We start from the raw sequence: 57,671 nt of genomic DNA, 5'->3' as shown, positions 1-57,671 counted from the left end.
AAAGCTTTGCGATGTTGGATGAACCGGATTGTGACTCAGTAGCTACAGTGTGGAAAGCCCAAGACGACCACCCTTATCGTGCTATGGTAAAAACTGAAGATGGTTACATGGAGTCTTTTACCGGAAAGGTCGTTAGTTCTAATCGACAATCTTACCCAGATGTATTTTTCTTCGATCAAGGGATCTGGGCATTTCAAAAAGAGTGTGTTGAGAAAATGGAAGGCCCCAGCCCCTGGTTTTGGCTTGGGAAGAAATGCAGAATGTTAGAGCGTATGTGGGTAACAGGACGTGATATTCATTCTTGGATAGATATTCAGGCAAGTACGTGGTATCTCAATGATTTACAAGGGAACGATACAGTCGTTTCAGTAAGCGAAGAAGGTTAGAAGTTGAGTATTATGAACAAAAGTGATCTTGCTGTGCATTATCTCAAGAAAAAAAATTGGGCTGCAAGCGAGTATGTTTTATCAGAGATGCTGCTTGGATATGACAGCAATCTCAGCCCTTTAGAATATATTAAAAACCAGAAGTCTTTGGGCTGTCATACTGAAAGATATATTGTTATAAGGCCATGTGTTTATAATAAATACGATATTTCATGTGATCTTATAGATGAAGCAGAGTATAAAAAAATTCGTACTGAATCTTTGCTTGAGAGTATTGAAAAGAATAGAAGTATTTTATCTCGTATAGAAAACTACTTAGACTTTGAAAGCAAGAAAATATTTTGGTGGAGTCAGTCTATACAGGTAACTGATAGCAGAAATGACGCATTGCATATGATGTTCATTGTTATTTTGCTACAGAAAATTATATCTAGAGTCGGTAAAGTTAAAAAAATAGTTGCCTACTGTAGACTAAGTAATCATGAGGCTACGCTTCTAAAATCCATTTCTCATAGATTCAATTTGAAATTTGTACATGTTAGTGATTCTAGTTTTAAGAAAGCGTCTGCTTTAATTGCACCAAAGAAAACTTTGCCTGGAAAAAATAAATTTTCGCATCCAAAAATCTCGAAAGCTGATTATGTTTTAAATTTGATTTCCAAAGAAATTAAAAGTAACTTTGACAAATTGAACATTCCCAATGTTAAGGAGCTTTATCTTATAGAATGTGCTTCAAGGGATGAAGGCAAGCCAGATTCTATAAAATATATTCGTTGGCGGATGCGAGGCAGAGATAAATCACTAAATGACAATGAAAATTTTGTTTCATTTTATTTTGCTCGCTTGTTTAAAGATCCTAAGTTGGCAGCAAATGCTACAGCAGCGAACCTTCTAAATAATGAATTTTGTATTAACTTTTTGCTTACTGAAGATCAGCTGGCTAATCTTAATAATGAAAAGAAAAGGTACAAAAGATCGTTTAATGAAAATATTTCAAGGTTGAGCAACGAATATTCCTTGGAGGAGCCAGAGTTTAAATATTATATTTCTAAGCTAAGCGCCGAAGTTAATGAAGATTTTATCTGTGATCTAATAACTTCTGAGTATGGTTATATTAATCTAATAAGTAAATTTCCGGATGCTGAAATAGTCCACTCTTCGTCACCTTCGAAAGTTGCTAAATTATTTACATATTTAGCTAAAAGCCAAGGCAATTCCGTTAGGTATATATGTGATAGAATATCTGGCATGCTTAGGCCATCAAACACACCGATAGGCATAAGATCTTTTTCACCTGAATACCTTCAAAATCCTGATTACATTGATGTATTTGATAGTGTATCTTATAACACATTTATTAATCATGGATTTCCTGAAAAAAGAATAAGCTATAATGAAAATGTCTTTAATTTTGACTCTAAGCTGGTTTTCGATAGTTGTGAAAGGCTAGGGGGGGTTAAAGTCTTGCTTTTCACGCAAGACTATAAAGACAACATGTTTGAGTTGCTTGATACAATTATAAAGGCTATTGAAAACACAAACTGTACTTTATATATTAAAGATCACCCGAACTTTAAAATAGATATAAATATAATTAACAGTATTTGCGACCAGTATACTCTAAATATGGGCCAAGTTACTCTACTTGACGATGGCGATTTTAATCCTAATGACTATGATGTTTTTATTTCCGGATATTCTAGCGCCTCATTGTCTCCGTTATCTATGGGTAAGAAAGTGATATGGCTTCCTGATGTTGTTGAGAATTCAGTTTTCTGTAAGGAAATTGTAGAAGCATGTGGTCAAGCTGCTCGTGATCACAATGAGCTATCAAAGTTTATTACAGGTAAATTATCGCAATGAGTACTTCAATAAGTATTGCTTTCAACTCACTCTTGAACGATGTGGAGTTGAGATTTAAAGAGAATGTGCAGCTAATTCTTATTAGTACTCTTAAATAATGGCTATAATTTCTGACAATCAGCACTTACAAGCAGCATTAGAGTGCATAGAAAATCGAGATTGGGCATCTGCAGTCAATGAGTTTGAAAAGATTCATGCAGATAACCTTGCTTTTGAAAACGACCTTTATTTTGCTCTCTATTCTAAAGCACTTCGCAATATCCGTAGATATGCTGCGGCTGATAATGTTGCCAAAAATGGCTTAACCATTTTTGGCAATAGCAGGTCAATTTTAAATGAGTTTTCATGGAGTGCTGAAAAACAAAAAAATTGGACACTAGCTGTAGAACGTCTCTTAAATTTATTAGCTGCATCAAATGGAAAAGCAAAACCGCAAGTTTATCAGCGATTACTAAAAGCTATGCGCGCTTCCAAACAATTAAATGATGCCAAGGCTATTTGTCTGGAAGTGCTTTCCAAATATCCCGAAAGTTCAATTGTTCGAATAGAGGTTGCTTATACTCAACGGGCACTAGGGGATTTAGATACCGCCATTACTCATCTTATTTATGTAGTAGAAAACTTACCTGACGATACCAGCCCTACTTTGTATAAAAATTTGATTAGTTGGCTGCGTAGCGTTGAGGACTTTGAACGGTCTGATTTGTATGCTGAAAAAGCGCTTGCTGTGTTTGGTGAGCTTGCCTTGTACCATGAGTACTTGCTTAATGCGGAAAAGCAAAAGCGATGGACTGAATTTTTAAATAGGCTAGATAACTTACCTATGACTGTTTATAAGCAAGATAAAGCGCAATTTGACCGGCGTAGGCTTGCTGCTTACCGTAAAATGAAGATGGAGTATTCAGGGGATGAACTGTGCTTTGTTACGGAGACGGTACTTGCCATACTAAGTAAACTTCGTGATGTTAAAGTCCCACATTGCTTGATGCGTAACTTTTTGTTCAAGCAGGGTGGTGCTATAGGCTCAGATATTGATCTTGCTGTCGATCATTCGGATGAAAAAGTCATTGATGAAATTATGATTGGTCTTGGTTTTTCCAAACGTAAAACAGCAACTGACTGGTACTACTTCATTTATTCAGAGAAGCTGAATATTTGGCTCTTTATTGACTTGCACGATGGTTCTGCTTTTATGACTCCAGATGCTTTCAAAGTTATGGCGAGCAGTGCTTTTTATAACAACGACGGTTTACCTCTGCCAGCATCGGGGCATTATTGGGGGCTTTTGGTCTTACGCGAGCTTTTTAAACCCGGAAGCTTAAAGCCTCGCCATCTTGAACAGCTTGATTACTTATCACAACAATGTAAAGCTGAGGATTTTTCACTGCACGCGGAAAGTCTCTTTTCTGCCATCCCTCTATCTGGGAAACAACACGCACAATTAAATGATTGTATTCGATATTATTTAAGCTACCCGGACGGTTTTTGGGATACATTAACAGCAAGTCGCTGGGGCAAGCTACCTATTAAAGCAAACGAAGCGTCTAAAAATAAACCTTTGGCTGTGGTTTGTTTAGTAGGGATTGACGGCGCAGGTAAAACAACAGCAATAGAAAACTTAAAAGCTATCATGCCTGCTAAACTCCCTTTGGTTGTGATGCCTATGAAGGCAAAGAGCGCATTAACCTGGTTTGGAAAAAATCGGCTAATAAAATTTAAGTTATTTGGTAGGCAAATCCAACAGCGGTATTTGGGCGCTGTATTTGACTTTGTAGATAAGTACATTCGTTATAAAAAGGCTTGCAAAAAGGCCGCCGCAAAACAGGGTGTTGTGCTATTCGAGCGATGGACAGCTGATACAACTATAGCCGAGCATTTTAAGGAGCCTAATCAACAAAAGACAATGTATATTCGATTTCTGTACCTGCTTGAAAGGCTTATGCCGAAACCTGATACCTTTATTTACCTTGACTTATCGGTAGAGGAAGCCTTAAAACGTAAAAGTGAAGATTCACCAGAAGTCATTCGCTTTCGAGATAAGCATTACAAAGATTTTTACGGGCGACAACCAGATTCGCGTTTTATAGATGCTTGCTTAACCCAGCAAAATTTAGCATATTGCCTTGAAAGAGAAATTTATAAAACGATACAGGCTAACATTCATCGGCACTTAGCTGATGTAAGATAACGAGATGTCCGATTCGATTAATGGCATTACTTCATTACGAAAACAGGTAGCGGCGATGCATGCGTCCTTAGGCCGTTGTTTTTGCCTCTCAGGCGAGTATGAGCATGCCTTAGAGCACTTTGCGCTAAGTGGTAACGAAGAGTTAGGTTCTAATGTTGATGCATTGGAGCTTAGAAAACTGGTCACACAACAGCTGAAAGGCATGAAGAATATTATTTCTATCAATCAGGTATTTGCTTCATCAAGTGTGTCACAGGAAAAGCCGTTTCTTGAATCTAATGTTTTGAGAGATTTTCTGGCATTCACTGATACAAATGAGGAGAAAGTTGCAATTTCATATCGCAGTGTAACTTGTTTAAATGGTGCCTTTTTTTATAAGGGCTATTCTCTAAACCTAAATTACTATCAAAATGAACTACGTTTTTATGAGAATAAAGTTTCGCTTGCACTGAAAAAGCATTTGCCAGAATTTTTAGGTTTTTCCAACAGTAATAGCTGCAAAGTTCTAATTTTTAAACGTTTAGATGGATGTGGACCAAATATTTATGAATGGCCTGCACTTTTACAAGACATAATAAAGCTCCTTGCTAAGGAACTGTACAGCATTACTCATAAAAAGCTAAAGTCGGATGATTTTTTCGACGGTTATCAACACCAGGTATTTTCTAGTTCTGCTGAATTCGAAGCTTTAGACTTTACTAAGCCGTTGCTTAATGAAAAAAATATCCATTTGGCTCAGGTTCATGGTGACTTAAAAATACCCAATGTGCTCCTAACAGATGACAACTGGTTTTTAGTTGACTGGGAAGCAACAACAGTTGCTCCAATTTATGTCGATCTGTTAAAAGCTTTTCTAGACTTCACACGCCGTGAAAAAGACAAACAAGTATTGCTTGAGTTACCTGCCTTGCTGAGGTTAATGCTTTGGGATTTAAACACTGCTTTAGGTATTGACTCCTCAGATCAAGAGCAAGTGCGTTGCGATCTTTATGCTGCAGTATGGCATCTGGTTGCTCAAGAAGTACTCTGGAGTAATAAAAACTGCCTGAATAAAAACTACCGTTTGTTACTTCCACTTATAAAGGCCGCATTTGCGGAAATTCGATAGGCATATTTGATGTTCCAAACTATTTTTTTTGATTTTGATGGTGTGATTCTCGATTCTGTTGATGTAAAAACCAAGGCCTTTGCTGAGTTGTTCGCTGAGTATGGGCCCGATATACAGCAGGGGGTTGTAGATTATCACCTCAAAAACGGTGGTATTTCTAGATATGAAAAATTTTCATATTTTTATAAAGAGCTTCTCAAGCAACCTTTGTCCGAGAAGCAGTCAATTGCTTTAGGTGACGCCTTTAATCAACTAGCTTTGCAAGGCGTGCTAAATTCACCTTTCATCCCTGGCGCAGAAGAGACACTGCAAGCTCTATATGCAAAGCATATCCCGATGTTTGTGGTATCTGGCACGCCTCACGATGAAGTAAACGCTATTGTTGATAAGCGCGGTTTACGCAAATACTTTAAAGAAGTTCATGGTTCGCCCAAGACGAAAGCGGCTATTATTGATGACCTGGCATGTCGCTACCAGTTTAATGCCAGCCAGTGTTTGTTTGTAGGTGATGCCATGACAGATTACGATGCGGCTAAAGCACATAAACTTCCTTTTTTAGGGGTGGTTAAGGCCGATGAGAGATCGCCTTTTCCTCCAAATACAAATATTTGTCATCGTTTGAGTTATCAAAAAATTATTGAGATATAAGGATATTAAAATGGAAAAAAAGAAAGCCCTTATCACCACTGTACCCTTTGGTGACAAAAACCGGTTTCCCTTAGAGTTGTTAGAGGATAATGACATTGAATACGTCATTAACCCTTTGGGGCGTAAAGTTACTGAAGACGAGCTGGCTGAAATGGTTGATGACTTTGATGTCATTATCGCCGGGACTGAAATTATTTCAGACAAAGTTATGAGCCGTGCTAAAAAATTAAAACTCATTTCTCGGGTCGGTATTGGGTTAGATGGCGTTGATTTGTTGGCTGCTGAACGTCGTGGTATCAAAGTAAGCTATACCCCGGACGCTCCTGCCCCTGCAGTTGCAGAGTTAACTATTGGCCTGATGTTATCTTTACTTCGAGGAACACATATAGCCAATGCTAAAATGCATCGTGGCGAATGGCAGCGTATTTTTGGGCGCCGTATACCTGAAATTACCATCGGAATTATTGGTGCTGGCAGGATAGGTGGCCGTGTGATCCGTCGGCTTTCTGCTTTTGGTACACCACGTATTTTAGTCAACGATACCCACCCAGATAAAGATATTGCTTCGCACATGAAGCTGGAGTGGGCCAGTAAAGAAGACATTTACAAGCAAGCCGACTTGATTTCGGTTCATTTGCCTTTAACTGCGCACACCAAAAACATGATAAAAAAAGAGCAGTTGCTGAGCATGAAACCAGATGCGCTGATCATTAATACTGCGCGGGGTGGTATTATCAATGAACAAGATCTTGCCGATGTTATGAGATCCGGCCATCTTGCTGGTGCTGCCATTGATGTGTTTGAGCAAGAGCCATATCATGGGCCATTAGCGGAAATCGAGCGTTGCTTACTCACCTGCCATATGGGTTCAATGTCTATCGACTGTCGAACGCGAATGGAAATTGAAGCAACTGAAGAAGCTGTTCGCTTTCTGACAGGTCGGTCGCTTGAAGCTTTGGTGCCTGAAACTGAATACAATGTTCAAAAGCAAGGTCTATGACTTATAGGGTAAAGCATACAAACTCCCTTGTTTCATCAAATAGGTTTTTTAATTTGAAGCAGCCTCAACAAGCAATCAGTGCTTGTTTTGAGGCTTTGCATCAGTTTAAAGAGCTGGCGCCATGCTGGGAGTTTAATCTTGAACTGTATCGCAATGCTTACCGTAAGCAACGGCGGTCTGAAGGCTTAAAGATCGCTGTTTCTGGTTCAAATATATCTCTCAATGCTGCTGGAAGGGCGCTGACACTTTTCGACCTCTATCGCTATAGTGGGTATGATACGGAGCTGATTGGAGTGACGACAAAGAAGGATGCCAAAGCGATTTGGCCTCCTTTACGTCAATCTGGTGTTGCCCTTCGTAGCCTTGCTATTGACTCGCCGGCAAGCTTTCTTGAAAAAGCGTTGCAATTTGTCCTGGCCAACCCTTATGACATGGTTCATTTATCCAAGCCCAGAATGTCCAATGTAGTTTTAGGCTGTTTGTATAAGCTGGTCTGGGGCAGCTATGTCATTATGGATGTGGATGATGAGGAGTTATCTTTTGTCGGGGCTGAGCATCCGATTATAGCGGATGAGTTTCACTCCATGCCTGCTAAGACATTAAACCAGCAAGGGCTTCTCGCTGAGCACTGGACACGAATTGCTGTAGGTTTAATTCACCTTTTTGATGAGACAACTGTCTCAAATCCTGCCCTCAAAGGGCGTTATCCCGGGATTGTGATTCCACACGTTCGTGATGAAACCATCTTTTCTCCCTCTTTGGAATTAAGAGCACAAAGTCGAAAGCGTTTTGACATTCCTGAGAATGCCACCGTCGTGCTTTTCTTTGGAACCCCACGGGTACACAAGGGATTGATTGAGACAGCTGAAGCCATTGCATCACTGAAGCGTGAGGATGTCATTTATGCCATTGTTGGTGACTTTACGGATTTGGCCTTCAAGCAAAACCTTAAGTCCATTGCTGGGGTCAATTATCGATTTATAGCCGATCAGCCTTACCAGGATGCAGCGAAAGTGGTTGCAATGGGCGATATTTGTGTACTGTTGCAGGACACAGACGCCTTGGTTGCGCAATACCAGCTGCCAGCTAAGCTGATTGACGCCCTTGCCATGGGATTGCAGGTATTTGTGCAACAAACACCAGCTTTGGCGCATATCGTAGAGAGTGGTGTGGTTACTCAGGTAACAAAAGACTCTTTAACTGAGCGGTTGTCAGAGTATTTGGCATCCAACTCCAAAGGCGGCATTCACTGGCCTGCAAATGCTTATTTTAAAAATCAGCTTAGTATGGCTGCAGCAAAAAAAGAGATTGAGCGGTTGGTGCATAGAGCTACCAATAGCAAGGGTTGGGGTTGGCGCTATCACAGTAAACTGCAAGCGTTGTTGACGCCTTGCCAACTAGCACAGTTTATCAAGGCTTGTGAAATAGAGAGTTCAAAGTTCAGCTGCAATTTCTAAACATTGGCAGTGCAACTAAAAGATTGATAGATAGTGCAGTGCCATCCTCTTACCAACCTTCATTTTTGCTATTAAGAATTCATCACAAAGCTGTTATCATTGCCCGCGAACTGCCCGGGTGCGTTCTGCGTACTAGCCTGGAAACGGATGCAACTCTGACTGATGGACTCTTCTATGCAAGCTTTTAAAATCGCGGTAGCCGGAACCGGCTATGTTGGCTTATCCAATGCCATGCTGCTGGCGCAACACAATAACGTGGTGGCAGTGGATATTGTGCCGAGTAAGGTGGAATTGCTAAACACTAAGCAGTCGCCGATTGAAGATACCGAAATCAGCGATTTTCTGGCCAACAAAGCGCTGAATTTTACCGCCACGCTGGATAAGCTGCAGGCATACAGCAATGCCGATTTTGTCATTATTGCCACCCCAACCGATTACGATCCGCAAACCAACTACTTTAATACCCAAAGTGTGGAAGCGGTCATCAAAGATGTAATGGCGATCAACCCCAATGCAGTGATGGTGATTAAATCGACCGTGCCGGTAGGCTTTACCGCTGATGCCAAGCAACGCTTTGGCTGCGACAACTTGATTTTTTCGCCCGAGTTTTTACGTGAAGGCAAGGCGCTGTACGATAATTTGTACCCCAGCCGCATCATTGTCGGTGAGCAGAGCGAGCGCGCCGAGCAGTTTGCAGCCTTGCTGCAACAAGGCGCCATTAAGCAGGATGTGCCGGTGCTCTTTACAGACAGCACCGAGGCCGAAGCCATTAAACTGTTCTCCAATACCTATTTGGCAATGCGGGTGGCGTATTTTAACGAGCTGGACTCCTATGCCGAAAGCCATGGCCTGGATACCCGCCAGATCATTGAAGGAGTAGGGCTGGACCCACGGATTGGCAGTCATTACAACAACCCAAGCTTTGGTTACGGCGGCTACTGCCTGCCGAAAGACACCAAGCAGCTGCTGGCCAACTACAAAGATGTGCCGAACAACATGATCAAAGCGATTGTGGAAGCCAACCGCACACGCAAAGACTACATTGCCGATGCCATTGTTAGCCGCAATCCCAATGTGGTGGGGGTGTACCGGCTGGTGATGAAGTCGGGCTCGGATAATTTCCGCGCTTCGGCCATTCAGGGCATTATGAAGCGGATTAAAGCCAAGGGCATCGAAGTGGTGGTGTACGAGCCTGAGCTGAACCAAGACGATTTTTACAAATCGCGGGTGATCCGCGATCTGGCCGAGTTTAAACGTATCTCGGATGTGATCGTGGCCAACCGGCGGTCTGAAGCGCTGGCCGATGTGGCTGACAAGGTCTATACCCGGGATTTGTTTGGTAGTGATTGACCCTGGAAAGCTGCTCATGCTTTTTCTTATTCGAATGTTCATTTCATTAAAATAAAAAATTCATGAAGTGAAGGGAGCTTCCCGAGGTTAAGTTTGCCAGATGACTTTTTACAATGAAGTTAGGCCTGCTATGGAATGTTTTGGCCTGTTTATTTTTTCAGGCCCAATGTGTGACTTTTAGTTGTGTAATGAAACTAGATAGTTAGGGTTTATCGATTTATGGAATTGTTTTTATTTAGATGGAATGTATGAATAAGAAGCTAATCATCATAATGGGTGGTATGGGCCCTGTCGCCAGCGCCCAGTTGAACCTAAGCATACTTAAAGAGCATGCAGGTGCGAATGATCAAGATTACCCAAGCATAATCCATGTTTCTATACCAGAGTGGATACCCGATAGAACAAGTTATGTTCTTGGTTTTGTAGAGAAGAACCCAGGAATTATTTGTGCTGATATAGTAAATAAAACTCTCTTAGGTTTAGCGGAATCTTTCGGGCAGATACTAGTTGTTATACCTTGTTTTACTTTTCATTCGAGCGTGATTTTATCTTCATTTTACGAGGCCATAAACACTTATAATGGCAAGGTTGTCATTGTTAATATGGTGGATACCACTATTGATTACATGAAGAGTAGCTTAAATAGTAATGATAAGTTGGTAATATGGTCCACTAAAGGCTCTCATGCTGCAAAAGTATGGTCCTCAAGCCTTGAGCAATTGAGGAATATAGAGGTTGTCAGTGATGACCATGTCGTTCTTGGCTCTCATAATATTGTCTATAATGATAAGTATGGGTTGAAGGCGCATCCTTTTGGAAATGCTGAGACAAGCAAAGAAATTAATCAACTTTTCCAGCAATCAGTGCTGGCTGGTGCGACCAAGGTGCTACTTGGATGTACTGAGTACTCAACCTTTTTTAGTCAAGGTAATGTTCCTAATGATTTCAAGGAGAAGCTGGTTGATCCTTTTGAAATTCTAATACATTGCTTATCTAAATCTGGCCTTATTCTTAAAAGAGAATAGTTTAATCTCATGGATTAAACATGATGCAGCTCCAATTTTTCTTAGCTACATCCTTAAGATGCTGCTTGGGCTAGCCCCACTTAATTGGAGCTGTTACAATTTCACTTTCCCTTATGGGCCACCTATCAAAACTAAAAGTGTCTATGCTTATGTTCCGTAAGAGTGTAAAAAAAGTTGCAAGGATGTTTTCGTCTAGGGGTGGGCGAAACAATATAACTTTCAAAAATTTACTTGTTACAAAAGGCTGCTTTGATACAACTTGGTATTTAAAAAAGTACCCTGATATTGCAGCGGATTCCTACTGGTCGGCCAATGCCTTGGAGCACTACCTAAAACATGGTGGATTTGAAGGAAGAAAGCCTGTGCCATGGTTTGACTCTGCTTGGTATTTGCAAAGGTATCAGGACGTTCAAGATTCTGGCATGAATCCGTTTATCCATTTTTTATTGCATGGTAGTCAGGAAGGACGACAATCGTCAGCGACTAAGCTGAACCGAAACAACACGGAATACATACGTTCAAGAATCGTGCGTCACCTTTGGGGTGGTTACTCTGAGCCTGCTTTGAATCGTTTGAAAGCAATCTACAACGATGAAAAAAAGGAGCCTGAGTTACGATTTTTTGCAGCATGGCATGCAGCACGTTGGTACTATTTTGTCGGTAGTTTTGACACTGGTCTTGAGCTTGCTTCATTAATTAAATCACTTGGTGAGCCTTATGCATCGAAGAAAATAACCATGATGATCGATGTATTTTGCAATTTAAATCTTGGACGTTCGGAGATTGCCAAAAAAACCTTAGATTCATTTTTACAGATTTCGCCGAAAGACAGTGATGCACTATTTGCCCTCGCAAACACTTGTCGCCTGATTGACGAAAAGCTCGAGTATGTGAATCAAGTGTATGAAAATCATCAGATGTCACGGGTAGCGCTTAGAGATAAATCAAAACCACTGTCTTTTGATAATCTTGTGTCTGAAGCTAAACCAGTCGAGTCTCCATTTAAAGTATCTGTGATTATACCTGTATACAACGCTGGGCATCGCATTGAAGTGGCTATTAGGTCATTATTAAATCAAAGCTGGGAAAATATCGAAGTGATTGTCGTTGATGATCTTAGCCCAGACGATACCTTTGAGCGTGCGCTAGCAATGAGTCAGCTTGATTCAAGGGTTATTGCTATTCAGCAGCCTGTAAATGGTGGTGCATACAGAGCAAGGAATGCTGGCCTTAAAATTGCGACGGGTGACTTTATAACTACGCACGACGGTGATGATTGGTCTCACCCACAGAAAATCGAAAAGCAATTGGAATTCTTAAATCACAACCCTAAAGTTAAAGGGGTATGCACATACTGGATTAGAGCTCTTGATGATTTAACATTTACTCAGAATTGGCGTTTGAACCCGGAGTTAATTCACTGGAGTCACTCTTCGTTTCTGTTTCGTCGTGAAGTTTTGGATGATTTGGGGCCTTGGGATCCTGTTATGGTGGGTGGCGATACAGAGTTTATTTGGCGTGTGCAGGCTCGTTATGGTAACTGGGCGGTAAAAAATATTCACAATACAGTTCCTATGGCTTTTGCCCTTGATGATGAAGGATCTCTCACAAGAACAAAATCAACCCACGTGAAAACGATTCACTATGGTTTACGTCATATCTACCGTGAATGTGCACAGTGGTGGCATCAGCAGCAGCGGAAAACCAAAGGGCTAATTAGGTTAGAGCAAGAGCAACGAACTTTTCCTGCGCCATACCCTATGCTTAGCCGGCAAAAGAAAGTACTACATTTGGATATTCTTTTTGTCTCTGATTTTTCCTTACGCCAAATGAGCGCAGAAGTTAATAACCAAGCAAGAGAAGCACTTGATGCAGGATTAAGAGTTGGCTTGTTTCATTGGCCTAAGTTTGCAGCTGAAGTTACTGCTTTAAAGCATGAGTACTTCGAATTACTGGCACATCTGGGTGCGGAGCCGGTTGTCTATGGACAGAAGGTTGAGTGTGCAAAAGTTGTTGCAGCTTCTCCAAAGCTTTTACAGCATTTGCTTGATCTTTATCCCGAAGTAAGCGGAGTTCGTGAAGGCGTCCTGTTAAGCTGTAATCATAAAACCATCGAACCCAAAATACAGAGCAGAGCAACTGATAATTTTACGAAAGTGTTTGGTGTGCTTCCTTTGTGTAAAGTATAATAATCATATAAGTACTTAAGATGTTATGGGGTGGTTTGCATGACAGAGCATGCACTATTGTTTGTGATTACTGGGCAGGTACAAAACGTTGGCTTTCGCAAATTTGTAGTAAAAACTGCAATTGGGCTCGATATTGCTGGTTGGGTACAAAATTGTGAAGATGGCTCAGTTAGAGTTTTAGCTGCAGGTCCACGTTGGGCGCAACATGCAATATATCAAGCATTGCTGTCTGGTCCAGCACCGGCATCAGTAGCGAATGTTGTTCTCTATCCGATACAACGCAAAGTTAAAGGTTTTAAGCTTCATTATCAAAAAAAGCCGGCTTCTTTTGCTCATTTCTTTCCAAATCAAACTTTACCAGAACCCATAGCTCCCAATAGCTACTTTGTGGACAGTCACCTTGAAAAACAGGCTGGTACAGATAAGGATATCATTTATAAGTCTGATTTGTCTGAGTTTAAAGCACTGGCACAGCAACAGAAGCAAGAAAGAGAAAAGTCGCATCAACTGGTACAAGATAACATGCAGCAGATGCTTCGGTCTTATCCGAAGCGCTCAGCTGAAATTCTTACTACCTATGGTGCCTTCACGGATGGCTACCACATTAATCATCGACTCGTTAAGCATGCATCGCGTCATGGCAGCTTAGCTTCGATTCCATCTTTTCGTCTACTGATGGGGCTTCGTACTCGAAAGCAATTACTTGCGGATAAGGGTGCTTGCCCAGAATGGCGTCTAAATGATAAATCGAAATCATACCATTTTATTGACTCCCTAGGTCTGCAGCGACCCAAATCATTTCCGGGTTCATATAAGCTTGCCCAGTTGCCTGAAGAGTATAATATCGCAATTAAGCCAACGGCTGGTGCTGCTTCAAAAGGTGTTTTTTTAGTTTACCGGCCAGACTATATTGTTGAGGTTAAAACCGCTCAAGTTTTTGCTAGCTATTCTGCTATGAAAAAGCGAATGCAAATGTTACTAAAGTCTGGTGATGTGAAAGGAGATGCTTGGTTGCTGGAGGAGCTGGTTTTGTTGGACGACAACCAGCAACAACCAGCCCGTGATTTGAAGTTCTTGTGCTTCTATGGCGAGATTGCGCTAATACGCGAAATGTCACGTTTTCCAGTCGTCAGTGATCTTTGGGTGGATAGTTCTGGTAAGCAATTAGATACTGGAAAAGATACCGGTGTACCTCTAGCAGATCCAACTCCAATCAAAAGGGAGTTTTTAGAACTCGTACAGAAACTCAGCCTTGAAATACCTGCGCCATTTATGCGAATAGATTTTCTATTATCTAAAAATCAACTCGTTTTTGGTGAATTTACGCCACGACCTGGTTCCTTCGCATTGTTTAATGAGGAAACTGACAGAATGTTAGGTGATTACTTTTTGAAAGCAGAAGCGAGGTTACAGAGGGATCTTTTACTGGGTAAACGCTTTGAAAAATATAGTCATTATATAAATAAGAGTTTTGATGGTATTTAAAGCCTGATCCATAAAACATTAGACTTATGGCTAGCGATAGGGCACTTCGTTGTTTATCGTACAAGCATGTACTATCAATTTATCACTTAGGTTGATATTGCAGGAGAAGTCTTTGAAACATATGAGCATGGTGATCCTGAGCCTGAGCTTTGCTGGTTGGTACCTACTGGTTTGGCTTCCCACCAGCAGCGCCGGTGAGCAGCTTTTGTTGGAAGAGCGTTTTGATAGCTTGCTGCCCGGCGAATTTGGCCGGGCGGTATTGGCGCATCGCCATACCGAGTTGGCGGATGGCAAAGGAACTGAGGACTCAAAGGCAGTTCGGGTCAATTACCTGGGGTTTGAACGCGGTAGCCGCCGTGTGGTGGTGACATCGCCGCTGACCGCTGCAGAGGAAGCAACCTTGTCTTTTGCCGTGAAGTTTTGCCCTGAGTTTGATTTTGCCCGCGGTGGAAAACTGCATGGTTTAGGCTCTGCCAGGCCGGTAGCCGGTGGTAACCCAGTCACGGATGATCGGTGGAGTGCAAGGCTAATGTGGCGTCGCGAAGGCGGCTTAATGACCTATGTCTACCACCAGGACATGCGTGGCCGCTATGGTGATACCAAAAGCGCCGGTTCTTTTCGTTTTACACCCGGTCAGTACCACCGCATCGACATGACGGTTCGGCTGAATACCCTGCCGGATCTGGCCGATGGGGAAATCACGGTTCAGGTCGATGGCAAGCCGGTCATTCGACACCAAGCCTTGCGTTTTCGCTCAACCGCTGCGAGCGAGGGATTGATTCGCTCCATCATGTTTAACACCTTTCATGGTGGTAGTAGCCCGGAATGGGCCCCTCGTACTGCGGAGGGAGACTTTAAGCAGGATTGTGCTTACTTTGATGACTTTGTGGTTCGGCAAACTGTTGCATTGCCTTGAGGTGGGGGGGGAATGTTGGATTGTGAGTGTTAAGTTTTGAGTTTTGAGTTTTGAGTTTTGAGTGTTTAGTGTTTAGTTTTTGGTGGTGAATTATTAGTTGCTGGTGTTTCATTTGTGATCTATAAATGGTGCTTTGTATTGAGTTGATGGGGCTTTGGATGCCGGTTGAGTCAAGCAGTGTGCTGGGTAAGTCTTTTGATTTTGCTGTTCGGGTTGTTAAGCTTTATCAGTTTTTGACCAAAGAACACAAAGAATATGTCCTCTCTAAGCAGCTGCTTCGCTGCGGTACTTCCATCGGTGCGAATATCAACGAGGCGCAGGCCGGTCAATCGAGAGCGGATTTTATCGCTAAAATGAGTATCGCCAGCAAAGAATCCAGAGAAACCAAATACTGGTTGGAACTCTTGTGTGTAACCGGCTACCTCGATAACAAACAACCACACGTAGCAAGCTTGTTAGAGCAAACTGATGAGCTCGTTAAGCTATTGACCAAAATAGTAAAAACCAGCCAAGCCAACTCAAAAACTAAAAACTAAAAACTAAAAACTCATCACTCAAAACCAAAAGGAGACAGGATGTCGACTCGAACCAGCTTCCTCCACCACGGAGCAGTAGACGGCGTAACAGGCTCATGCCACCAGTACCTGCTGCGGGATGATTACAGTGTGCTGGTCGATTGCGGCTTGTTTCAGGGCGATGAAGCAGGGCCGGGCGGTTCGGCCGGCGAGCCGTCGATTGATTTTCCGCTAGATGGGATCCGCGCTTTGCTGGTGACCCATGTGCATATTGATCATGTTGGGCGTATTCCGTATTTACTGGCGGCAGGGTTTCGTGGCCCTATTTATTGCACCAAAGCCTCGGCGCTGTTGCTGCCGCTGGTGCTGGAAGATGCGCTGAAGGTAGGCGTAACCCGCGACCCGGCCCTGATAGAAACCTTTTTGTCGTTGTTGCAGCAGCAACTCGTGGCGGTGGAGTACAAACAGTGGCTGGATTTACCCGCTGCCGATGGGATGCAGGTGCAAGCTCGTTTTCAGGTGGCTGGGCATATTCTGGGCTCGGCTTATGTGGAAGTTCGTCATCGCACTTTGCCAGCCAGGCGCTGGTTTACTACGGTATTTTCTGGTGATTTGGGCGCGCCTTACACCCCTTTGCTGCCGGCACCGAAAGCGCCGGCCGGGGCCGATGTGGTGGTGATTGAAAGTACCTATGGCGACAAAACGCATGAAAATCGCAAAGAACGCACCAAACGCTTAAAACAAGCGCTGCTGCATTCGTTGCAGGACAACGGCACGGTGATTTTCCCGGCCTTTAGTATTGGCCGCACCCAGGAGCTGTTGTACGAGCTGGAAAGCCTGATTCACCGGTTAAAAGGCCAGGCCATTCATCAGCACTTGCGCTGGGATGAGCTGAAGGTGATTGTGGACTCGCCGCTGGCCGCTCGCTTTACCTCGGCGTATCGCCAACTGAAAGAGTGCTGGGATGACGAAGCCAAAGCCAAACTGGCGGCAGGGCGGCATCCGCTCAGTTTTGAGCAATTAATTACCGTGGACTCGGTGGCCGAGCATCACCAGTTGGTGCAGCGCCTTAGCCAAACCAAAATGCCAGCCATTGTGATTGCGGCCAGTGGCATGTGCCAGGGCGGCCGGGTGGTGAATTATTTAAAACAGATGCTGCCAGACCCGGTGCATCAGGTGATCTTTGTTGGTTATCAGGCCCGCGGTACTCTGGGTGCTCAGCTGCAGCGTTTTGGCAATCGGCCAGGGGCTTTTGTGAACATTGATGGCGAGCGTATTGCGGTTCGGGCTGAAATCCTCAGTCTTGGCGGGTATTCGGCCCATGCCGATCAGCAAGGATTATTGAATTTTGTCGGCCGGATGCGCCGTAAACCCAAGCATGTGCGCATAGTGCATGGCGATCTGGCTGCAAAACAGGCATTGCAGCAACAATTTTACACTTTGGGCGTGCCAGCTTCGATTGCGGATGCTAAGCTCTGGACGCTTTTGGAGCATCACTCTTAAAACCAACACAGGATTTGGATGTGCGTTTAGCGGTTCTATGCATAGTTAAAAATGAAGCAAGCTCGTTATTGGAATGGATCGCCTGGCACCGGGTGCAGGGAGTGACGGACTTTTACATTGTCGATAATTACAGCACCGATCAGACCTGGCCGTTGCTGCAGCAGCTGGCTGTCCAAACGGACTGGCTGCACTGTTACCGGATCCCCACTGTGGGCAGCAGGCCTCCTCAGATGCATGCCTATCGCCGTTTGTTGCCTTTATTGCAGAAAAAAGCCGATGTGGTTGCCATGATCGATGCCGATGAGTATCTGATGCCGATGGGCGAGCACTCCATGGCCGACTTGTGCCAGCAATGGTTTGCCGATGCAGAGGTTGGGGCTGTGGCGCTGAACTGGGCGTGCTTTGGCTCTGCCGGCCAGATTTTTGCTGAGGAAGGTTTTGTGTTTGAGCGTTTTTGTCAGCGATTTGCCCCAGAGCGACTGCACAACCTGCATTACAAAACACTTTTCAGGCCAGGCTCTGTTGATCGTTTAGTCAGTCCGCATCAGGTAAAGCTTAAGCAAGGTCGAATAATCAATAGTGCTGGAGAGCCTTTGCGTGACCATGCCAAGCATACCAAAGGGTTATCGGCTGCACTGGATTGGCGTCATGCCAGAGTGAATCATTATGTGGTGAAATCGTTGGAAGAGTTTTTGGTGCGAAAAAGTACGGTCGGCAGTGCAGCCAGTACCACCAAGAAAAAACACCGCACCTATTTTGACAAACACAACCACAATGACGAACTGGATCAAAGTGCGCTTTCTTACCGTGCTGCGGTGGATACGGACTATCGGCATTTGCAGACGCTGGTTCGTGATGTTAGCCCGAATACCCGCTCGTGGCGCTTGCGGCTGCAGGATAAATACTGGCATTTGAAAATGAAACTGGATGCATTGCTGGGAAACTGAGCATAGGCTCTGGCGAAGCTCTGCAAGCCCGGAAAACTTTGTTATGATGTAGAAAATAATTCGAAGCCGAGAGTGGAATGAGCGCACAGATTGCTGTTTTGGGAGGCGGGAGTTTTGGAACCGTCATTGCCAATATTATGGCAGAGAATGGTTGTCAGGTCCGGCTTTGGTTGCGTGATGCAGCGCGAGCCAAAGCCATTAATGAACACCATGAAAACAGCCGTTACCTACCAGGTTTCACTTTATCTTCCAACCTGATTGCCAATACCGATTTAGCGGCGGTTGTGTCCGGTGCTGAGGCGGTTTTTGTATCCATTCCAAGCAGCAGCTTTCGTCAGGTAGTCGCGCAGGCCAAAGATGTGCTGCGCCCGGAGCAGTTATTGATCAGCACCACCAAAGGGGTCGAAGCCGGTACTTTTGCCTTGATGAGCGATATTTTAACCGAGCTGTGCCCGGATAATCCGGTTGGTGTGCTCAGCGGCCCCAATCTGGCAAAAGAAATAGCGGCCGGCCACATTACCGCTTCGGTGATTGCCAGCAAAAATCATGTGCTGTGCCAACGGGTGCAACAAATCCTGTGCAGTAAAAGTTTTCGGGCTTATGCCAGTGACGATGTTTTTGGTGTTGAGCTGGGTGGCACTTTAAAGAATATTTATGCCATTGCCTCGGGTTTAAGTGCGGCTTTAGGGGTGGGCGAGAACACCAAGAGCATGCTGATGACCCGCAGCCTGGCTGAAATGAGCCGTTTTGCAGTGGCCGAGGGGGCAAACCCGATGACCTTTTTAGGGCTTTCGGGAATCGGTGATTTGATTGTCACTTGTTCGTCCTCGTTAAGCCGCAACTACCGGGTAGGTTTTGCCTTGGGGCAGGGGAAAACTCTGCAGCAAGCAGTCGAAGAGCTGGGCGAAGTGGCCGAAGGGGTCAATACCCTCAAGCAAGTGCGGCAGCAGGCGATTGAGAAAGATATCTACATGCCGTTGGCGATGGGCCTTTATGAAGTGGTGTTTAATCAGGCACCGGTAAAAGAGGTGATTGCCAGCATGATGAGCAATCAGCCCAATGTGGACGTCGAGTTTTCGGTTCCCCGTTAATGAAGGTCACTGAGAAACTGGCAGAGCTCTTTCAGCCAGAATGGTACCTGCAACAGAACCCGGATGTTGCCAAGGCCGGCATGGATCCCTGGCAGCATTTTAGCCGTTTTGGTTTTGCTGAAGGGCGCTTGCCTTGCAAGCTGCAAGCCGCAGCGCTGGAACAGATGCTGTGGTTTGAGCCCGAGCAGGCTGCCGAAAAACCGCTGCAGCAACTGGTACAGGGCGAGGATAGCAAAGAGCAGGCCTATGCCTGCTGGGCTTTGGCCCGCTGGCACGCCAGTTATGGGCGTTGGCAGGATGCACTGCCATTGCTGCAATGCTGGGTTGACAATGCCTGGCATCAGGCATTGCCGGGGCATCATGGCTGCTGGCTGTTGCTAAGCCGGGCCTTGCAGCAACAAGCACAGCAAGCCAAAGCTATGCAGTGCTTGCAGCAGGCGCTGCAGGTCTGCGGCGAGCTGCCGGATTTACTGCTGGCTCAAGCTTCTTTAGTGACCGGCGATGAAAAACGGACGCTTATCAACCGCATTTTTCAACAGGCCGGTCTGGTGGGCTTGCAAGACAGCAGCGAGCCCATGACGCTCGATAGCCTGTTGGCTGAGCCTGCGATTGCAAAACCTCCAACATCCTGGCGGCACAAGTGGTTGCCTTCGCCTTTGGTGTCGGTAATTGTGCCTTGCTTTAATGCGCAGCACACCATCGGTACTGCCCTTGGCAGTTTGCTGGCGCAAAGCTGGCCGCGGTTGGAGATCATCGTGGTGGATGATGCCTCCAGCGACGAGTCGGTAGCCGTGATCAAGCGCTGGGCGCAGCAGGATGCTCGGATTCGGCTGGTGCAACAGTCCGAAAACCAGGGGGCTTACGCGGCCCGCAATGCCGGTCTGGCGCTGGCCAAAGGCAGCTTCCTGACCACCCACGACAGCGACGATTGGTCCCATCCACAAAAAATTGAATACCAGCTGCAGGCCCTGCTGACGCAGCCCAAAGCTCAGGCATCGATATCGCATTGGGTGCGAACCAGTGCCGAGCTGGTGTTTGAGCGTTGGCGTCCCGAGCCAGGCTGGATTTACCGCAACACTTCGTCTTTGATGTTTCGGCGCAAAGTGTTTAAGCAGCTGGGCTTTTGGGACCGGGTTTCGGTCAATGCCGATACCGAGTACCTGGAGCGGTTGCTGGCAGCCTTTGGCCCCCGGGCCATCGTCGATGTGTTGCCCGGCATTCCGCTGTCCTTTGGCCGCAGCGACTCCGGCTCACTGACCCAGCAAAGCCGCACCCATCTTCGCACCCAGTTTGTCGGTGTGCGGCAGCGTTATCTGGCCGCAGCCCGGGCCTGGCATGCCAGTGCCCGCTGTGCCAAGGATCTAAAATTACCGCAGTTTCCAACCAGCTTTGCCTTTGCTGTACCGGCTCTGATGTGCCGTGGCACCAAGGCGCAGCGCGAAGCGCGGCAACTGGCACTGCTGCGGCAAAGCGCCTTATTCGATGCCAGTTGGTATGGCGGCAACTATGCCGATGTCACTGCTGCCGGGATGGATCCGGCGCTGCATTATTTGCGTTATGGCGGCCAGGAAAATCGCGATCCCGGCCCGGACTTTAGCAGCAGCGGCTACCGACTGCTGCAGCCGATAGCTGCCGATGCCAATCCGTTGCTGCATTATTTAGAAAGCATGGAGGAAAGCTTAGAAAGCACGGAAAAAAGCGCAGAGCTAGCCGCCGATTACGGCACAGTGCAGCAAACCGGGCAGTGCGAAGTTAAGCCGGATAAACCCTGGCTGATGCTGGTGGCCCATGCCGCCGGGCCTGAACTCTATGGCGCCGAGCGCAGCTTGCTCGATGTGCTGGACGCACTGCAGCAGCTTGGTTGCAATGTATTGCTGACCTTGCCGGGCAGTCGCTGCCCGGACTATTTCCAGCAGCTTGCTGCCCGGGTACAACAGCTGGCGGTGATGCCCTATGGCTGGTGGCACGACGGGCATCCCGAAAGCCCGCAGACCATTGCGCGCTTTGCGGCTTTGCTGAAGCAGTACCGGGTGCAGCTCTGTTACTGCAATACCCTGGTGCTGTCGGCACCGCTTTACGCCGCGCGCCAGCTGTTGGTGCCCACTGTGGTGCATGTGCGCGAGTTGCCGGAAGCCGACCCTGCGTTGTGTCAGCAGTTGGGAGCCGATGCCGGCCGGATCCGGCAGCATTTGCTGGCACTGGCCGATGGCTTTATTGCCAACTCGAAACGGACAGCCGCCTATCTGGATACGCCGGAGCGCACCCGGGTCGTGCCGAATGTGGTCGATACCGCACGTTTTGCTGCCATTGCACCCCGAGCGCAACAAACGCCGCTACGGCTGGGGATGCTGAGCAGCAATTTGCCGAAAAAAGGGCTGCAGGACTTTATCCGGTTAAGTCAGTTGCTGGCCGAGCAGGCACAGGATATCGAATGCTGGCTGTTTGGCCCGGACAACGATCATGTGGCGCAGTACCGGGCAGATCAGGCTGCCGGTCGGTTACCGCCGTCGCTGATTTTTGCTGGCTACAGCCCAAACCCTGAAGCGGCGTTGGCCGAGTTGGATATCGTGGTCAATCTGTCGCACTTTGAAGAGTCGTTCGGTCGTACCGTACTGGAAGCCATGGCGGCAAGGCGCTGCGTGATTGCGTATCAGTGGGGTGCCTTGCCTGAGCTGATTGAGCACAACCAAAGCGGTATCCTGGTGCCGCTGGGGCAGGTTGATGCTGTGGCTGCTCAGGTGGCTCGCTTGATCAAGCAGCCTGAATTGCGCCTGTTCATGCAACAAAAAGCGCAGCAACAGGTGCTGAACCGTTATCATAAATCGTGCCTGGTAAATGAAATGAAATCGTTTTTAGGTCAGGCGTTGCAGCTTTCAAACATGGAGTCGTTTTGAGCCGTTATCATTTAAAACTCACCCCCTTGCAGCAAGCCCGTAAGCTGGGTGTCCGGTGGTGTCTGGATTATCCGCTGGCCGAGCAGTTATTTGTTCTTGATGAAGAAAAAAACACCCTTTATGTACAAGGGTGGTTGTTGAGTCTTAAACCGGTACAGCGTATTCGGCTGGTTCTGTTGCAAGGTGAGCAGCGGCAATATTTTCCTTTGAACTGTGAACGGCCTGACGTGATTGAAGCCATCTTGAAGCAGCCTTCGGATGCTCATCCCCAACTCCGTTGTGGTTTTAAATTTACCACAGAGGTGCTTGTTGAGCAGCTGCGATTGGGGGTGGAGCTGGATGGAGAGCTCATTGAGTTGATGGCTATAGATGTGACAGGTGTATTCAAGGTACTTCGTGGCGCCGAGTCCTGGTTGTATCTGGACAATGACACCAACAAGAGTGTTGAGCAATATACCGGGAAGTTGTTGCTGGGGAAGGATCGCCTGCAAAGATGGCAGCGCTACCTGGGTGATTTACGTCGTTTTGAGACGCAAAATGGCATTCCAAGCCGGTTGTTGATTGCGCCGTCCAAAGAGATGGTTTACCCCCAGTTTTACCCGCACCAACGCGCTGCAGTGACACCGGTGGATCAAGTCTGTCAGTTGCCTGAAGCAGAACAGGTTTTGGTGTACCCGGAGCTTGCGCTGCAGCAATTAACCGAGCGCAGCTTTCGCATGTCCGATACCCACTGGAGTGCGCCTGGAGCGAAGGAGGCTTGTATGCAGCTGGCTTTGGCTTTGGGTGTGGATAAAGCGGCGTTAACCAAAAAATTTCAGCATGATTTGTATCGGGTTGCCAAGCGTTATGGTGACTTGGGGAAAAAAGTTTTTCCGCCCATGCCTGCTGAAGAGCAGATCTTAAAGTCCTTTAATCATCGCCGGCTGGTACGGTATGACAATGGTTTGCCTAATTTTGGACGGGTTGTTGTGACCACCAACCGCTTGGCTGTTTCTGGCGGGACTTTATTGTTGTTTGGCTCGTCTTCCAGTTATTCCATGATGGATTATTTAAGCCGGATTTTCCGACGGGTGGTCTTAGTGCACTGCGCTGGTAATCTTGATGCTGAGCTTATCGCGCAACTTAAACCGGATTATTTAGTCGCTCAAACCAATGCCCGCTTTGTGGTGATACCGCCGACATCGGAATCTTCTTTACGGCTGATTATGCGCGACAAATTAGCCAAGCTGGCTGTAGCTGAGCAACAGTCTTTACTGAGCAAAGCTGCCTTGATGAAGCAGAAAAGCTCTGAAACCCTTGTCAATGTGTTGCACCAGATCCTGGAGCAGGAGGTGTCTGCCAATGTCCGCTGAAAAAAGCTGGAGCATTCTCCATGCTGAACCGGATGCAGACAACAGCGGCTGGCATGGCGACTCAGCTTCCCGGGTGCAGCTGAGCATTCCAAATGGTGTTCGCTGGGTGGCGTTGGATGCTCAGTTGTTCATCGACCAGTTTGCACCTGGGGTGTTCTTTTGTTGCCAGACCCCGGATGGGCTTCACCGCTTTGCTGTGCCAATGTCGCTTGGTGGCAAGATTCTGGAAGTCTTGGCTGTACCAGAAGACAGCCAATCCTGTTGGTTAGAACTCCTGTCGGGCCCCGGCTTTTTTCAAATCCAGTCTTTGCAGCTGCGACCGCTCAACCTGCTGCAGAGTCGATGGCGCTTTATGCGACGAGGGCTCAGGCTCTGCCTGCAAGGGACGGCAGAAATGAAGCAGCATGCTGAGGTGAATCTATGGCGTGCTATCACTGCCAGTGAACAATGCTACCGAAGGATTGGTCAATTAAAAGCCTGTACCCCACCCATGCCTTATGCCGAGTGGCAACAACGTTTTGAGCAGTTAACTGCGAATCAGTTGCGGATGATAGAGCGGCGGTTGCCAGAACTGTTGGCCCGGCACGGTTTGCTCCTGCTGCTGCTGCAGCAGTCAACTACTGTGGCAGAGGATTGGCAGCGTAGCCTGCTCAGCATTGAGCAAAGCTTGGGGCTTTCTGCTGCTACGGCGAAGCTGACTTGTCTGCTGGTATCTGATGAGGCCACTCTGACTCCTCATTGTCGCTTACCCACGCAGCTGACCACGGTGGCGCAGGCACAGCAGCAGTTGGCTGAACTGCCTGATTCCCAGCCAGTGTTGTTGCTGCCGGCTGGTGTTGCTCTGGCGCCTGTGGCCTTGTGTTGGTGGTTGGAGGCATTCGATGCCGCTGCTGCCAGCTGGTGCTACAGCGATCATGACTTTCTGGACCAGCACGGCAAGCGCACTGAGCCACAGTTTAAGCCCGACTGGAGTCAGGAGCTGGCGCGCAGCAGCCATTACACCGGCGATACGCTGCTGGTGCAAGCTAAGGCTTTGCTGGCCTCCGGCTGGCTGCAGCCAGAGCTTGCGGTCACAGAGCTAAAAGTACAGCAATTGGTGCTGCAGTTGTCGGCGCTGTTGCCAAAGCCGCCGCTGCACCTTCCTGCGGTATTATGGCACCAGCCGCTTGCGCAGCGTCAGCTACCCTCGGCAGATATTCTAAGGCAGCAGTTGCAGCAGCAAGGCATTGCGGCCCGGGTTGAGACCAATGCCCACGGTTTGTTGGATATTCATTACCCGCTGCCAGAGCCGGCACCGCTGGTGTCGGTGGTGATCCCCACCCGCGATATGTTGCACTTGCTCAAGCCCTGCGTGGACAGCCTGTTGCATCGGACCGATTACCCGGCCATTGAGGTGCTGATTGTCGATAACCAAAGCGCAGAGCCTGCTACCCTGGCCTATTTTGACGAGCTGGCGCAGGAGCCTCGTGTCCGGGTGCTGCGCTACGACCACCCGTTTAATTACTCAGCCATCAACAACTTTGCGGTGCAGCAGGCGCGCGGAGAGCTGATCTGCCTGCTCAACAACGACACCGAAGTGATTCGGCCGGACTGGCTCTGCCAGATGGTGGGGCAGTTAACTCAGCCCGGTGTCGGCATTGTGGGTGCGCGTTTGCTGTTTGCCGATCAGCGGGTGCAGCATGCCGGGGATGCCATCGGCATTGGTGGCTGTGCCACCCATCTGCACTTTCGGTTGCCAGCCGATGCCCCGGGATACATGGGACGGGCCCTGGTGTCGCAGGATTTATCGGCCGTGACGGCGGCGTGCCTGTTAACCCCGAAAGACTTGTATCTGGAGCTTGGCGGTCTGAATGAAACCGATTTGACGGTGGCCTTTAACGATGTCGATTATTGCTTAAAAGCCGGTGAAGCAGGCTGGCGGGTGCTGTATACGCCGCTGGCACTGTTGTATCATTACGAGTCGGTGTCGCGCGGTAAAGACGACAATCCGGTAAAAAAACAGCGGGCGGCGAAAGAGGCGGCTTACATGCGAACACGGTGGGCCAGGCAGATGCAGGGCGACCCTTTTTACAATCCAAATTTAAATGGCACCGCAGCGGATTTTCGTTTAAGCGCTGCACCCCGAGTAAGGAAACCATGGCCACGGTAAAGCTCAGTCGTATTTTTGTGGTAGAAGAGCGTTCAAATCCTTCGACGGATTTTTTTGTCGCTCCTAAATTACAGCAGAGTGGGACTGAGGTCGAACACTGCAACTTGCAACAAACGCCCGAAATCGGAGCTGGTGAGCAGGTGGCGCTGGTTTTTGTGCGTTATGTCAGTAAGGCGTGGCAGCAATGGTTGCAGCAACATCGCTTGCAAGTGCATCGTCTGATCTACTTCATGGACGATGACTTGTTTGATTTAGCCGCTTTTCGCGGTTTGCCCTGGCGTTACCGCTACAAATTGGCCCGGCTTGCCTATAGCCGTCGCAAATGGCTGCAGCAAAATAAAGCGGAGCTATGGGTCTCTACGCCTTTTTTGCAAAGTAAGTACGCTTTCTGGCAGCCGAAATTGGTGCAAGCCTGTCTTCCATCGGTCCAACCAGCTCAATTGACCTTGTTTTATCATGGATCCGCTTCGCACCAGGCTGAGATCGAGTGGTTAAAGCCTGTCGTTGCCGGGGTGCTGGAAGAGGAGCCTGCAGTAAGTTTTGAGATTATTGGCAACAGTGAGATTAACTGGCTTTATCGCGGCTTACCCAGAGTGCATGTGCTGCATCCGATGAGCTGGCCGGCCTATCAGGCGCTGCTGGCTCGTGGTCAGCGGGATATCGGTTTGGCGCCACTGCTGGCGGGCCGCTTTAATCAGGCGCGCTCTTACACCAAGTTCTTTGACATTACCCGGGCCAGGGCGGTGGGCCTGTATTCGGAGGGCAGCATTTACCAGCAAGTGGTGCAGCATGACGACAACGGGCTGTTGTTGCCCAATGAGCCGCAGCGTTGGGCCGACGCCATAGTCGATTTGGTGCGTCAGCCCGAGCGGCGCCAACGTTTGCAGCAGCAAGCGGTGCAATCCTGTCAGCGGCTGGAAAACCCGGTGTGGGAGGAGTGATGGCAGCCCTCTGTCCTGAAACACTTGGCGCCAGCCATCGATTGCTGACCTTATCGCCGGTGTTGGCCAGCTTACCGGGTTTAACCGATTTTCTGCAGGGCGCTCAGGTACGTTATGCCGGCCGGTTTCGGCTTTTGAGTCCACAGAGCGATGCGGTTTTGGTCTGGGGTAAGAAACCGTCCGCGGTCAAAGGGGAGCGTTATGCCGCCCGTCATGCCTTACCGATTTTGCGGTTGGAGGATGGTTTTTTACGTTCGTTGGAGCTGGGGCTGCATGGCCCGCCTTACTCGGTGGTGCTGGATGACGAAGGCATCTACTACGATGCAGCGGCTCCGTCGCGGCTGGAGCGGCTTGTTCGCCAGCCGTTAACGGCGGCGCAGCATGCGCGTGCCGACGCTTTGCAGCAGGCCTGGCAGCAGGGGCGTGTCTCCAAGTACAACCACAACCGGGATTTGCCGGTTCTGCCAGCTGATCCTTTTGTGTTGGTGGTGGATCAAACCTTTGGCGATGCCTCCATCCGCTATGGCCAAGCCAGTGCCGACAGCTTTTGGCAGATGTTGCAGGCAGCGCTGGTGCGTTACCCTGAGCATCAGGTGGTATTGAAAGTTCACCCCGATGTGTTGACCGGTAAAAAGCAGGGCCATTTTGATGGGCTGGAGCAGCGCTTAACGCCGGCTCAGTCCCAGCGTGTGCAGCTGCTGGCCGACGATGCTCATCCGGCGTCTTTGCTGCAAGCGGCCAGTGCGGTCTTTTGTGTCACCTCGCAAATGGGGTTTGAAGCGCTGCTGTGGCAAAAACCAGTGCACACCTTTGGCATGCCCTTTTATGCCGGCTGGGGGCTGACCGAGGATGCGCTGCCGGCACCAGAGCGGCGGCAGCCGGTTTCGCTGCAGCAGCTCATTCACGCGGCGCTGATTGACTACCCCCGTTACCGGGATCCCGTCACCGAGCAGCCCTGTGAGGTCGAGACCTTGTTGGGCTGGCTGGCGTTGCAACGTCAGCAGCGTGAGCGCTTTCCACAGCGATTGCAGGCCTGGCGGATACCGCGCTGGAAAAAGCCGGTGCTCAAGCAGTTTCTGGCAGGCAGCCGGCTGGAGTTTATCCAGCAGCCATCAGAGCGCGACCCGGCCTTACCGCTGGCCGTGTGGGGGGTGAAGCAAGCGCAGCAGCACAGCGGGCCTTTGTTGCATATTGAAGATGGCTTTATTCGCTCGGTGGGCTTGGGAGCGGATTTGATTCGTCCGGCTTCCTGGGTGTTGGACTGCGAAGGCATCTATTACGATGCGACCCGGCCATCGGCACTGGAAAGCTTGCTGCAACAGCATGACTTTGCCCCCGAGCTGCTGGCAAGAGCCGAGCGCTTGATTGCACTCTTGCTGCAAAGCAAAGTGACCAAGTACAATCAGGGCCACAGCAGCTGGCAACGGCCTGCGGGGGCGAAGCGGGTTCTTCTGATTCCGGGCCAGGTCGAGTCCGATGCGTCCATTGAGCTGGGATCGCCGCAGTTAAAAACCAACCTGGCTTTGATTCAGGCGGTACGGCAGGCCAACCCGGACGCCTGGCTGGTCTACAAGCCGCACCCGGATGTGCAGGCCGGTTTGCGGGTAGCCGGCAGTGCCGAGCAGCAGGCCAGTCAGTACTGCAATGAGGTGGTGCTGGCAGAAGACATGGCGCACTTGTTGTCGCTGGTGGACGAAGTCCATACCCTGACCTCGCTCACCGGCTTTGAAGCCTTGCTGCGGCAGCGCAAAGTGGTGTGTTATGGCCAGCCATTTTATGCCGGTTGGGGTCTGACCGAGGATCGCTATCCTCATGCCCGCCGTGGTCGTTCGCGCAGTCTGGCGGAGTTGGTGGCAGCCACGCTGATTCTGTACCCCTGCTATCTGTGTCAGCGCACCAAGGCGTACGCCAGCCCGGAGCAGGTGATTTTGCAAATGCAGCAGCAACGTCAGCAGCAAGGCAGCCAAGCGCCCTGGTGGCGGCTCTGGCTGCGTAAGCTGATCGCATTGAACAAGTTTTAGGAGTTCTGCCCTTGACCTCTCGTCAGGCTGTCATAAAGCGTAGTTTGGATCTGTTATCGGCGGTGGTGTTGCTGCTGCTGTTTGGCTGGTTGCTGCTGCTGTGCTGGCTGATTGCCAGTATTGAAACCCGCAGCCAGGGGATCTTTGCCCAGCGTCGGATTGGCCGTTTTGGCCAGCCATTTTGGGTGTACAAAATCAAAACCATGCACGATGCCACTGGCGAGCGTAGCAGCATTACCGCCAGCTGCACTGGCGCCATCACCCGCAGTGGCCGGTTGTTCCGGCGTTTTAAGCTGGATGAGCTGCCGCAACTCTGGAATGTGCTGCGTGGCCAGATGAGCCTGGTTGGACCCAGGCCGGATGTGCCGGGCTATGCTGATTTGCTGCAAGGCGAGGCGCGTCTTATTTTGCAATTGCGACCGGGCATCACCGGGCCAGCCTCCATTAAGTACCGGCACGAAGAAACACTGTTGTCTGCCGTTCCCGATGCTCAAGCCTACAACGACAAAGTTATCTGGCCCGACAAAGTGCGGATCAATCTGGCCTATTACCGGCACTACAGCCTGGGCCTGGATCTGCTGTGCCTGGCCGCGACCCTGGTGCCCAGCCTGGCTGAGCGCCTGAACCGGAGATTTGAAGCATGCTAACTACCGAGCTGGCACCCTGGCCAAGTTTTACCGATGAAGAGGCGGATGCGGTGCGGCAAGTGCTGTTGTCAAACAAGGTCAATTACTGGACAGGTGAGCATGGCCGTTTGTTTGAGCAGGAGTTTGCTGCTTTTTGCGACTGCGATTATGCGGTGGCCGTTGCCAATGGCACCCTGGCACTGGATGCTGCCCTGCAAGCACTGGAGCTTGGCGCCGGTGATGAAGTCATCGTGCCGCCCCGTACCTTTATTGCGACGGTTTCTGCTGTGGTCAATGCCGGCGCGACCCCGGTTTTTGCCGATGTCGATTTGAACAGTCAGAACCTGAGTGCCGACACCATAGCCCCGATGATAGGTCCGAACACCAAGGCCATTGTGGTGGTGCATCTGGCGGGCATGCCTGCCGAGATGGATGCCATCATGGCGCTTGCCAATCAGCATGGTCTTTGGGTGATTGAGGATTGTGCTCAGGCGCATGGTGCCCGCTATCAGGGGCGTTCGGTCGGTTCTTTCGGTCATGTGGCTGCCTGGTCGTTTTGTCAGGATAAAATTATGACCACAGGGGGTGAGGGTGGTATGGTCACCACCAGGGATGAGGCACTGTGGCAACGGCTGTGGTCGTTGAAAGATCACGGCAAAAGTTTTGATGCGGTCTACCATCAGTCCCATCCACCCGGCTTTCGTTGGTTGCATCACAGTTTTGGGCACAACTGGCGGATGACCGAGATGCAAGCTGTGTTGGGACGCATCCAATTGCAGCGGATGCCTGAGTGGAGTGCGCGCCGGCGGCAACTGGCTGCTGAGCTGGACAAGGCCGTCGCCTCCTTGCCTTTGCTGCGGCAGGTTCAGGTGCCGGAGGACGCGATTCATGCTTGCTACAAGCATTATTTTTTTGTCCGGACTGAGCTGCTGGCCGAAGGCTGGAGCCGGGATCGTCTTTGCGACGCTTTAATGGCTGCCGGTGTGCCTTGTTATCAGGGCAGCTGCAGTGAGGTCTATCTGGAGCAGGCCTTTGCCAATACGCCATGGCGTCCGGCACAGCCGTTGCCCAATGCGCGTGAGTTGGGAGAAACCAGTTTAATGCTGTTGGTGCACCCAACCATCAGCGAGCAGCAAATCGAATTTTGTGCGCAGCAATTGGCGATTGTGGTGGCTCAGGCAAGCAAAACTTAATAAATACCAAGGAATGCGCTATACTGGTACAACTTTGACTGCTGTTTACGACCAGTCCCGTTAAGGAATTTTTTCATGTTAGCTTGGCTTTTATCTTTGCCACGGCCGGTTAAACGCGTCTTTTCGGTTATTGCCGATGTAGTTTTTCTTATTTTTGCAATGATTTCAGCTTACCTGCTGACGCAAAATGGCATTCGCGGCCATATCCCTGAAATTGCGTTAGCTTTTGCTATTTCAGTCCCTCTGACCTTAGTCACCTTTACCAAGCTGGGCCTGTACCGGGCGGTGATCCGCTACATCGGTCAGCACGCCTTCGGCGCTGTGCTGGCAGGCATTGTGGGTGGCGCCCTGGTGATCAGTGTCTTTTTTGGCTTGTTTGGGGTGGAAGATAAGGGCAATCTGATTTTTGTTTATGCGCTTCTGGCCATGTTGCTGTGTTCCGGCTCGCGTTTATTGGCCCGGATGTTTTTGGTGCAAATGAACAATGCGTTAAAAGAGCGGGTGCTAATTTACGGCGCTGGTTCCTCGGGCCGCCAACTGGCGCAGGCGCTGATCAATGGCGATCAGTACCATCCGATCCTTTTTGTCGACGACGATTCGACCCTGCAAAAATCGACCATTCTGGGGATGCCAGTGGGCAACCCGCAAAGCATAGCCTTATTGATTAAAACGCAAAATATTCAACGGGTTTTGCTGGCATTGCCATCGGCCAGCCGGGTGCGGCGTCGAGAGGTGCTGGATGCGCTGGAGTCGTTGCCGGTGCCAGTGCAGTCGGTGCCAGGTATGAATGAGTTGGTCAATGGCGATATGCGCATTGATGAACTGCAGGATGTCAAAATTGAAGACTTACTGGGGCGTGACCCGGAAGCGCCCAAACTGAAGTTGATGCACGCCAACATCCAAAGCAAAGTGGTGATGGTGACTGGTGCTGGTGGATCCATTGGTTCGGAGTTGTGTCGCCAAATCTTAAAAAATGAACCCAGCATGCTGGTGCTGTTTGAGTTGTCGGAGTTTGCCGCCTACAGCATTGAGCAGGAACTGCGGCTGTTGATTGAGCGTGACAAACTGGATGTTGAGCTGCGAACCATTTTAGGCACGGTGCAGGACCGGAAGCGATTGCAAACGGTGATGCAAAGTTTTGGCGTGCAAACCGTTTACCATGCCGCTGCTTACAAACATGTGCCTATGGTCGAGTTTAATGTGGTTGAAGGGGTGCGCAACAATGTGTTCGGCACCTGTTATGCGGCCGAGGCGGCCATTGCGGCTGGGATAGAAACTTTTGTGCTGATTTCCACCGACAAAGCGGTGCGGCCCACCAATGTGATGGGGGCCTCGAAGCGGGTGGCTGAATTGGTGCTGCAGGCCATTGCACAGCGTCCGAATGTCAACACCCGTTTTAGCATGGTGCGTTTTGGCAATGTGTTGGGTTCCTCCGGCTCTGTGGTGCCGCTGTTTCGCGAACAAATTCGCCGGGGTGGGCCGGTCACGGTCACGCACAAAGACATTATTCGTTACTTTATGACCATTACCGAGGCCGCGCAGCTGGTGATTCAGGCGGGTGCTATGGGCAAAGGCGGCGACGTTTTTGTGCTGGATATGGGCGAGCCGGTTCGGATTGATGATTTGGCACGCCGGATGATTCATCTGATGGGGTTGGAAATCAAAGATGCCCAGCATCCGCATGGCGATATTGAGATCCGCTACACCGGACTCCGGCCTGGCGAGAAACTCTTTGAGGAACTAATCATCGGGCACAATGTCCGAGAAACTGCGCATCCCCGGATTATGGCCGGCGATGAGGCCAGTTTGGAATGGCCACAGGTGGCCGCCTTACTGGCCAAGCTGGAGTCGTGCTGCGATCGCTTTGCCGTGGCCGAGCTGATTCAGTGCATGAAAGCGGCTCCAATAGATTTCAGCTACTCTGAGGTGCTCAGCGATTTGGTGCTGGCGGCGCAACGCGATGCCAGCAGTCAATCTGTCGGGGAAACCGCAGTTTCCAGGCTGGTCGTTGAGCCAAAAGTGTCTGTTAATCAATTGTCTGCCTGATGCAGCAATCGCTTTAAATTTACACCTTTATGGCTACGAAGTGCTTGCTGTTATTCAAGCTTTCAGGTAGGCTTAGAGGCTGAGAGTCTGTTAAGGGAAATAGAGGGATTTCTATGAAGAAAATTTTATTAGCCGCTGCTGTTGCCGCTCTGGTTTCAGGCACAGCTGCCGCGAATCAAGCCACTGGTGGCGGTTCTGATGGTGCTGAAGGACCTGTTGTAGCGCAAGGCGTTGCAGCCGGTGCCGTTGGCCTTCTGGTTGCTGGCTCTGTGATCAGCAACAGCCGTGGTTCTACTATCGTTCTCCCAGAAGGACCAGAAGAACCGGTAGTTGGTTGTGAAGGCGATGATGAGCTGAACGACGATGGCTTCTGTGTAGGCACAACCACCATTACTACTGGTACTGGTACCAACACTTACACCACTACGGCAACCTTTACTTACGCTCCCAGCGTACAGTAATCGATGCTTCTGAAAAAAAGCCGCCTGCTGGCGGCTTTTTTGTGCAGACTACTCAGAGATTTCGCATGAAACTACTTGGTCATTTTTTCTTGGCTGCATCGGTTGCTTTCCTGCTTGCCAGTTGCAGCTCTACCCAAACGGCCCTTTGGGATACCATTCAGCTTGGTTTTACGACGCCCGACGATGTCACGCTGTCGCTGGAAAAAGTACAGGCGGCACCAGCCGATCTGATTTACATTCGAGTCGATGATCAACCCAGGGCCACCATGGTGCTGGCTTTTTATGAGCACGATCAGCACAAATGGCTTTCGTCCGATGGTGCTCTGTTAACGATGGCGCATGGCCGGATCGTCCGCAGCCTTGGTTTTCGTAATGATCTGACTTATCTTGGCAATACAGCAGAGGACCCGATCCGCCAAGGGCCTGCAGCTGTTGAGAGCGGCGAATGGCTGCGTGTGACCGATTGGCAGTATCGTCAGCAAAGTGGCTATGTGATGCGCTCAACCTTTCACGAAGAGCAGGGGGCAGAGTTGGAGGTGCTTGGGCAGCGCTTTCAAACCCGTTTGGTTCGTGAAGCGGTTCAGGTCGAAAAAACAGCCGCCACTTTTGAGAACCTGTTCTGGTTTGAACAGTCTACAGGGGTGTTGCTGCAAAGCCGGCAACAGATGGCACCCCATAGTCCCGTCTTGCACATTACCTGGCTTAGTGAAGCGGCACGCTTGCTGGCCGCAGACATGGATGACCTGGCACTATCAATGGACCTTTTATGAAAAACATTTTTTGCAGATTGCTACTGGCAACGGCCGTGGTAAGCAGTCCTTTGTTGGCAGCAGATCCCGCTGTTGTTGTGCAAATTCAATCCGAATCGGTGCAGTGGCACGCCTTTGCCGAGCCGCCAAGGCTTAGACAGGTGCTGTCTGAGGTTGCGCAACCTCAGCAACTGTATTGGCCGGCAGCAGCCTTGTTCCGTCAGTCTGAAACACTCAACCAACAACAACAGGCTTTTTTGCAACAGCTAAGGCGTCTTGAAACCCACTGGCAAATGCGTAATGAATCGGCCAAGGTATTGGCTGTTCAGGCACTAGGGCAGCAAGTTCAGAGCTGGCAGCTGGCAGAGCGATTGCCTGTTCGGGTGGATTACGATTTGGCACGTATTCAACCATCTGCCAACCCAAGGCTGGAGCAGGGCCACTACATTTTGCGGGTGATGCCCCGCTCAGAACATCTTTATTTCGCCGGCGCCATTGGCGAGGAGCGTGTGTTGCCCCATCAGGGAGGAACTGCCATTCAGGATTACTTATCGCAGCTCCCTTCATTGGCACAGAGCGATCCCAGTTGGTTGTATCTGGTGCAAGCCAATGGCGAGCTGCAACAGCTGGGCCGCGCTTACTGGAACCGAGAACATGCGGAAGCTATGCCGGGCAGCCTAATTGTCTTTCCGTTGCATCCTAGTATTTTACCAAGAGAATTTCGCAACCTAAATCAAGAACTTGCTCAGCTTGCTGTGCACAGGATTACACCATGAGCATTGTTGTAAAACCGCGCTTTCCTTTTTTTCGATTGTCGACCCTGGCCTTGGCTCTGGCCGCACCGCTTGGCTATGCTGCAGAAGGCTTTGCTATTCCTGCGCAAGCGGTCGAGCCCAGTCAGGGCTCGCATGGTGGCACGGGTTTGATTCAGGTTCCGGTTGCCCGCATGGCCGGCGACGGTCGACTGGCAGTGGGTTACAGCGATAACGATGAGTATCGTTTTTGGACTGCCAGTTTGATGTTGTTTCCCTGGATGGAAGCGACGTTGCGCTATGCCGATATCCGCAACCGCCTTTACAGTCCTTTTCCCGGTTTCAGTGGCGATCAAACCTACAAAGATAAAGGCATTGATGCCAAGTTTCGCTTGTGGCAGGAAAGCTATTGGTTGCCTGAGATTGCAGTAGGTTTTCGCGACTTTGGCGGCACCGGTACTTTTGAGAGTGAGTTTTTAGTCGCCAGCAAACGCTTTGGCCCTGTTGATTTAAGCCTGGGGATGGGCTGGGGTTATCTGGGCGCGGCTGGCAACACCCGCAACCCGTTTTGCGATCTGAGTGATGCTTTTTGTGAGCGTCCCTCTGGCTTTTCAGGCCAGGGGGGGAAGATCGACTACCAGCGCTTTTTCAAAGGGCCATCGTCCTTATTTGGGGGGATTGAGTACCAAACGCCCTGGCAGCCCCTTCGTCTAAAGCTTGAGTACGAAGGCAACGATTACAGCCGGGATCGTGCAGGCATTGAGATGGTGCAAAGCAGTCGCTGGAATGCGGGGGCTTTGTACCAGTGGGGCAACTTTGACTTCAATCTGAATTATCAGCGCGGCAACACCTTTGGATTCGGTGTTCATTACACCTTTGATTTGCATAGCTTATCACAGCTGAAACTCGATCCTGCACCGCGTGAGGTGACTGAAAGCCCGGTAAGAAGCCATGAAGAGATCGCTCGGCAACAATTGGCGTCGATGTTAAGGCGCGAGGCTGGTTTCATGCTGCGCAGTATCGAGGTGACCGATGATAAAGCCGTTTTGATCGGAAATCAGGTGATGTATCGGGACCAGGACATTGCAATCGAACGTGTCGGCCGTGTGCTGGCCGCAGAATTACCGCGCTCTGTTGAGCAGTACCGTATTGTGGTGCTGGAGGGGCATCAACCTATGGTGGAGACGGTGGTCGATGCCAGTGCCTTCGTTGCGGCTGTGACCTATCAAACGCCGGAGCTTGATGTACCGTCCAGCTTTCAGCGCATTGATCCGGTTTCCAGTAAAGCCTGGCAGCAGACAACCGAGCATAGCGGGCTCTACTATGGTGCAGAAACTTTCTGGATCCAAAGTTTTGGTAATCCTGAGGTGTTCTTTATGTACCAGGGTGGGCTCTTGGGGTCTGCCGGCTATCAGTTCAACTCCGGTCTTTCATTCAATGGCACTGCGAAGCTCACTTTACTGGAAAACTTCGACAAGTTTAATTTTACAGTCGACAGCTTTGATACCCCATTGCCAAGGGTACGAACCTATGTCCGTGAGTACGTCACCCGCAGCACCCTGACCATGGAAAACCTGTTTGCTCATTGGCAAAACAACCCGGCACCGAATTGGTATCTGCAGACTTACGGTGGTTATCTTGAGTCGATGTTTGGTGGTGTCGGTACTGAAGTTTTGTATCGTCCGGTCGACAGCAACCTGGCCTTTGGCTTTGATATCAATTGGGTACGGCAACGCTCCTTTGAGAATGATTTCGACTTTATGGATTACAGTGTGGTGACCGGGCATGCCAATATATACTGGCAGCCAGAGTTTTTTGACGACATCTTGTTTACTTTAAACATAGGGCGTTTTCTGGCGGGGGATGACGGGGTGAAAATTTCCTTTGCCAGACGCTTTAACAGTGGTATTCAGGTTGGAGCTCATGCAGCTTTCACCAATGTATCCTCGGCCGACTACGGTGAAGGCAGTTTTACCAAAGGTTTTTACATCAGCATTCCGTTTGATTTATTTACTTTGCGCTCAGCCAAAGGCCAAGGGGTGATCCCTTGGGTGCCGATTGCGCGCGATGGTGGTCAGCCGCTGCTTAAGCCGGTAAATCTTTACGACACTACCCGGGCGCGTTCGCGCTTTCATGATTAACAGGCTGTGATAATCGGAAACGCCCGCCGCGCGGGCGTTTCCGAAAGGGGTTTATCTGAGTTGCTCCAACAGCTGCTGCCACATTTGCTGGTTTTGTTGCAGCAGCTGATCCTTTCGTTCGCCTAGTGTGGCTACCGCGTCCGATTTCGGGCCGAGCAGCTGCTCGATGCTTTGACAGAGCTTATCTGCGGTCAGCTGCTCAATGCAGTAATCCTCCATGCCAAAATCCTGCATCATTTCACGGTACTTATGGCTCCAACTGGTCGCTATGCAAGGGACACCCTGGCTCAGCGCATTGATGGCGCCATGGAAGCGGGAGCTGACCACCAGGCTGGCAGCGCCAATGCAGGCTTTTACCTGCAAAGGATCCGCCAGCTCCACCACTTCAGTGCCGGGGACTCTGGCCTGGATATGCTGACACAAGGCGGCATCTTCCTTACCTTCATGGTTCACCAGCTTTACCTGCATGCCACGCTGTTGCAGCAGGGTGGCTGCTGCGACAAAGGCATTGAGGTAATCGTCTTTCAATTGGCCAGCGTCGGCGTGATGGTAGGGAGAAATGACCTTGTTGTTGGGGATCAGGGCCGCATAGGGCTGGTCGACTGCTGGCAAGCTGGCTGGCTTTAGGCCAATGGTAAAGTCAGGGCACTGAATCACATGCGCAGGCAACGGCGACAGGCAGCTTTCCAGGTGTTGTTTCGATACCGCATCGCGGACAAAAATAAGCCGGGCATGCTGAATAATTTGCCGCATCGCGGCTTTGCTGGCTTCACTTTTAAAAGGGCCGAACGCCTGAGGCATAAAAATAAAGGGCTTACCGGCCTTGGCGAAGCGTTCAACTTCACGGGCGGTATTTTGCAAAAATTGCAGCGGCCATTGGTCGCCGTATGCAAAACCACTGGCTTCCAATACCGCATCCACTTGCTGCTCGGTCACCATGCCGTAGCGATTGAACAAGCGAATGATGGGCGCTGGCAGCCGGCCAATCCAGGGCGTTAAATCCATGCCTTTGCGGCGAAAGGACAATTTTTGCCAGGCACCCAGCCGGGCACGCTCCGGGTAGGGCAGGTTGGGGCCGGGGGAAAGCACCAGCTCGGTCTGTGGCAGTGCACGAAGTCCATCCAGGCAAGCCAGTAACATCAGGTAAGCGCCTTTATTGCGAAACTGCACACCTTTGATTTCGATGCGGTAGCTGGGGGTTGTCATTGGGGCTCCTTAGGCGACAACCGCAGCAGTTGCCACAACTGCTGGCGGCTTCGGGCAGAAAAAAACAAAAAGAAGAACGAGGCATAGGCATAGGCAATCAGGGTGGCCCAGGCGGCGCCCTGGATCCCCATGATGGGGATCAGCCACCAGTTCAGGCCTACGTTAATCAGTGCGGCGACACCATGACTGAGCAGCGACAGTGGCTCCTGCTCGGTGATCACCAGGTGCTGGCTAATCAGGTAACGGACAAAAATAAAGCAACCGGCCCAGATATGAATTTTCAATACCGCAATGGCCGGGGCAAAATCGCTGCCAAACAAAGTGGGTACCAGCCAACTGGCCAGCAGCGACATCAGGACCGCGATCACCAGGGCTGCAGCCAGAAAAATGCCGGCAAAGCGCCGCAGCCGGGCAAGGTAACCCGACCAACCTTGTTGGTAGGCTTTGAGCATATCGGGGTAATAGCGTGCTGCCAGGGTGGCCGGAAAGACATACCACAACTCGGACAAACGACTGGCCGCCGCATAAAGCCCGGCTTGTTCGCTGCCGGCCATGGCACCCAGCATCACCAAATCAATTTTCAGGTAAATCACCGACACGATGCCCGAAACCCAAAGCCAGCCGGAGCGCTGCAGCAAGGCTTTGGCCTGGTTAAACCGGACAAATCGCCAGGAGAATCCCGGCCAGGCTCGCTCGCTGCCGGGCCAGGGTTGTTGTTTCTTGCGGTACAACAGGTACTGGCTGACACCAACCAGCAGAAACTCCAGTGCGGTCAGCCACAGCAGGCTGGCAATGCCAAAGCCGCTCAGCAACAGCAAGAGCTTGATGGCGAAGCTGGCACAGGTGATGGCGATTTTTACCACCGCGAGGCTGCGAAAGGTGCCTTGGTAGTTCAGGTAGAACTCAAACAGCAGCAAGCCAAAAAAGCTTTGCAGTACAAAGAGCATGGGAATGGCCAGGCCGGTGTAGCCCTGCATGAGTTCCGGATACCACCACCAGAACAGCGTTACAGCCGCCACCGCCGCCAGCAATGCTGTCGACAGGCGCAGTGCCACTGCAGTGTAAAGCAAGGACATGGCACCTTCACTGCTTTGCTCTTGCTGCATGCGGCGCACCACGATGTTGTTCAGCCCCATGCTGCCAATGGGCACCAGAAAAGCACTCCAGGCCATCACAATGGCAAAGACGCCAAGCTCACCGGCACCAAGCAGGCGTGCTAGCAGAATGGTTAGCACCGCTCCGGCCAGCAACTTAATCAGTTTTTCGCTGAGCATAAATACTGCCCGGGCTTTCAGGAGTTTTTTCAGCATTGCCGTCATGCTCACCGTTTCGATTGGAGTTACCGGTACTTTTTCCGGGCACGTTGCTGGCGCAGCTTTTCGCGCTCGGCCTTTTCTTTGGCTTTGGCTGCCGCTTCGAGCTCTGCCTCGGCGCATTCGCGCTGCACCATATCAGGGGTTTCCAGAGTCAGCCTGCCCAACTGGCTGGTACGAAGATCGCCAATCAGCAGGGTGCCGGCTTTTTGCAGATCGACCACACCGCCTTTACGCATGCAGCCCCGTTTGGCACCAATGGCATCCAGAAGTTCCAGGCCTTGCTGGGGGAGCTCTTCCAGACCATAGCGCTGCAGCACAGCATCCGGATAGTGCTCCAGCAAAAAGTCGGCGGCAAACAAAGCAATGTCGGCGTAATCAAAAGCGGTGTCTTTGATGGCACCGGTAATCGCCAATCGATAGCCGCAACTGGCCGGGCTCAGTTTGGGCCATAAAAAACCGGGGGTGTCGGTCAGCACGACATTTTGTTCCAGTTTGATTCGTTGCTGGGTTTTGGTGACACCGGCTTCATTGCCGGTTTTGGCAATGGTGCGTCCAGCCAGGATATTGATAAAGGTCGATTTACCAACATTGGGGATGCCCATGATCATGGCCCGGGCCCCTTTAAGCTCTAAATTCCTTTCTGGCAACAGTTGCTCACAGAGTTCGAGCAGACGTTTAATCGCCTGCGGCTCATGCTGACTGGTCGGCAGAGCCCGTATGCCGCGCTCTTGCTCCAGATGTTGCACCCAGAGGTCGGTGCGCACCGGATCGGCCAGATCCGCTTTGTTCAGCACCTTGATGCAAGGGGTGTCTTTGCGCAGTTGGTTCACCAGTGGGTTTTCGCTGGAAAAGGGAATGCGGGCATCCAACATCTCGATGATGATATCGACCTGGGGCATCACCTCAGCAATTTCTTTACGGGCTTTGTGCATATGGCCCGGGAACCAGTTAATTGACATGATGGACTAGCTTCAATCAAGGATAGGACGGGTCAGTATACTGGATCCGGTGGATCGGAAAAAGGCGTGAAGGCAATGAAAACAAGCCCTAAGGCAAGAGAGCTGGCAGTAAGAGCGTTAAAAGTAAGACAGCAGTGGATAGAGCAGAGCGAAACTGGCCAGCAGGGGGAGTGTTAGGCCTGAGCTCATCAAATAGGGTTTGAGTTGTACCATGCCCCACTGTTCGAACAGAAAGATCACCAGACCAAGACTGGCCAAAGGTATCAGCACCTGCAAGGTCGCACTGTCGAGCAGCATGCCCACAGCAGGAAACAGCCAGCTAATCATCGGCAGACCTACTGTCGTGACAAACAGCAATAACAATAAGATCACGATCTGCCAGGCAGAAAATTGTGGTTGCGACTCTAGTGGCTCCATGCTTCACCCGGTGAGACTAAACTAAGTCCATTGATTCTAAAAGGCAGTTAAAGCTTTTGTAAGGCTCAAAGTGTTTCGATTTGTTACCGGTTTGAAGGTTACCTGAAAGTAAACCAGTTGTCAAACCCGGATTGGGTATAATTTCAGCTATTGCGCCGCTTGCAACGGAGGTTGGAAGCGGCGAATTTGCAGGATCATGCCCAGTTTCGGATGGTCGATGTAATGCATCTCACCACTGATCACACGCCGGCTAAACTGGATGCGATGGGGCAGTAATTGGCCCGGTTCAATTTCACTGGTGAGGATAAAGTCGGTGTTGACAAACAGGTAGTGATCCAAATGCAACCGAATAAAGCCATCCAGCTGCCACCAGGGGCTAGCGAGCTGTTCCGGGCTTAGCTCGCGCAAGTCGATGCGTTGACCATAGTCTTGAGCGGGCTCGTTCTGGTTGAGCAGGCGTTGGTAGTGCTGCTCAATCCGTTGCATTAAGCCGGGACGGACCAGGCTGATTTGACCTGGCCGCAGCGGACTTTCACTTTGGCTTGGCGACTCCCGCCCGGAGAAGTGTGCGGTCAGGTTCTTGCCTGCGTACCAACGACTGGGAATGCTGCGCCGCTCGGTAACCGGCGCCTGGCGGTAACCCGCATGCAGTAAGAGCTCAATATCGCTTTGACGACGTAAGCGCTGCACGATATCGCCAAAGGTCAGTTCCTGACTGGCCATCAGGTAAGGCCCGTTGCGGTGCTGTCCAGTGCCACCGGGTCTTTGTGCCAACTGCGCTGGCATTGGCAGGGTATCGATGACGCTGTGTCTGCTAAACAGCGATTGCTGCCACAGCGGCGGTTGTGGCTCGAAAATGCAGATGCCGTCGATTTTCGGTTGTTCAAAGCTTGGCAGATACTGACGCCAATCGACCGTGCTATCGGTTGGCTCAGACTTTTGTGGCGTCGGGCACAGCGCCAGCTGTTGCAGTAGCGGCTGAATATCTGGCTGGTAAAAGGGCTTGAGCACATCAAAATAGCGCGCGGGTTGTGGCGCTGCGTCCTTCAGTGGGAAGCTTTCGATTAGATCGGCTGCCGGTGTGCGTTGAAACAGCACAAACTCGATTTCGAACCAGCGATCGCCGGACACCACCCGTTCAGCAGCGACTTCCGTGGCCAACACTGGCGTTAGCAGGCCAGCCAGCAGCAGGCTGACGAATGCGATCTGTTTCATGCATGCTCCGTTTGATGGCTGGCAAAGTCCGCCAGCAGTTGTTTGATGTAACTCAGTCGGGCTGAACTGTCGGTAAGTTCACTGATAAAGCGTAATTTCTGGCCGCCTTCCAGTTTAAACTCACGGCCCCGGGTCTGGAGCAGCTCAATGATGTAACCCGGTGCCACCCGGGTTTGCTCCATAAAGTCTACTATACCGCCTTTAGCCGTGGCTTCAATCCGTTTAATGCCCAGCTGTTGCGCTTGCAGTTTGAGTGCCGACAACGCCACCAGGTTTTTGCTGGCATCGGGCAGCAAGCCAAAGCGGTCGATCAGTTCCACCTGGATGTCGTCCAGTTCGTGCTCGTTGCGGGCCGAAGCCAGCTTTTTGTAAAACGACAACCGCATGCTGACATCGGGAATGTAATCTTCTGGCAGCAGCGCCGGGATCCGCAGCTCAATGTCACTTTGCTGGCTAAGCAGCTGGTCGAGCGACGGCTCTTTGCCTTCTTTCAGGGCGCTGACCGCTTGCTCCAGCATGTCCATGTACAGGTGGAAACCAATGGACTCGATTTGGCCGCTTTGCTCACTGCCCAGCAGTTCACCAGCGCCGCGGATCTCAAGGTCGTGGGTGGCCAGTGTAAAGCCGGCGCCCAGGTCTTCCAGGCTGGCGATGGCATCCAGCCGTTTGACTGCATCGGCAGTCAGTCGTTTTACCGGTGGCGTTAGCAGGTAGCTGTAAGCCTGGTGATGCGAGCGACCAACCCGGCCGCGCAACTGATGCAGTTGCGCCAGACCAAATTTATCGGCCCGGTTGATGATCATGGTGTTGGCGGTAGGCACATCGATGCCGGTTTCGACAATGGTGGAGCACAGCAAGAGGTTAAAGCGCTGATGGTAGAAATCGGCCATGATGCGTTCGAGTTCGCGCTCACGCATCTGGCCGTGGGCGATGGCGATGCGCGCTTCGGGCAGCAAAGTACCCAGCTGCTCGGCCATGTTTTCGATGGTGGCGACATCGTTGTGCAGAAAATACACCTGACCGCCGCGCATGATTTCCCTGAGCACGGCTTCGCGGATCAGCGCTTCATCAAATTCACGCACAAAGGTTTTTACCGCCAGCCGGCGAGCCGGTGGGGTGGCGATGATGGACAAGTCCCGCATGCCGGACAGCGACATATTTAGCGTACGTGGGATAGGGGTGGCGGTCAGGGTTAAAATGTCGATGTTGGCCCGAAGCGCTTTGATTTTGTCTTTTTGTTTGACGCCAAAGCGGTGTTCTTCGTCGACGATCAACAGGCCAAGGTTGGCAAAACGAATGTCGTCCTGCAGCAATTTGTGGGTGCCAATCAGGATATCCACTTTGCCGTCGGCCGCGTCTTGCAAAATCTGTTGTTGCTCTTTGCTGCTGACAAAACGGGAAATCACTTCCACCCGAACCGGCCAGTTGGCAAAGCGATCGCGGAAGTTTTCAAAATGCTGCTGGGCCAGCAAGGTGGTGGGCACCAAAATGGCCACCTGATGGCGATCGTGCACCGCCACAAAGGCGGCCCGCATCGCCACTTCGGTTTTGCCAAAGCCGACATCGCCACAGACCAGCCGGTCCATCGCTTTGGGTTGCTGCATGTCGTGCAACACGGCGGCAATGGCATCGACCTGATCCGGTGTTTCTTCAAAGGGGAAAGAGTCGGCAAAGGCCGCGTATTCGGCTTTATCCAGCTGAAAACCATAGCCTTTTTGCAAGGCGCGCTGGGCATAAATGTCCAGCAGCTCGGCGGCCACATCCCGCACTTTTTCGGCGGCTTTTTTCCGGGCGCGCTCCCAGGCGTCGGTCCCCAGTTTGTGCCAGGGCGCATGCTCGGGCTCGGAGCCACTGTAGCGGCTAAGCAGATGCAAAGCCGCCACCGGCACATACAACTTGCTGCCGCCGGCGTATTCGATGGTGACAAACTCGGCGCTGATGCCACCGGCATCAAGTACCTGCAAGCCCTGGTAGCGACCAATGCCGTGCTGCAAATGCACCACCGGCTGGCCCGGGGCAAGCTCGGCTAAGTTGCGGATAATGGTATCGGCTGAGACTTGCTGACTGCGCTTTTGCCGCCGCCGTTGGCTGATTTTCTGGCCAAAGAGTTCGTTTTCGCTGATCAGCGCCAGCGGCTGCTCCAACTGCAACAAGACGCCTTGCTCCAGCTGGCCGACCAGAATGCCGAGATCCTGCTTGCTGCCAACAAAAGCATTCAGGCTGTCAAACTGCGGCAGGCTGATGTGAATGGTCTTCAGCAGTTGCAGCAAACTCTCACGCCGCCCCTCGCTTTCGACCAAAAACAGTGCCCGGCCTTGCTGCTGCTTTAGTGTCAGCAAAAAATCTTTCAGCCCTTGCAGCGGCTGCTTGTGTTGATGGGCAATGCTGAGATCCGGCAGCAGCTGGCAAGGGGCATTGTCGCTGCCTTGCTTTGCCGGCAATGCCGCTGCGGATAGCCGAATGCGGCCAAAGTTTTTAAGCCGGGCAAAAACCTGATCGACTGGTTGGTACAGCTGCTCGGGCGGCAGCAAGGGGCGCAGCGGGTCGATGCCTCTGTCATGGTGGCGCTTGTTAAGCTCGCGCCAGAATTTGTCTGCGCTCTGCTGCAGATCGCCCAGCAGCAGGCAACGGCTGTGCTTGGGCAGGTAATCGAACAGGGTGGCGGTGTCTTCACTAAACAGCGGGAAATAATACTCGATACCGGCTGGAAACAGCCCCTTACTGACTTGCTGGTACAAGGATTCTGGCTCAGTACGGGCAGTAAACTGTTGGCGGTACTGGCTGCGAAAGCGCTCTATTGCTACCTGATCGGTTGGAAACTCATGCGCTGGTAAGAGTTCAATCTGTTCGACTTTCTCCAGCGTGCGCTGACTTTCCGGGTCAAACAGCCGGATGCCGTCGATTTCATCGTCAAAAAAATCAATCCGGTACGGCAGGTTGCTGCCCATCGGGTACAAGTCCAGCAAAGAGCCGCGGGCAGAAAACTCGCCGTGCTCCATCACCTGATCCACCGCCCGGTAGCCGACGGCAGTGAGCTGTTGCTTCAGTTGCACCAAATCCAGCTGCTGGCCGGTTTGAACCAGCAGGCTGTGCTGGTTCAGGTAGGCCGGGCTGCAGACCCGCAGCAGCAAGGTGCTGATGGGCACGATGACCATAGCGGTTTGTTGCTTGGGCAGCTGGTACAAGGTGCGCAACCGCTGCGAAATAATGTCCTGATGCGGTGAGAACACATCGTACGGCAGGGTTTCCCAGTCCGGGAAGCTTAGAATGCTGAGCGAGGGCGCGGCAAAGACCCGCAGCTCTTGCTCCAGCCGCAGGGCGGTCGGAGTATCGGGCACCACCAGCAGGTAAACGCCGGGCTGCTGTTGTGCCTGCTCGCTGATCAGCAGCGGCAGACCGGCGCCAATCAACTGGCCCCAGTGGATCAGGTCGCCGCTTTTTTTTACGGCAGGCAAGCGATCAAGAATAGGTTTTATCATGAAGTCTGCAATGGGTTGGTGGTTAAAGGCTGGATTTGAGCACACCGGCAGGGAGCTGCATGCTGACGCAATGCAAACTGCCGTATTGATGGATCAAGGGCAGGCAATGCACCCCAACCACCTGGTGATCCGGGTAGGCCCGCTGAATTTGCGCCAAAGCCACACTGTCCTGACTGTCGTGGTAAGTGGGCACCAGCACGGCACCATTGATGATCAGGTAATTGGCGTAGCTGGCTGGCAGGCGCTCGCCTTCGGCGTCAAACTTGGCGGCTGGCCAGGGCAGGGCGATACGGTGGTAAGGTCTGCCATCCAGCGTGGTCAGTTCAGCCAGCTCCTGGGCCATGGCTTGCAGCTCATTGAAGTGCTCATCGGCCGGGTCGTCGCAACTGACGTAGACCAGGGTGTCGTTTGGAGCGAAGCGCACCAAGGTGTCGATGTGGGCATCGGTGTCGTCGCCAGCCAGGTAGCCATGCTCCAGCCAGAGTACTCGCTGCATGCCGAGGTGCTGACAAAGTTGCTGCTCAATTTGCTGCTGGTTCAGCTGGGGGTTGCGGTTGGGGTTTAGCAGGCATTTTTTGGTCACCAGCAGGCTGCCTTTGCCATCGGACTCGATGCCACCGCCTTCCAGCACCAAATCGATGCGTTTTTTCGGAATGTCGGCGATACAATCTGCCTGAAACAGTTGTTGGTTGATGTCGTTATCAAGGTTGGCGGCAAATTTATCGCCCCAGGCGGTGAAAGTGAAATCCAGCAGACAAGGGCTGCCTTCTTCGTCAAGGACGGTAATAGGGCCATGGTCACGGGCCCAGGTATCGTTGCAGGGGGCTTCGACCAGGTGCAGCTGTTTGGCGGGCAATTGCAGCTCTTGGGCGATGGCCTGAACCCGGGCTTTGATGCGGGCATCGTGACAGATCACCACCAGCTGCTCGCGGCTGGCAATTTCTTTTGCCAGTTGACGGTAGACTTGTTCCACCTCGTCCAGCATCGGCGCCCAATCGGTGGCCGAGTGGGGCCAGGTTAGCATCACTGCATCTTGTCGGGTCCATTCACTGGGTAATGCGTAGTTTGACACCTTGATTCCTTCGATAAACTAGTCGGCTGCATCGCGCAGCTGTTTCTTCAATTTCAGTTGCCGGGTTTGTTCATGCAGGCTGGCCCGGACGATCAGCTCCTGATCCAGCTCGCGAATGTGACGAAATACCACATCGCATTGCCAGCTGTCACTGCCATCAGCACCGTCATTCTGTTGCCGGCACTCCAGCACCTGGCCAAGACAAAAAACCGCACCTTCGCCTTCGGCCAGAAAGACTTTTAATTGCAGCCAGTCGCCGACGGCAAAAGGCGTTTTGCTCAGCAAACACAGGCCTGAGCCGCCATAGCTGTGGGTGTAGTAGCGATCTTCGGCTCTGTCTTGCTGCTGCAAAATGTAATGCATCATCAGATCGACTTTTTTCGCCAACTGCTGCAAATAAAGACTGAGCTCGGTAGCGGCCTCACCCAACCGGGACAGGTTACGAATGGAGGCGCTGTTAAGCTGCACCTGCTCGCTGGCCAGCCGGAATGGCTCTGGCATCAGTTGCAGGAAATCGTCGTCGCTCAGCTGCTCACCATCGCCAGCGAAGGGCTGTGCATTGATGGCAATGCTGTGCTCGATTTGAAAGTAATCGGCAAAATCTTCTTTTAGCCGCTTGAGTTGCGCTGGTTCCATGCCGTTGCCTGTTTTTGGATGCTGAACACGGTTTTGTCTGCTACTATGTCGCTCACTTTACCACTTTACTACGACCTTGTCCTGAAGATCCGAATCGCCTATGCAGCTACCAGTCAGTTTGTGGATCGGTTTGCGTTACAGCCAAAGCCGCAAAGGAAACGCCATTATATCCTTCATTACGTTGTTTTCCATGGCCGGGATCTTTTTAGGCGTGATGGCGCTTACTTTGGTCAGCTCGGTGATGAATGGCTTTGAAGCCGAGCTGAAAAAACGCATCTTAGGGGTCTTGCCGCACCTGATCGTCCAACCAGCCGAGCCGCAAACCGCGCAGTGGCAGCAACAATTGACCGCCCGCTATCCGAGCATTGTGCAAATCAGTCCTTTCCTACAAGCCGAAGCCCTGGTGCAATCGCCCCGGCAATTGATGCCAGTGCAGTTGCAAGGGGTGGATACCAGTCAGTTGCCCGAGTTTATGGCGCAAAGTCTGATCCGGGGGCAGTGGCAGCAGCTGCAGCAGCAACGTTTTCCCATTGTGCTTGGCCGCCAGCTGGCTGAAGAGCTGGATGTTGGCCTGGGTGATTCACTGCGCTTGTCGCTGGCGCAAGGCGGCAGCTACACGCCGCTGGGTTGGATGCCGCGGCAACGCTTGTTTCAGGTGGTGGGCATTTTGGAAACCGGCTCGGAGCTTGATCAGGTGTTGGCGGTGGTGAAACTGGATGAATTGCAAAGGCTGTTGCCGAGTCAGGCGGCGGATACTGCCTGGCGTATTCAGCTGCGCGATCCCTTTACGGCACCGGCATTGGCTGAGCGATTGCAGTCTGAGGGTGTTTTTACTGAAGTGCAGGATTGGCGCCAAAGCCATGGCAAGTTGTTTGCAGCGGTGGCGATGGAAAAAGCCATGATGTGGTTGATGTTGCTGCTGATTGTGGCGGTGGCAGCCTTTAACATTGTTTCGGCTTTGGTGATGATGGTGACGGAAAAGCAGGCCGAAGTGGCCATTTTAAAAACGCAGGGCATGCAAAATCACCAGCTTTTTACCATTTTTGCGGTGCAGGGCATGAGCAATGGGGTGATTGGCGCTCTTTTGGGTGCTCTGGTCGGGGTGTTGCTGAGCGGTTCCATCAATACCTTGCTGGGGCTGCTGGGGCTGCAGATTGCCGGGGGCATTGAGCTGCCGGTGGTGATTGAGGCCTCTCAAATCCTGCTGATTGTGTGCAGCGCATTGTTGCTGACATTTTTGGCCGTGCTTTATCCGGCCTGGCGGGCGGTACAAATCCAACCAGCGGAAGTTTTACGTGATGAATAAGGTGATAGAAGGCCGGCAACTGGTCAAAGCATTTCGCGATGGGGCACACCGGACGCCGGTCCTCAATGGGGTTGATATCGCAGTGGACAGCGGCAGTATGGTGGCCATTGTGGGCAGCTCGGGCTCAGGAAAAAGCACCTTGCTGCATTTATTGGGCACATTGGAGCAACCCGACAGCGGTCAGTTGCTGCTGCTGGGGCAGGACCTGGCTGCTCTTTCTGAGCGCGACAAGGCTCGTTTGCGGAATCAGCAGCTGGGTTTTATTTATCAGTTTCATCATTTGTTGATGGACTTTACTGCGCTGGAAAATGTCGCCATGCCGCTGCGGATCCGTGGCGAGCGGGTGGCCAAAGCAGAGCAAGCGGCACGGGCCATGTTGGAGCGGGTGGGGCTGGCGCATCGGTTGTCGCACCGGCCAGCTGAGCTCAGTGGCGGTGAGCGGCAGCGCGTTGCCATTGCCCGCGCTTTGGTGGCACAACCGGCCCTGGTGCTGGCTGATGAACCCACCGGCAACCTGGACCACCAGACAGCCGAGTCAATTTATGCCTTGTTGCGAGAGCTCAATCAGCAGCTTGGCATCAGCTTTGTCATTGTGACGCACGATCCGGAGCTGGCCGGTAAATGCGACCATTTTTACCGGATGCAGGACGGGCTGCTGGAGTCGTCCGATGCGTGAGCGCCTGGCTGAATCGCTGTCCTGGCAGTTGGCGCGTCGTTATCGCCATACCCGCCACAGCAATGCCTTTATTCGCTTTATTTCTGCCTCATCGACCCTGGGCATTGGCTTAGGGGTCGCGGTGATGATTTTGGCGCTGTCGGTAATGAATGGCTTTGAACAGGCGCTAAAAGATCGGTTGTTGGCGGTGATCCCTCATATTGAGTTGCATTCGGTGGAGGGGCAGTTGCACGACTGGCCTGAAAGTCTGGCGCAGATGGCCGAACATCCAATGGTGACAGCAGCAGCGCCTTACATTAAAAGCAATGGCATTTTGCGCAGTGGTCAGCTGGTCAAAGGGGCATCGGTGCGAGGCATCGTGTTGTCCGCTGAGCTGGGGATTACCGATTTCAGCCGTTATCTGCAAGCCGGACAGCTGGATAGTCTGCAACCGGATGCCATTATTTTAGGAGCGGGTCTGGCACAGGCACTGGCCTTGGACGTGGGTGACCAGTTGCAGCTGATGCTGCCGCAGTTCAGCCCGGACGGCCGTTTGGCCCGCAGTCAGACTGTGGTGTTGACGGTATCGGCCATTATTCAGGTCGGTGGCCAGATTGATTACCAGCAGGCCTGGGTGGCGATGCCAGCTTTGGCCGACTGGCTGGCGATGCCAGCAGATACGGTGCAAGGTTTTGCTTTTCAGTTGCAGGATGTGTTTGCAGCGCATCAGGTGGCGCGGGAGCTGGGTGGTATGTCGCTTGATTATGTCTATTTGCAGGATTGGATGCGAACTCAGGGCCATTTGTATCAGGACATACAGATGGTGCGCAGCATCATTTATCTGGTGTTGGCGCTGGTGATTGCCGTTGCTTGCTTTAACATTGTGGCCACCCTGGTGATGGCGGTGCGGGAAAAAGAGTCAGACATTGCCATCTTACTAACCATGGGGCTGGCACCAGGCGCAGTGATCCGTACTTTTATGTGGTTGGGCTGGTTAAATGGCCTGATTGGTACCAGTGTTGGTGCTTTACTGGGCTGGCTGTTAAGCCGCCACATCGAAACGGTGTTTTACCTGCTGTCTCAAGTGAGCGGTAAAAGTTTTCTGGACCCGTCGATTTACTTTATCGATTTTGTGCCGTCGTTGTTTTTATGGCGCGATCTGATCTGGACAGTGTTGATTGCGCTGAGCCTGAGTCTGTTGGCAACCTTGTACCCGGCCTGGCGGGCCAGCAAGGTGATGCCTGCCCGGGTACTGGGGCAAAAGTAGTAAGTTAGCGGCTAGGACTTAAAGCCATTGCCATTGCGGCGATCCCGTTGCTGTCGTCGTATCGACAACACCCAGAGCCAGTCAATCAGAAAGTAGCCAACCACACTGGCCGTGGTGCCCATCAGCAAACAGCCCAGTAAAAAAGGTTTGCCGATGGTGGCCATGCTGCCAACCAGCCATTCCAGACTGGCCTCAAAGGCAAAAGGTTCCAATGGTGCTGCCAGCACCGCCGATCCCACCAGATAACACAAATAAAACATCACCGGCATGGTGAGCGGGTTGGACAGCCAGACGCAAGCCACAGCCAGCGGTAAATTGACCCGCATCGGAATGGCGACAGCCGCGGAAGCCACCATTTGAAAAGGCATTGGCATCCAGGCCCAGAACAAGCCAATAGCAATAGCGCCGCGCGCCGAGCGGCGGTTCAAATGCCATAAATTGGCATCGTGCAGCAAGGTGCCAAAAACCTGCAGCGTTTTATTTTGACGAATTACCTCTGGATTTGGCAGGTATTTTCGAATAGTCTTCTTTGGCATTACAACTCATTTACTCAAAGTAAACATGGTGGCTCTGGGTCTGGGAATTCTGATCGGTTGCATATTGTCGCTATTTTTACCGGCAGTTCCACCTTTTTTTGTCTTTTGTGGCTTGGTTGTCAGTGTAGCATTTTTCAGCTGGCGACGCTGCTGGTTTTGCCTTGGTCTGGTGCTCTACCTGATCAGCTGGCACTGGGCTGTGATGAGCCACCAGCAGGCTGTAGTTGCCGTTTTAACGGCCGATACCCATTACCAGCAAGGAAAAATCAGCTCCATTCCCCGCAGCTACGGTCAAAGCATGCACTTTGAACTGACGCTCACCGCTGGTGCTGCTGCCGGTTACCGTATTCGGGTGCAGTGGTTTGAGCCCTCGCAGCCATTGCATGCAGGCCAAGAGTGGCGTTTGCCTTTGCAAGTTGCTCCGATCGAGGACCGGAGCGAACGAGCCGGCTTTTCCAGAGAGCGGCAAGCCTTGGTGCAACGGCAGGTGGCGCAGGGGCGGGTTCAGACCACACAAGCTGCAATTTTGCTGGGGAACGACAGCTCGCTTCGTCAGCGGGCTTTTAGCGCACTTTTTGATGCCACCGCAGAGCTGGCATCCCAGCATTTATTATTGGCATTAACCTTGGGAGAGCGTCAGTTTTCAGCGGAGCAGTGGCAGGGGCTTCGGCATTCAGCGCTTGGGCATTTGCTGGCGATTTCTGGTCTGCACATTGGCCTGGTGTTTGGTTGGTGCTGCACTTTGTTGTTGCCACTGCGCCTGCTTGGGGCTTCTGCTGTTTGGCAATTGCGCCTGCGTTTATTGCTGGCTTTTGCAGTGGCGGTGCTGTATGCCGCTTTGGCCGGCTTTGCCATTCCAACGGTGCGGGCCTTGCTTGGCCTGGCTTTGCTGGTGCTGTGCAGCTGGCATTGGCAGCGCTTCAGTTACCACCGTTTCTGGCTGCTGCTGGTGTCGGTGTTGTTGTTGCTGCAGCCGCTCTGGGCATTGGCGGTGGGTTTTTGGTTGTCGGTTGGGGCGGTGGCGCTTATTTTCCTTTACCTGTGGCGCTGCCCGCCGTCGGGTGTTGACATCAAGGCACGTCTTTGGCAGTTACTGGGTTTTCATGCCTTTATTACCCTGGCCATGGTGCCATTCACCTTGTTATTTTTTGGTGGCTTTTCCTGGCTGGCTTTGCTCTCCAACCTGCTGTTTGTCCCTTGGGCCGCTTTGCTGGCAATACCGGCTTTGTTGCTAACGGCTGTTGTGCAGTGGCTAGTACCCGATTGGGCTCTGCTGTTGTGGCCCTGGGTCGATCGCATGTTCTGGCCTTTATTGGCCTGGCTTCAGCTGGCGGCGGATAGCGTCTGGGCCTGGTGGCGTCTGCCGGAGCTGCCCTGGTGGTTATTGCTGCTGCCAGCCGTCAGTTTGATGCTGGTGTGGCTGGTTCCACATCGATTGATGGTGGCATTGGCGGTGTTAACAGCATTGCCGTTGCTGGCGGCCGCTACGCCAGCCTCGGGTTGGCGCTTGCATCTGCTGGATGTCGGGCCAGGGCGGGCTATTTTGCTGCAGCATGGCAAAGATGGCCTGCTGATTGATGCGGGCTATGCCAGAGGCAGCCGCAGTGCAACGGCTGAGCAGGTCTTACCTTATTTGCAGCAGCAAGGCATTCGGCAGTTGCATGCTTTGCTACTGACGGAGGATAGCGTGGATGCGCTCGGGCACTGGCCTTTGATACGCCAGCAATACCCTAAAGTGCAGCTGATCACCGATGTTGCAACAGCGCATCCAAGCCTGGGTTGTCAGCAGTTTCCACTGGAGCTGCTATCGGCCCGATTCGTGGTATTGGCGTTGCCAGAGCAAGACAGAGGTGCTGCGCCTTGTGTTATTTGGTTCAAGGCCGCAGGCTGGCGTATTTTGGTGAAGGCGGCACTGGATGCTGGTGCTGAGCGGTCGCTGCTGCAGCACTACCCAGATCTGCGGGCCGACCTGGTGCTGACCTCAACCCGAAGCGCCAACTCGATGCGGTTGGATACCTTGTTGCAGCTTCAGCCGCTGTCTGTGATCAGTGTTCAGAGCAACCGGGGAGACGTGATGAGCGCGCCTCCACAATTGAAAGCGCTGCAGATCCCGTATCTTAGCACAGCAGAGCAGGGCACGATTCAGATAGCCATGGCCCCTGATTCTGTGCAAATATATAGCAAACGCGCTCGCCGGCTGCCGTATTGGCTGGATTCTGTACAGCCAAAGGCTGTGCCCGCTGCGGTTAGGCGCTAGAATAAACAGAACTAGACTACAGGACTAGAAATTTGCATATCAGTGATGTTTCCAATAAAACCTCCAGGCGTTTGCTGGGTTACTTAAAGCCTTACCGAATCGGTTTTGTGTTTGCGCTGCTGGGCATGGTGGGTTACGCCCTGGTGGATGTGGGCTTTATTTCGATGTTGCAGCCGTTTATTGATGAGGGGATTGAAGGCAAAGATCTGGATTTTTTGAAATACGCACCGCTCTTTATTGTCGCTATGTTTGTATTTCGCGGCGCTTCTCATTTTATGGCGACCTATTGCTTAAGCTGGGTCGGTGCCAACATTGTCAAAGACATGCGACAACAACTTTTTGAGCACCTGATGCGTTTGCCGGTGTCCTACCATGACAAGCACTCCACTGGCGATCTGATCTCCAAAATTACCTACGACACTGAGCAACTAAAGCAAGCCACCTCGAAAGCCTTGATTGTGTTGATCCGCGAGGGCGCTTTTGTAACCGGTTTGATTGCGTTGATGTTCTGGCACAGCTGGCAGTTGTCGCTGATCTTTTTGTTGATAGCACCTGTGATTGCCATCATCGTGGGCTTTGTCTCGAAACGCTTTCGTAAAATCAGCAATCATATCCAGACGGCGATGGGCCAGGTGACCACCTGTTCGGAGCAAATGCTCAACGGCCACAAGGTCATCCTCTCTTTTGGGGGCCAGCAAATTGAGAAAGAGCGTTTTGCCAAGGTGAATAACGTCACCCGGCAACAGGATATCAAACTGGAGTCTGCCAAGGCGATGAGTACCGGCGTGGTGCAGTTGATTGCTTCTTTTGCACTGGCTTTTGTTATCTTTTTGGCCAGTCAACCGGCGATGTTGGAGAGTCTAACGGCGGGTAAGTTTACCCTGATCGTTTCATCGATGGTGATGTTGTTACGGCCTTTAAAGCAACTGACTACTGTCAATGGTGATTTTCAACGTGGTTTGGCTGCGGCCAAGAGCATCTTTAAAATTCTAGATCAGACTACGGAGCAAGACACCGGCAGCCGTACCTTGCATCGGGTCAATGGCCACATTCGCTTTGATCACGTTGACTTCAGCTACCCGGGCCATGAAGACAAGCAGGTGCTTAAAGATGTGACCTTTGAGGTTCAGCCTGGCCAGACATTGGCCCTGGTCGGGCGCTCGGGCAGTGGCAAGACCACCATCTCCAGCTTGCTGCCACGTTTTTATGAAATTGAAAAAGGTCGTATTACGCTGGATGACATTTCGATTAAAAGCTGCACCCTCAGTTCGTTACGGCAGCAAATGGCCATCGTCTCGCAGCATGTGACGCTGTTTAACGACAGCATTGCCAACAACATTCAGTATGGTTTGGCCGAGCCGGTACCTGAAGCTCGTTTGCTGGAGGTGGCAGAAAAAGCCCATGTGATGGAGTTTGCCAGCCAGATGAAGGATGGTTTAAACACCATGATTGGCGAAAATGGCGTCTCGCTGAGCGGTGGCCAGCGCCAGCGGATCGCCATTGCCCGAGCACTGTTGCGTCAGGCGCCGATCTTGATTCTGGATGAGGCGACCTCGGCCCTGGATACCGAATCCGAGCGCAAAATTCAGGCGGCGCTGGACGAGCTGTTGAAAGGGCGGACCAACATTGTGATTGCGCACCGTTTGTCCACCATTGAAAATGCCGATCAAATTTTGGTGATGGAGCAGGGGCAGATCATTGAGCGAGGCGATCACCAGAGCCTGTTGGCGCAAGATGGCGCTTATGCCCAGCTGTATAAAATGCAGTTTGGCAGCAAACCTGCCTGAGCTTGTAGAATGAGTCGCTTAGCATGAGTTGCCTGCAATGAGTCTGGAACAAGCCTGGTACCGCTCATCCCGTTGGTGTTGGCTGCTGTTGCCTCTGAGCTGGCTGTTCGCTGTGGTGGCGGCCGCTCGACGTTACGCTTACCAGCAGGGCTGGTTGCGCAGCGAGTCACTGCCGGTACCGGTCCTGGTGGTGGGGAATATCAGCGTCGGCGGGACGGGCAAAACGCCTTTTACGCTTTGGCTGTGCCGCTGGCTGCAGCAGCAGGGCTATCGCCCTGGCATTATTAGTCGGGGTTATGGTGCCCGGATAACGGACCCTGTTGTGGTGAGCCCGGACCATACCGCCGCCGAGGTGGGGGATGAACCCTTGTTGTTGGCCAGACAATCGGGCTGCCCGGTGGTGGTTTGCCCGGATCGTCTTGCGGCCGGTCGGGCGCTGCTGGCTGCACAGCGGTGCGATCTGATCATTAGCGACGATGGTTTGCAGCATTACCGATTGCAACGCTCTTTCGAGGTGGTGCTGATTGATGGCCAGCGCGGCTTCGGCAATGGCTTCTTGCTGCCCGCCGGCCCATTGCGCGAGCCTGTTTCCCGTTTGAACAGCGCCGATCTGGTGATTGCCAACAGTGGCTCGCATCCGTTGGCACAAGGTAAGATGTCGCTTAAGGTGCAAGCGGTACGGCCTTTGCTGGCGGATGATGCGCAGGCTGAGACTGTGTTGCCGACATCGTCGGCTGTCCACTTGCTGGCTGCCATTGGCAATCCGGAGCGTTTTGCCATCACAGTGCAACAAGCCGGCTATAGCATTGCGGAACGTTTCTTTTTTCCCGACCATCATGATTTTACCGAGCAGGAATTGCTGTCTTTGCCCACGCCTTTGCTGATGACGGCAAAAGATGCGGTGAAGTGTCAGGCTTTTGCAAAAGCTGGCTGGTTTTACCTGGAAGTCGAAGCAGAGCTGGATCGGGAAAGCCAACAACAACTTGCTGCCTGGCTGGCAGCGCATTGCCCTAAAACGGAGTTACCATGAGTTTGCCGGTTGCGTTAACTGAAATCCTGGCTTGCCCCCTGTGCAAAGGCAAGCTGAAGTATGCTGCCAAGCAGCAGGAACTGATTTGCACTTTTGACAAACTGGCATTTCCGGTTCGGGATCAGGTGCCGGTGATGCTGGAATCGGAAGCCCGTCCGTTATCTGCTGAGGAGCTCGAAGCATGGACTTCATCGTAGTTATTCCGGCGCGTTATGCCAGCAGTCGACTACCGGGTAAACCCTTGGCCGATATCGGTGGCTTGCCGATGGTGGAGCGGGTGCGCCGTCAGGCGCAAGCCAGCGGTGCACAGCGGGTGGTGGTGGCGACCGATGATCAGCGGGTTGCCGATGCGGTGATTGCCTTTGGCGGTGAGGTTTGCCTAACCCGGCCAGATCACAGCTCTGGAACGGAACGCTTGGCCGAAGTGGTGCAGCAGTTGCAGTTGCCTGATCAGACGGTGGTGGTGAATGTGCAGGGCGATGAGCCTTTTATTCCACCGCAAATCATCAATCAGGTGGCCACCAATCTGGCCAGTCAGCAGCAAGCACAGATGGCAACACTGGCGGCGCCTATTGAGCACAGCGATGATTTAACCAACCCCAATGTGGTAAAAGTGGTGTCCGATCAACAGGATTACGCCTTGTATTTCAGTCGGGCGGCCGTTCCTTTTGACCGTGACCGTAAGTTCGGTCAACAACTGGCAGCGCATTATCGCCGACATCTGGGCATTTATGCCTATCGGGCTGGTTTTATCCAAACCTACCTGAACTGGCCAATGACGGTGTTGGAGCAGATTGAAGCGCTGGAGCAGCTGCGGGTACTTTGGTACGGTGAAAAAATTCATGTAGCCACGGCACTGCAAAGCCCACCGCATGGGGTGGACACGCCTGAGGACCTGGCTGCGGCGCGCCGTTATTGTCAACAGCAAGATGACTGAGTCCATTGCCTGTTTGCGTGAGCACTCGGATTGGCTGGCACTGCACAAAGCTGCGGGTGTCAGCTTTCACTCTGAGTCTGGTGCAGGTTTTGTGGTGCAAGCCGAGCGCCAGTTTGACTGCAAGCTTTACCCGGTACACCGGCTGGATAAAATGACCTCCGGTATCCTGTTGCTGGCCAAGTCATCGACAGCAGCAGCGGCTTTGGCAGAGCGCTTTGCCAGGCAGCGCATCGAAAAATACTACCTGGCACTTAGTGATCGTAAGCCCAGGCGCAAGCAAGGCTGGGTGAAAGGCGACATGACCAAAGCCCGGCGGGGCAGCTGGAAGTTGCTGCCAACGCATCAGCAACCGGCGGTTAGCTATGTCATCAGTCATGGTTTGGCAGAGCTGGGGCTACGGGCATTTTTAGTCAAACCCTGGACCGGCAAAACCCACCAAATCCGAGTGGCGTTGAAAAGCCTTGGCAGTGCCATTCTGGGGGATGAACTCTATGGTGGCAGCCCGGCTGATCGCGGTTATTTGCATGCCTGTGCCCTTTGTTTTGACTGGCATGGCGAACAGATTCGGTTACAATGCTGGCCAGAGTCTGGTCAGCATTT

At 51.5% G+C, this 57,671-nt stretch carries 46 protein-coding genes (2 of these 46 cut by a window edge); 37 read left to right on the top strand and 9 right to left on the bottom strand.

Features of this window, described 5'->3' with window-relative positions; all coding sequences use genetic code 11:
- From Q3O59_RS08095 to Q3O59_RS07960, 28 genes are all read left to right on the top strand, one after another.
- On the top strand, positions 1-386 hold the 3' portion of the coding sequence (locus tag Q3O59_RS08095; protein ID WP_305945075.1) for an acylneuraminate cytidylyltransferase family protein. It extends 352 nt beyond the left edge of the window; only the last 386 of its 738 coding nucleotides appear in the window; its start codon lies beyond the left edge, outside the window; it ends in the stop codon at positions 384-386.
- Positions 387-398: 12 nt separating this feature from the next.
- Complete coding sequence (locus Q3O59_RS08090) at positions 399-2,249, top strand: hypothetical protein (RefSeq protein WP_305945074.1); 1,851 nt, start codon at positions 399-401, stop codon at positions 2,247-2,249.
- Positions 2,250-2,346: 97 nt separating this feature from the next.
- Complete coding sequence (locus Q3O59_RS08085) at positions 2,347-4,437, top strand: hypothetical protein (RefSeq protein WP_305945073.1); 2,091 nt, start codon at positions 2,347-2,349, stop codon at positions 4,435-4,437.
- A 4-nt stretch (positions 4,438-4,441) separates the two neighbouring features.
- The gene (locus Q3O59_RS08080) at positions 4,442-5,545 is read left to right on the top strand and encodes a phosphotransferase (protein WP_305945072.1); all 1,104 of its coding nucleotides are present in this window, start codon (positions 4,442-4,444) and stop codon (positions 5,543-5,545) included.
- Between the two features lie 9 nt (positions 5,546-5,554).
- Positions 5,555-6,193 (top strand): HAD family hydrolase, encoded by a 639-nt coding sequence (locus Q3O59_RS08075; protein ID WP_305945071.1) that lies wholly within the window; start codon positions 5,555-5,557, stop codon positions 6,191-6,193.
- 10 nt (positions 6,194-6,203) lie between these two features.
- On the top strand, positions 6,204-7,193 hold the full coding sequence (locus Q3O59_RS08070) for a phosphoglycerate dehydrogenase (RefSeq protein ID WP_305945070.1): 990 nt from the start codon (positions 6,204-6,206) through the stop codon (positions 7,191-7,193).
- A 53-nt stretch (positions 7,194-7,246) separates the two neighbouring features.
- Positions 7,247-8,650, top strand: coding sequence for a glycosyltransferase (locus Q3O59_RS08065; RefSeq protein ID WP_305945069.1), 1,404 nt, complete (start codon positions 7,247-7,249; stop codon positions 8,648-8,650).
- 162 nt (positions 8,651-8,812) lie between these two features.
- Positions 8,813-10,000 (top strand): nucleotide sugar dehydrogenase, encoded by a 1,188-nt coding sequence (locus Q3O59_RS08060; protein WP_305945068.1) that lies wholly within the window; start codon positions 8,813-8,815, stop codon positions 9,998-10,000.
- 248 nt (positions 10,001-10,248) lie between these two features.
- On the top strand, positions 10,249-11,025 hold the full coding sequence (locus Q3O59_RS08055; RefSeq protein ID WP_305945067.1) for an aspartate/glutamate racemase family protein: 777 nt from the start codon (positions 10,249-10,251) through the stop codon (positions 11,023-11,025).
- Between the two features lie 149 nt (positions 11,026-11,174).
- Positions 11,175-13,214 (top strand): glycosyltransferase family 2 protein, encoded by a 2,040-nt coding sequence (locus Q3O59_RS08050; protein ID WP_305945066.1) that lies wholly within the window; start codon positions 11,175-11,177, stop codon positions 13,212-13,214.
- A 39-nt stretch (positions 13,215-13,253) separates the two neighbouring features.
- Positions 13,254-14,699, top strand: coding sequence for an ATP-grasp fold amidoligase family protein (locus tag Q3O59_RS08045; protein WP_305945065.1), 1,446 nt, complete (start codon positions 13,254-13,256; stop codon positions 14,697-14,699).
- A gap of 121 nt (positions 14,700-14,820) precedes the next feature.
- Entirely contained in the window at positions 14,821-15,615 is a 795-nt protein-coding gene (locus Q3O59_RS08040) for a polysaccharide lyase (protein ID WP_369812371.1), read from the top strand.
- Between the two features lie 125 nt (positions 15,616-15,740).
- Positions 15,741-16,151 (top strand): four helix bundle protein, encoded by a 411-nt coding sequence (locus Q3O59_RS08035; RefSeq protein ID WP_305945063.1) that lies wholly within the window; start codon positions 15,741-15,743, stop codon positions 16,149-16,151.
- A gap of 39 nt (positions 16,152-16,190) precedes the next feature.
- Positions 16,191-17,633, top strand: coding sequence for an MBL fold metallo-hydrolase RNA specificity domain-containing protein (locus Q3O59_RS08030; protein WP_305945062.1), 1,443 nt, complete (start codon positions 16,191-16,193; stop codon positions 17,631-17,633).
- Positions 17,634-17,653: 20 nt separating this feature from the next.
- Positions 17,654-18,580 (top strand): glycosyltransferase family 2 protein, encoded by a 927-nt coding sequence (locus tag Q3O59_RS08025; protein ID WP_305945061.1) that lies wholly within the window; start codon positions 17,654-17,656, stop codon positions 18,578-18,580.
- A 77-nt stretch (positions 18,581-18,657) separates the two neighbouring features.
- Positions 18,658-19,671 carry an NAD(P)H-dependent glycerol-3-phosphate dehydrogenase gene (locus Q3O59_RS08020; protein ID WP_305945060.1) on the top strand — a complete coding sequence of 338 codons (1,014 nt, stop codon included), beginning with the start codon at positions 18,658-18,660 and terminating at the stop codon, positions 19,669-19,671.
- On the top strand, positions 19,671-22,565 hold the full coding sequence (locus tag Q3O59_RS08015) for a glycosyltransferase (protein WP_305945059.1): 2,895 nt from the start codon (positions 19,671-19,673) through the stop codon (positions 22,563-22,565). Before Q3O59_RS08020 ends, Q3O59_RS08015 begins: the two co-directional genes overlap by 1 nt.
- Positions 22,562-23,917 carry an alginate O-acetyltransferase AlgX-related protein gene (locus Q3O59_RS08010; RefSeq protein ID WP_305945058.1) on the top strand — a complete coding sequence of 452 codons (1,356 nt, stop codon included), beginning with the start codon at positions 22,562-22,564 and terminating at the stop codon, positions 23,915-23,917. The genes Q3O59_RS08015 and Q3O59_RS08010 overlap by 4 nt, the downstream gene beginning before the upstream one ends.
- Positions 23,907-26,066: a glycosyltransferase family 2 protein gene (locus Q3O59_RS08005; protein WP_305945057.1), complete on the top strand. Its 2,160-nt coding sequence runs from the start codon at positions 23,907-23,909 to the stop codon at positions 26,064-26,066. Before Q3O59_RS08010 ends, Q3O59_RS08005 begins: the two co-directional genes overlap by 11 nt.
- A complete protein-coding gene (locus tag Q3O59_RS08000; protein ID WP_305945056.1) occupies positions 26,054-27,007 on the top strand; it encodes a glycosyltransferase family protein in 954 nt (317 codons plus the stop codon). Before Q3O59_RS08005 ends, Q3O59_RS08000 begins: the two co-directional genes overlap by 13 nt.
- A complete protein-coding gene (locus Q3O59_RS07995; RefSeq protein ID WP_305945055.1) occupies positions 27,007-29,028 on the top strand; it encodes a capsule polysaccharide biogenesis protein in 2,022 nt (673 codons plus the stop codon). The genes Q3O59_RS08000 and Q3O59_RS07995 overlap by 1 nt, the downstream gene beginning before the upstream one ends.
- Before the next feature lie 11 nt (positions 29,029-29,039).
- Positions 29,040-29,675, top strand: a complete 636-nt coding sequence (locus tag Q3O59_RS07990) for a sugar transferase (protein WP_305945054.1) — start codon at positions 29,040-29,042, stop codon at positions 29,673-29,675.
- Complete coding sequence (locus Q3O59_RS07985; RefSeq protein WP_305945053.1) at positions 29,669-30,847, top strand: DegT/DnrJ/EryC1/StrS family aminotransferase; 1,179 nt, start codon at positions 29,669-29,671, stop codon at positions 30,845-30,847. Before Q3O59_RS07990 ends, Q3O59_RS07985 begins: the two co-directional genes overlap by 7 nt.
- Before the next feature lie 75 nt (positions 30,848-30,922).
- Positions 30,923-32,893 (top strand): polysaccharide biosynthesis protein, encoded by a 1,971-nt coding sequence (locus tag Q3O59_RS07980; RefSeq protein WP_305945052.1) that lies wholly within the window; start codon positions 30,923-30,925, stop codon positions 32,891-32,893.
- A 113-nt stretch (positions 32,894-33,006) separates the two neighbouring features.
- Entirely contained in the window at positions 33,007-33,354 is a 348-nt protein-coding gene (locus Q3O59_RS07975) for a hypothetical protein (protein WP_305945051.1), read from the top strand.
- A 65-nt stretch (positions 33,355-33,419) separates the two neighbouring features.
- Positions 33,420-34,124 carry a YjbF family lipoprotein gene (locus Q3O59_RS07970; RefSeq protein WP_305945050.1) on the top strand — a complete coding sequence of 235 codons (705 nt, stop codon included), beginning with the start codon at positions 33,420-33,422 and terminating at the stop codon, positions 34,122-34,124.
- Positions 34,121-34,879: a capsule biosynthesis GfcC family protein gene (locus Q3O59_RS07965; RefSeq protein WP_305945049.1), complete on the top strand. Its 759-nt coding sequence runs from the start codon at positions 34,121-34,123 to the stop codon at positions 34,877-34,879. The genes Q3O59_RS07970 and Q3O59_RS07965 overlap by 4 nt, the downstream gene beginning before the upstream one ends.
- Positions 34,876-36,996 (top strand): YjbH domain-containing protein, encoded by a 2,121-nt coding sequence (locus Q3O59_RS07960; protein ID WP_305945048.1) that lies wholly within the window; start codon positions 34,876-34,878, stop codon positions 36,994-36,996. Before Q3O59_RS07965 ends, Q3O59_RS07960 begins: the two co-directional genes overlap by 4 nt.
- Positions 36,997-37,047: 51 nt before the next feature.
- On the opposite strand, the gene Q3O59_RS07955 is transcribed toward Q3O59_RS07960, so the two are convergent.
- From Q3O59_RS07955 to Q3O59_RS07920, 8 genes are all read right to left on the bottom strand, one after another.
- Positions 37,048-38,202 (bottom strand): polysaccharide pyruvyl transferase family protein, encoded by a 1,155-nt coding sequence (locus Q3O59_RS07955; protein ID WP_305945047.1) that lies wholly within the window; start codon positions 38,200-38,202, stop codon positions 37,048-37,050.
- A complete protein-coding gene (locus Q3O59_RS07950) occupies positions 38,199-39,512 on the bottom strand; it encodes a flippase (RefSeq protein WP_305945046.1) in 1,314 nt (437 codons plus the stop codon). Before Q3O59_RS07950 ends, Q3O59_RS07955 begins: the two co-directional genes overlap by 4 nt.
- Before the next feature lie 29 nt (positions 39,513-39,541).
- A complete protein-coding gene (gene ylqF / locus Q3O59_RS07945; RefSeq protein WP_305945045.1) occupies positions 39,542-40,477 on the bottom strand; it encodes a ribosome biogenesis GTPase YlqF in 936 nt (311 codons plus the stop codon).
- A gap of 117 nt (positions 40,478-40,594) precedes the next feature.
- Entirely contained in the window at positions 40,595-40,894 is a 300-nt protein-coding gene (locus tag Q3O59_RS07940) for a hypothetical protein (protein WP_305945044.1), read from the bottom strand.
- A 147-nt stretch (positions 40,895-41,041) separates the two neighbouring features.
- Complete coding sequence (locus tag Q3O59_RS07935) at positions 41,042-42,109, bottom strand: CsiV family protein (RefSeq protein ID WP_305945043.1); 1,068 nt, start codon at positions 42,107-42,109, stop codon at positions 41,042-41,044.
- Positions 42,106-45,588, bottom strand: a complete 3,483-nt coding sequence (gene mfd / locus Q3O59_RS07930) for a transcription-repair coupling factor (protein ID WP_305945042.1) — start codon at positions 45,586-45,588, stop codon at positions 42,106-42,108. The genes Q3O59_RS07935 and mfd overlap by 4 nt, the downstream gene beginning before the upstream one ends.
- 22 nt (positions 45,589-45,610) lie before the next feature.
- A complete protein-coding gene (locus Q3O59_RS07925; protein ID WP_305945041.1) occupies positions 45,611-46,660 on the bottom strand; it encodes an agmatine deiminase family protein in 1,050 nt (349 codons plus the stop codon).
- 18 nt (positions 46,661-46,678) lie between these two features.
- Positions 46,679-47,296 (bottom strand): PilZ domain-containing protein, encoded by a 618-nt coding sequence (locus tag Q3O59_RS07920; RefSeq protein ID WP_305945040.1) that lies wholly within the window; start codon positions 47,294-47,296, stop codon positions 46,679-46,681.
- Between the two features lie 100 nt (positions 47,297-47,396).
- On the opposite strand from Q3O59_RS07920, the gene Q3O59_RS07915 reads away from it, so the two are divergent.
- From Q3O59_RS07915 to Q3O59_RS07905, 3 genes are read left to right on the top strand one after another with little or no spacing between them, the layout of a single operon-like run.
- A complete protein-coding gene (locus Q3O59_RS07915) occupies positions 47,397-48,602 on the top strand; it encodes a lipoprotein-releasing ABC transporter permease subunit (protein WP_305945039.1) in 1,206 nt (401 codons plus the stop codon).
- Positions 48,595-49,278, top strand: a complete 684-nt coding sequence (lolD, locus tag Q3O59_RS07910) for a lipoprotein-releasing ABC transporter ATP-binding protein LolD (RefSeq protein ID WP_305945038.1) — start codon at positions 48,595-48,597, stop codon at positions 49,276-49,278. The genes Q3O59_RS07915 and lolD overlap by 8 nt, the downstream gene beginning before the upstream one ends.
- Positions 49,271-50,524, top strand: coding sequence for a lipoprotein-releasing ABC transporter permease subunit (locus Q3O59_RS07905; protein WP_305945037.1), 1,254 nt, complete (start codon positions 49,271-49,273; stop codon positions 50,522-50,524). Before lolD ends, Q3O59_RS07905 begins: the two co-directional genes overlap by 8 nt.
- Positions 50,525-50,535: 11 nt before the next feature.
- On the opposite strand, the gene Q3O59_RS07900 is transcribed toward Q3O59_RS07905, so the two are convergent.
- The gene (locus Q3O59_RS07900; protein WP_228590132.1) at positions 50,536-51,060 is read right to left on the bottom strand and encodes a DUF2062 domain-containing protein; all 525 of its coding nucleotides are present in this window, start codon (positions 51,058-51,060) and stop codon (positions 50,536-50,538) included.
- A 64-nt stretch (positions 51,061-51,124) separates the two neighbouring features.
- Between Q3O59_RS07900 and Q3O59_RS07895 the strand changes: the two genes are divergently transcribed.
- The 6 genes in view from Q3O59_RS07895 to Q3O59_RS07870 are tightly spaced (at most 38 nt apart) and all read left to right on the top strand, a layout consistent with a single transcriptional unit that may run on beyond the window.
- Positions 51,125-53,317 carry a DNA internalization-related competence protein ComEC/Rec2 gene (locus Q3O59_RS07895; protein ID WP_305945036.1) on the top strand — a complete coding sequence of 731 codons (2,193 nt, stop codon included), beginning with the start codon at positions 51,125-51,127 and terminating at the stop codon, positions 53,315-53,317.
- 38 nt (positions 53,318-53,355) lie between these two features.
- Positions 53,356-55,104, top strand: coding sequence for a lipid A export permease/ATP-binding protein MsbA (gene msbA / locus Q3O59_RS07890; protein ID WP_369812370.1), 1,749 nt, complete (start codon positions 53,356-53,358; stop codon positions 55,102-55,104).
- A 37-nt stretch (positions 55,105-55,141) separates the two neighbouring features.
- Complete coding sequence (lpxK, locus tag Q3O59_RS07885) at positions 55,142-56,134, top strand: tetraacyldisaccharide 4'-kinase (protein WP_305945034.1); 993 nt, start codon at positions 55,142-55,144, stop codon at positions 56,132-56,134.
- Positions 56,131-56,331, top strand: coding sequence for a Trm112 family protein (locus tag Q3O59_RS07880; RefSeq protein ID WP_305945033.1), 201 nt, complete (start codon positions 56,131-56,133; stop codon positions 56,329-56,331). Before lpxK ends, Q3O59_RS07880 begins: the two co-directional genes overlap by 4 nt.
- Entirely contained in the window at positions 56,316-57,071 is a 756-nt protein-coding gene (gene kdsB, locus Q3O59_RS07875; RefSeq protein WP_305945032.1) for a 3-deoxy-manno-octulosonate cytidylyltransferase, read from the top strand. The genes Q3O59_RS07880 and kdsB overlap by 16 nt, the downstream gene beginning before the upstream one ends.
- On the top strand, positions 57,064-57,671 hold the 5' portion of the coding sequence (locus tag Q3O59_RS07870; protein ID WP_305945031.1) for a TIGR01621 family pseudouridine synthase. The gene runs 94 nt beyond the window's last position; only the first 608 of its 702 coding nucleotides appear in the window; the start codon lies at positions 57,064-57,066; the stop codon falls past the right edge of the window. Before kdsB ends, Q3O59_RS07870 begins: the two co-directional genes overlap by 8 nt.

This window comes from Alkalimonas delamerensis (genome assembly GCF_030717955.1).
Lineage (GTDB): Bacteria > Pseudomonadota > Gammaproteobacteria > Enterobacterales > Alteromonadaceae > Alkalimonas > Alkalimonas delamerensis.
The sequence above is the reverse complement of the archived record's forward strand: the minus strand, read 5'-3'. Positions and strand labels throughout refer to the sequence as shown.

Coding starts and splice junctions, on each gene's coding strand:
- Q3O59_RS08090 (WP_305945074.1), top strand. CDS start 399: ATGAACAAAAGTGATCTTGCTGTGCATTATCTCAAGAAAAAAAATTGG.
- Q3O59_RS08085 (WP_305945073.1), top strand. CDS start 2,347: ATGGCTATAATTTCTGACAATCAGCACTTACAAGCAGCATTAGAGTGC.
- Q3O59_RS08080 (WP_305945072.1), top strand. CDS start 4,442: ATGTCCGATTCGATTAATGGCATTACTTCATTACGAAAACAGGTAGCG.
- Q3O59_RS08075 (WP_305945071.1), top strand. CDS start 5,555: ATGTTCCAAACTATTTTTTTTGATTTTGATGGTGTGATTCTCGATTCT.
- Q3O59_RS08070 (WP_305945070.1), top strand. CDS start 6,204: ATGGAAAAAAAGAAAGCCCTTATCACCACTGTACCCTTTGGTGACAAA.
- Q3O59_RS08060 (WP_305945068.1), top strand. CDS start 8,813: ATGGACTCTTCTATGCAAGCTTTTAAAATCGCGGTAGCCGGAACCGGC.
- Q3O59_RS08055 (WP_305945067.1), top strand. CDS start 10,249: ATGAATAAGAAGCTAATCATCATAATGGGTGGTATGGGCCCTGTCGCC.
- Q3O59_RS08050 (WP_305945066.1), top strand. CDS start 11,175: ATGTTCCGTAAGAGTGTAAAAAAAGTTGCAAGGATGTTTTCGTCTAGG.
- Q3O59_RS08045 (WP_305945065.1), top strand. CDS start 13,254: ATGACAGAGCATGCACTATTGTTTGTGATTACTGGGCAGGTACAAAAC.
- Q3O59_RS08040 (WP_369812371.1), top strand. CDS start 14,821: ATGAGCATGGTGATCCTGAGCCTGAGCTTTGCTGGTTGGTACCTACTG.
- Q3O59_RS08035 (WP_305945063.1), top strand. CDS start 15,741: ATGGTGCTTTGTATTGAGTTGATGGGGCTTTGGATGCCGGTTGAGTCA.
- Q3O59_RS08030 (WP_305945062.1), top strand. CDS start 16,191: ATGTCGACTCGAACCAGCTTCCTCCACCACGGAGCAGTAGACGGCGTA.
- Q3O59_RS08020 (WP_305945060.1), top strand. CDS start 18,658: ATGAGCGCACAGATTGCTGTTTTGGGAGGCGGGAGTTTTGGAACCGTC.
- Q3O59_RS08015 (WP_305945059.1), top strand. CDS start 19,671: ATGAAGGTCACTGAGAAACTGGCAGAGCTCTTTCAGCCAGAATGGTAC.
- Q3O59_RS08005 (WP_305945057.1), top strand. CDS start 23,907: ATGTCCGCTGAAAAAAGCTGGAGCATTCTCCATGCTGAACCGGATGCA.
- Q3O59_RS08000 (WP_305945056.1), top strand. CDS start 26,054: ATGGCCACGGTAAAGCTCAGTCGTATTTTTGTGGTAGAAGAGCGTTCA.
- Q3O59_RS07995 (WP_305945055.1), top strand. CDS start 27,007: ATGGCAGCCCTCTGTCCTGAAACACTTGGCGCCAGCCATCGATTGCTG.
- Q3O59_RS07985 (WP_305945053.1), top strand. CDS start 29,669: ATGCTAACTACCGAGCTGGCACCCTGGCCAAGTTTTACCGATGAAGAG.
- Q3O59_RS07980 (WP_305945052.1), top strand. CDS start 30,923: ATGTTAGCTTGGCTTTTATCTTTGCCACGGCCGGTTAAACGCGTCTTT.
- Q3O59_RS07975 (WP_305945051.1), top strand. CDS start 33,007: ATGAAGAAAATTTTATTAGCCGCTGCTGTTGCCGCTCTGGTTTCAGGC.
- Q3O59_RS07970 (WP_305945050.1), top strand. CDS start 33,420: ATGAAACTACTTGGTCATTTTTTCTTGGCTGCATCGGTTGCTTTCCTG.
- Q3O59_RS07965 (WP_305945049.1), top strand. CDS start 34,121: ATGAAAAACATTTTTTGCAGATTGCTACTGGCAACGGCCGTGGTAAGC.
- Q3O59_RS07960 (WP_305945048.1), top strand. CDS start 34,876: ATGAGCATTGTTGTAAAACCGCGCTTTCCTTTTTTTCGATTGTCGACC.
- Q3O59_RS07955 (WP_305945047.1), bottom strand. CDS start 38,202: ATGACAACCCCCAGCTACCGCATCGAAATCAAAGGTGTGCAGTTTCGC.
- Q3O59_RS07950 (WP_305945046.1), bottom strand. CDS start 39,512: ATGCTGAAAAAACTCCTGAAAGCCCGGGCAGTATTTATGCTCAGCGAA.
- ylqF (WP_305945045.1), bottom strand. CDS start 40,477: ATGTCAATTAACTGGTTCCCGGGCCATATGCACAAAGCCCGTAAAGAA.
- Q3O59_RS07940 (WP_305945044.1), bottom strand. CDS start 40,894: ATGGAGCCACTAGAGTCGCAACCACAATTTTCTGCCTGGCAGATCGTG.
- Q3O59_RS07935 (WP_305945043.1), bottom strand. CDS start 42,109: ATGAAACAGATCGCATTCGTCAGCCTGCTGCTGGCTGGCCTGCTAACG.
- mfd (WP_305945042.1), bottom strand. CDS start 45,588: ATGATAAAACCTATTCTTGATCGCTTGCCTGCCGTAAAAAAAAGCGGC.
- Q3O59_RS07920 (WP_305945040.1), bottom strand. CDS start 47,296: ATGGAACCAGCGCAACTCAAGCGGCTAAAAGAAGATTTTGCCGATTAC.
- Q3O59_RS07915 (WP_305945039.1), top strand. CDS start 47,397: ATGCAGCTACCAGTCAGTTTGTGGATCGGTTTGCGTTACAGCCAAAGC.
- lolD (WP_305945038.1), top strand. CDS start 48,595: ATGAATAAGGTGATAGAAGGCCGGCAACTGGTCAAAGCATTTCGCGAT.
- Q3O59_RS07905 (WP_305945037.1), top strand. CDS start 49,271: ATGCGTGAGCGCCTGGCTGAATCGCTGTCCTGGCAGTTGGCGCGTCGT.
- Q3O59_RS07900 (WP_228590132.1), bottom strand. CDS start 51,060: ATGCCAAAGAAGACTATTCGAAAATACCTGCCAAATCCAGAGGTAATT.
- lpxK (WP_305945034.1), top strand. CDS start 55,142: ATGAGTCTGGAACAAGCCTGGTACCGCTCATCCCGTTGGTGTTGGCTG.
- Q3O59_RS07880 (WP_305945033.1), top strand. CDS start 56,131: ATGAGTTTGCCGGTTGCGTTAACTGAAATCCTGGCTTGCCCCCTGTGC.
- kdsB (WP_305945032.1), top strand. CDS start 56,316: ATGGACTTCATCGTAGTTATTCCGGCGCGTTATGCCAGCAGTCGACTA.